The sequence below is a fragment of the Pseudomonas sp. SbOxS1 genome (assembly GCF_013416725.1).
GTDB lineage: Bacteria > Pseudomonadota > Gammaproteobacteria > Pseudomonadales > Pseudomonadaceae > Aquipseudomonas.
This window is the reverse complement of sequence record NZ_JAAVXC010000040.1, coordinates 1-44,581: the sequence shown is the minus strand read 5'-3', so window position 1 is coordinate 44,581 and position 44,581 is coordinate 1. Positions and strand designations below refer to the sequence as shown.

General features: G+C 58.4%; 42 protein-coding genes. 14 read left to right on the top strand and 28 right to left on the bottom strand.

Going from position 1 to position 44,581, the window contains the following annotated elements:
* Nucleotides 1–130: 130 nt before the first annotated feature.
* The 8 genes from HFK74_RS28665 to pnuC all read right to left on the bottom strand — a co-directional run bounded on the left by HFK74_RS28665 (nucleotide 131) and on the right by pnuC (nucleotide 6,974).
* The gene (locus tag HFK74_RS28665) at nucleotides 131–1,411 is read right to left on the bottom strand and encodes a hypothetical protein (RefSeq protein WP_180206459.1); all 1,281 of its coding nucleotides are present in this window, start codon (nucleotides 1,409–1,411) and stop codon (nucleotides 131–133) included.
* Between the two features lie 46 nt (nucleotides 1,412–1,457).
* Nucleotides 1,458–2,204, bottom strand: a complete 747-nt coding sequence (locus tag HFK74_RS28660) for a hypothetical protein (RefSeq protein WP_180206458.1) — start codon at nucleotides 2,202–2,204, stop codon at nucleotides 1,458–1,460.
* A gap of 34 nt (nucleotides 2,205–2,238) precedes the next feature.
* Complete coding sequence (locus HFK74_RS28655) at nucleotides 2,239–2,919, bottom strand: C39 family peptidase (protein ID WP_180206457.1); 681 nt, start codon at nucleotides 2,917–2,919, stop codon at nucleotides 2,239–2,241.
* A 60-nt stretch (nucleotides 2,920–2,979) separates the two neighbouring features.
* Nucleotides 2,980–4,494: a heme utilization protein gene (locus HFK74_RS28650; RefSeq protein ID WP_180206456.1), complete on the bottom strand. Its 1,515-nt coding sequence runs from the start codon at nucleotides 4,492–4,494 to the stop codon at nucleotides 2,980–2,982.
* Nucleotides 4,495–4,545: 51 nt separating this feature from the next.
* Complete coding sequence (locus HFK74_RS28645) at nucleotides 4,546–5,118, bottom strand: adhesin (protein ID WP_180206455.1); 573 nt, start codon at nucleotides 5,116–5,118, stop codon at nucleotides 4,546–4,548.
* A gap of 1 nt (nucleotide 5,119) precedes the next feature.
* On the bottom strand, nucleotides 5,120–5,557 hold the full coding sequence (locus HFK74_RS28640) for a hypothetical protein (RefSeq protein ID WP_180206461.1): 438 nt from the start codon (nucleotides 5,555–5,557) through the stop codon (nucleotides 5,120–5,122).
* Nucleotides 5,558–5,889: 332 nt separating this feature from the next.
* Complete coding sequence (locus HFK74_RS28635; RefSeq protein ID WP_180206460.1) at nucleotides 5,890–6,414, bottom strand: AAA family ATPase; 525 nt, start codon at nucleotides 6,412–6,414, stop codon at nucleotides 5,890–5,892.
* On the bottom strand, nucleotides 6,411–6,974 hold the full coding sequence (gene pnuC / locus HFK74_RS28630) for a nicotinamide riboside transporter PnuC (RefSeq protein ID WP_180206454.1): 564 nt from the start codon (nucleotides 6,972–6,974) through the stop codon (nucleotides 6,411–6,413). Before pnuC ends, HFK74_RS28635 begins: the two co-directional genes overlap by 4 nt.
* Nucleotides 6,975–7,263: 289 nt before the next feature.
* Between pnuC and HFK74_RS28625 the strand changes: the two genes are divergently transcribed.
* Complete coding sequence (locus HFK74_RS28625) at nucleotides 7,264–8,094, top strand: undecaprenyl-diphosphate phosphatase (RefSeq protein WP_180206453.1); 831 nt, start codon at nucleotides 7,264–7,266, stop codon at nucleotides 8,092–8,094.
* The gene (locus HFK74_RS28620) at nucleotides 8,091–8,501 is read left to right on the top strand and encodes a DUF1294 domain-containing protein (protein WP_180206452.1); all 411 of its coding nucleotides are present in this window, start codon (nucleotides 8,091–8,093) and stop codon (nucleotides 8,499–8,501) included. Before HFK74_RS28625 ends, HFK74_RS28620 begins: the two co-directional genes overlap by 4 nt.
* Before the next feature lie 11 nt (nucleotides 8,502–8,512).
* Here the strand turns inward: HFK74_RS28620 and HFK74_RS28615 are convergent, their stop codons facing one another.
* Complete coding sequence (locus HFK74_RS28615) at nucleotides 8,513–8,872, bottom strand: MmcQ/YjbR family DNA-binding protein (RefSeq protein ID WP_180206451.1); 360 nt, start codon at nucleotides 8,870–8,872, stop codon at nucleotides 8,513–8,515.
* Nucleotides 8,869–9,777: a LysR substrate-binding domain-containing protein gene (locus HFK74_RS28610; RefSeq protein WP_180206450.1), complete on the bottom strand. Its 909-nt coding sequence runs from the start codon at nucleotides 9,775–9,777 to the stop codon at nucleotides 8,869–8,871. The genes HFK74_RS28615 and HFK74_RS28610 overlap by 4 nt, the downstream gene beginning before the upstream one ends.
* A 131-nt stretch (nucleotides 9,778–9,908) precedes the next feature.
* Between HFK74_RS28610 and HFK74_RS28605 the strand changes: the two genes are divergently transcribed.
* Nucleotides 9,909–10,520 carry an FMN-dependent NADH-azoreductase gene (locus HFK74_RS28605; protein WP_180206449.1) on the top strand — a complete coding sequence of 204 codons (612 nt, stop codon included), beginning with the start codon at nucleotides 9,909–9,911 and terminating at the stop codon, nucleotides 10,518–10,520.
* Nucleotides 10,521–10,703: 183 nt separating this feature from the next.
* On the top strand, nucleotides 10,704–11,741 hold the full coding sequence (locus HFK74_RS28600; RefSeq protein WP_180206448.1) for a dienelactone hydrolase: 1,038 nt from the start codon (nucleotides 10,704–10,706) through the stop codon (nucleotides 11,739–11,741).
* A gap of 27 nt (nucleotides 11,742–11,768) precedes the next feature.
* Here HFK74_RS28600 and HFK74_RS28595 read toward each other — a convergent pair whose 3' ends face one another.
* The 3 genes from HFK74_RS28595 to HFK74_RS28585 form a co-directional block, all read right to left on the bottom strand.
* On the bottom strand, nucleotides 11,769–12,209 hold the full coding sequence (locus HFK74_RS28595; protein WP_180206447.1) for a tail fiber domain-containing protein: 441 nt from the start codon (nucleotides 12,207–12,209) through the stop codon (nucleotides 11,769–11,771).
* Nucleotides 12,210–12,369: 160 nt separating this feature from the next.
* The gene (locus HFK74_RS28590; protein WP_180206446.1) at nucleotides 12,370–13,566 is read right to left on the bottom strand and encodes an MFS transporter; all 1,197 of its coding nucleotides are present in this window, start codon (nucleotides 13,564–13,566) and stop codon (nucleotides 12,370–12,372) included.
* Between the two features lie 219 nt (nucleotides 13,567–13,785).
* Entirely contained in the window at nucleotides 13,786–15,372 is a 1,587-nt protein-coding gene (locus HFK74_RS28585) for an ABC-F family ATPase (RefSeq protein ID WP_180206445.1), read from the bottom strand.
* Between the two features lie 492 nt (nucleotides 15,373–15,864).
* On the opposite strand from HFK74_RS28585, the gene lpxO reads away from it, so the two are divergent.
* Nucleotides 15,865–16,764 carry a lipid A hydroxylase LpxO gene (gene lpxO, locus HFK74_RS28580; RefSeq protein ID WP_180206444.1) on the top strand — a complete coding sequence of 300 codons (900 nt, stop codon included), beginning with the start codon at nucleotides 15,865–15,867 and terminating at the stop codon, nucleotides 16,762–16,764.
* Between the two features lie 118 nt (nucleotides 16,765–16,882).
* Here the strand turns inward: lpxO and HFK74_RS28575 are convergent, their stop codons facing one another.
* Nucleotides 16,883–17,743, bottom strand: a complete 861-nt coding sequence (locus HFK74_RS28575) for a Ku protein (protein ID WP_180206443.1) — start codon at nucleotides 17,741–17,743, stop codon at nucleotides 16,883–16,885.
* 185 nt (nucleotides 17,744–17,928) lie between these two features.
* Here HFK74_RS28575 and HFK74_RS28570 point away from each other — a divergent pair, with 185 nt between their 5' ends.
* Nucleotides 17,929–18,273: a hypothetical protein gene (locus HFK74_RS28570; RefSeq protein ID WP_180206442.1), complete on the top strand. Its 345-nt coding sequence runs from the start codon at nucleotides 17,929–17,931 to the stop codon at nucleotides 18,271–18,273.
* Nucleotides 18,274–18,324: 51 nt separating this feature from the next.
* Nucleotides 18,325–19,476, top strand: a complete 1,152-nt coding sequence (locus tag HFK74_RS28565; RefSeq protein WP_180206441.1) for a PQQ-dependent sugar dehydrogenase — start codon at nucleotides 18,325–18,327, stop codon at nucleotides 19,474–19,476.
* A 52-nt stretch (nucleotides 19,477–19,528) separates the two neighbouring features.
* Here the strand turns inward: HFK74_RS28565 and HFK74_RS28560 are convergent, their stop codons facing one another.
* A complete protein-coding gene (locus tag HFK74_RS28560) occupies nucleotides 19,529–19,864 on the bottom strand; it encodes a DUF2834 domain-containing protein (protein WP_180206440.1) in 336 nt (111 codons plus the stop codon).
* Nucleotides 19,865–19,899: 35 nt separating this feature from the next.
* The gene (gene eco, locus HFK74_RS28555) at nucleotides 19,900–20,382 is read right to left on the bottom strand and encodes a serine protease inhibitor ecotin (protein WP_180206439.1); all 483 of its coding nucleotides are present in this window, start codon (nucleotides 20,380–20,382) and stop codon (nucleotides 19,900–19,902) included.
* 282 nt (nucleotides 20,383–20,664) lie between these two features.
* Here eco and HFK74_RS28550 point away from each other — a divergent pair, with 282 nt between their 5' ends.
* Nucleotides 20,665–20,937: a DUF1652 domain-containing protein gene (locus HFK74_RS28550; protein ID WP_180206438.1), complete on the top strand. Its 273-nt coding sequence runs from the start codon at nucleotides 20,665–20,667 to the stop codon at nucleotides 20,935–20,937.
* Nucleotides 20,938–21,046: 109 nt separating this feature from the next.
* Here the strand turns inward: HFK74_RS28550 and HFK74_RS28545 are convergent, their stop codons facing one another.
* Nucleotides 21,047–21,319 (bottom strand): DUF2790 domain-containing protein, encoded by a 273-nt coding sequence (locus tag HFK74_RS28545; protein ID WP_180206437.1) that lies wholly within the window; start codon nucleotides 21,317–21,319, stop codon nucleotides 21,047–21,049.
* Nucleotides 21,320–21,672: 353 nt separating this feature from the next.
* Between HFK74_RS28545 and HFK74_RS28540 the strand changes: the two genes are divergently transcribed.
* Entirely contained in the window at nucleotides 21,673–22,974 is a 1,302-nt protein-coding gene (locus HFK74_RS28540) for an OprD family porin (RefSeq protein ID WP_180206436.1), read from the top strand.
* Nucleotides 22,975–23,095: 121 nt separating this feature from the next.
* Here the strand turns inward: HFK74_RS28540 and HFK74_RS28535 are convergent, their stop codons facing one another.
* From HFK74_RS28535 to HFK74_RS28485, 11 genes are all read right to left on the bottom strand, one after another.
* Nucleotides 23,096–24,040, bottom strand: coding sequence for a carbohydrate kinase (locus tag HFK74_RS28535; RefSeq protein WP_180206435.1), 945 nt, complete (start codon nucleotides 24,038–24,040; stop codon nucleotides 23,096–23,098).
* Between the two features lie 13 nt (nucleotides 24,041–24,053).
* Nucleotides 24,054–25,550 (bottom strand): xylulokinase, encoded by a 1,497-nt coding sequence (gene xylB / locus HFK74_RS28530; protein ID WP_180206434.1) that lies wholly within the window; start codon nucleotides 25,548–25,550, stop codon nucleotides 24,054–24,056.
* Between the two features lie 143 nt (nucleotides 25,551–25,693).
* Nucleotides 25,694–27,166: a mannitol dehydrogenase family protein gene (locus HFK74_RS28525; protein WP_180206433.1), complete on the bottom strand. Its 1,473-nt coding sequence runs from the start codon at nucleotides 27,164–27,166 to the stop codon at nucleotides 25,694–25,696.
* 15 nt (nucleotides 27,167–27,181) lie between these two features.
* Nucleotides 27,182–28,285, bottom strand: a complete 1,104-nt coding sequence (locus HFK74_RS28520) for an ABC transporter ATP-binding protein (protein ID WP_180206432.1) — start codon at nucleotides 28,283–28,285, stop codon at nucleotides 27,182–27,184.
* Nucleotides 28,286–28,450: 165 nt separating this feature from the next.
* Complete coding sequence (locus HFK74_RS28515; RefSeq protein WP_180206431.1) at nucleotides 28,451–29,281, bottom strand: carbohydrate ABC transporter permease; 831 nt, start codon at nucleotides 29,279–29,281, stop codon at nucleotides 28,451–28,453.
* A gap of 10 nt (nucleotides 29,282–29,291) precedes the next feature.
* The gene (locus HFK74_RS28510) at nucleotides 29,292–30,191 is read right to left on the bottom strand and encodes a carbohydrate ABC transporter permease (protein ID WP_257230457.1); all 900 of its coding nucleotides are present in this window, start codon (nucleotides 30,189–30,191) and stop codon (nucleotides 29,292–29,294) included.
* Nucleotides 30,192–30,371: 180 nt separating this feature from the next.
* A complete protein-coding gene (locus tag HFK74_RS28505) occupies nucleotides 30,372–31,682 on the bottom strand; it encodes a sugar ABC transporter substrate-binding protein (protein ID WP_180206429.1) in 1,311 nt (436 codons plus the stop codon).
* A gap of 346 nt (nucleotides 31,683–32,028) precedes the next feature.
* A complete protein-coding gene (locus HFK74_RS28500; protein ID WP_180206428.1) occupies nucleotides 32,029–32,934 on the bottom strand; it encodes an AraC family transcriptional regulator in 906 nt (301 codons plus the stop codon).
* An 83-nt stretch (nucleotides 32,935–33,017) separates the two neighbouring features.
* On the bottom strand, nucleotides 33,018–34,313 hold the full coding sequence (locus tag HFK74_RS28495) for a glycosyltransferase (protein WP_180206427.1): 1,296 nt from the start codon (nucleotides 34,311–34,313) through the stop codon (nucleotides 33,018–33,020).
* A gap of 171 nt (nucleotides 34,314–34,484) precedes the next feature.
* A complete protein-coding gene (locus HFK74_RS28490; RefSeq protein WP_180206426.1) occupies nucleotides 34,485–37,190 on the bottom strand; it encodes a hypothetical protein in 2,706 nt (901 codons plus the stop codon).
* 188 nt (nucleotides 37,191–37,378) lie between these two features.
* Complete coding sequence (locus tag HFK74_RS28485; protein ID WP_180206425.1) at nucleotides 37,379–37,738, bottom strand: response regulator; 360 nt, start codon at nucleotides 37,736–37,738, stop codon at nucleotides 37,379–37,381.
* Between the two features lie 244 nt (nucleotides 37,739–37,982).
* On the opposite strand from HFK74_RS28485, the gene HFK74_RS28480 reads away from it, so the two are divergent.
* The 5 genes from HFK74_RS28480 (at nucleotide 37,983) to HFK74_RS28460 (ending at nucleotide 44,525) form a co-directional block, all read left to right on the top strand.
* Complete coding sequence (locus tag HFK74_RS28480; RefSeq protein WP_180206424.1) at nucleotides 37,983–41,471, top strand: response regulator; 3,489 nt, start codon at nucleotides 37,983–37,985, stop codon at nucleotides 41,469–41,471.
* Complete coding sequence (locus HFK74_RS28475; protein ID WP_180206423.1) at nucleotides 41,472–42,305, top strand: protein-glutamate O-methyltransferase CheR; 834 nt, start codon at nucleotides 41,472–41,474, stop codon at nucleotides 42,303–42,305.
* Entirely contained in the window at nucleotides 42,302–42,895 is a 594-nt protein-coding gene (locus tag HFK74_RS28470; RefSeq protein WP_180206422.1) for a chemotaxis protein CheB, read from the top strand. The genes HFK74_RS28475 and HFK74_RS28470 overlap by 4 nt, the downstream gene beginning before the upstream one ends.
* Nucleotides 42,889–44,070 (top strand): hybrid sensor histidine kinase/response regulator, encoded by a 1,182-nt coding sequence (locus tag HFK74_RS28465; RefSeq protein ID WP_180206421.1) that lies wholly within the window; start codon nucleotides 42,889–42,891, stop codon nucleotides 44,068–44,070. Before HFK74_RS28470 ends, HFK74_RS28465 begins: the two co-directional genes overlap by 7 nt.
* Nucleotides 44,071–44,147: 77 nt before the next feature.
* Complete coding sequence (locus tag HFK74_RS28460; RefSeq protein ID WP_008061291.1) at nucleotides 44,148–44,525, top strand: response regulator; 378 nt, start codon at nucleotides 44,148–44,150, stop codon at nucleotides 44,523–44,525.
* Nucleotides 44,526–44,581 lie beyond the last annotated feature (56 nt).

Below are 44,581 nucleotides of genomic sequence, written 5' to 3'. Positions count from 1 at the left end.
TCCTACAGGCGAACCAGACGCTGCGGTGTATCTGTTGCACCGTGTCATCGTTGTTCGCCGGCAAGCCTGGCTCCTACAGACAAGAAAAAGCCCCGTTGCGATTGAAGTCGCAACGGGGTTTTGTCGTGGGTCAGAAGTAATACGGGAATTTCAGGCTGAAGGAAAAGTCCGGCGAGTCATCGGTCAGGCCGATGGCCAGGTTGGGCACGATCGTCAGGTTGTCGGAGGCGGCCAGGGTCATGCCGATGTTGAAGTTGGCCGAGTTGTAATCGCTGTTGGAAATCGATTGCCAATCGCCACCGTCCGGCTTGATCTTGCTCTTGCGGGCGAACTGGTCAGTGAACGAGAACGACATACTCATCTTTTCGTTCAAGGCGAAGGCTATACCGGCGCCGATCTGCCAGGAATCGCCGAGCTTCACGTCCCCGGGCACCTTGGAGTTGACCTGAGGGCTGATATCGCTGAAGGAGTCCTCCATGTTGTAGGTGTAGGACAAGCTGCCGAACAGCACGGCCGGGTCGAAGGTCTTGACCAGCGAGATACCCGGGGTGATCGACCAGACACCGTTGCCGGTCGGCAAGTCTTCGGGTACTGCGAGGTTATCATTGCCCGGGACCTCGATCAGCTTGATGCCGTAAGGGTCATCCCCGGTTGGCGCCTTGACGCGCAGTGTCGCCACCGCGTCGGGCAGGTTGGCCGATTCATCGAGAAACTTGTAGGCAACGCCAACGTTTATGTCGCCAATGGCCGGGTCGCGGGTGACGGTTTCGTCTGTAACCCCGTTGGCGGCGCCACCAGCGCCACCGGAGGAATACGTCGATTCGCGATAGACAACGGGCACGTTGATGTCGAACTGCCAGCGTTGGGCCACGTTGTAGCGGGCGGTCAGGTCCAGGGTCCAGTTATCCGCCTTGATACGATCGAGGTTGATGTTGCCGAGGAAGATCGAGTCCAGTGCCAGGAAGCCGTTGAGTGTCAACGCACGGGTATCGTAGTGGGTATAGGTCAGGCCGGTTTCGACGCTGAACTTGCCGCCGCCGAAGAACCCGCTGGCTTCGTCGTACAGGTTGGAAACGCTTTGCGCCGGTTCCGAATCATCCTTGAGCGACTGCCCGTAGGAACTGCCCGTGGTCCCGGGCGCGCCGGTAGCCACCGTCTGGCCACTCCTGGGCACTTCGGCGGGGGATTTGGTCAGGCGTTTGGGCGCGGGTGTCGCCGGTGCTTCTTCGACTTGGCGAACGCGCTGTTCGAGGACCATCAGCGCGTTCTGTTGTGCTTCGTAACGCTGTTTCAACTCCATGAGTTCTTGTTTTAGTGCTTCGACCTGGGGGTCCGGTGCTGCGTATAGCAATGGGGCCGGGGCCAGGCTACTCAAACAAACGATAGCTCTGAACGTTAACATTCGATGCATGGGATAGCCGTCCCTTCTGACTACAGATGATGAGACTGAGCGTAGATCAGAATCCTTGAGTGCGAAGACCTTTGAGCTGGTCCAGGTTGCCGTTCAGCGAGCCGGCTGTTGCCACGTTGTCACGCAGCACGACATTGAAGGACGTGAGGTTTCTGACCAGGTTGCTACTGCCGAGCAACGTCGTGTTCTGCATCAAGCCACCCTGGGCCAGGCGTTGTACGGTACTGCCCTGGTTGTTGTTGGCCACGATGTTGAGTTGCACGCCCGTACCGCTCGAGGACACGCTCAGTGAGCCGGCGCCATTGGAGCCGACCAACGTCGAGCCGGTGGCCAGTGGCTGGCCTTGCTGTTGGGTTGCTGGCGCCTGGTTGGCCTTGCTTACGTTGATATCGACGTAGTTGTACGCACTGTTGTTGTCGCCGGCAGCCCGTACGACTTGCGTGACGCCTTCGGTGCTGTTCAGGCCGGCGCCGCCCGTGACGGTGCCGGTGCCCGAGCTTTGGGTACTCGCGGAGCCATTACCTTTTTCGTCGATCATCGACACATAGAACTGCGGCTTGATGGTCGATTGCTGAATTTGCATCTTGGACGTTGCCCCGATCACTTCACCGTTGGCGTTTTGCCAGGTGCTGGTCATGGCAATGCCAAAACTGATGATCCGCCCCGGCATGACATAGCGACCGCGCAGGCTTGCCAGTTCCTGGTCGCTCAGTTCAATGGGCTTCAATATTTCTGCATGGAGCGGCAGGCTGGCGGCCAGGCAAACCACGGCCAGCCAGATTGGAGTCTTCATTGGATACTCCCGGAGCGTCTTGCTCCTTTTGTTATTAGAAGAAGTCGCTTTGAATGAATCCGAAATCCATCAACTCCGCGTCCTGTACCGGGCTGAAGGCGTTGACGCGGTTCTTGGCGGTCAGTGGCAGGGGCGGGTCGAGCAACGCATTGGCTTTGTCGTAGCCCTGGCCGATGACGGCAAAGATGATGCCGTTCCAGCCTTTTACAAAGTCTTCGACTTTGTAGCGTTTATGCCCCAGTACCGGATCGCCGATATAGACCCAGTCGTTCTGGACTCTTTGCATGACCACAAAGTGTTTGTAGCCGCGGATGTCCAGGAGTACCACCACCGGAATTTTGATCTCTTTCAAGGATTCCGGTGATACCCGGTAGCCACGGGCACGCATGCCGATACTTTCCACGTAGCGCTTCATGTCGAGCATGGAGAAGCCCTGGACGCGGACCAGATCCTGATCGGAGTGTGACAGCATGCCTTCGATGATTTGTTCTTCGTCTACGTCCAGCCAGTAGGCCTGGCGCAGGATGGTCGCCAGCGCCGCGGCGCCGCAACTGAAATCGGTTTTCTGTTGCACCAGGTCGGCAAATTTGCGCTCGCGTACGCTCTGGATCGGCTTGTACACCAGCGCACCGCCCGGCAGGACGGACAGCGGCAGCTGTGCAGCCTCGATCACACTGGACACGCAAAGCAAGATTGCCAAGGCGATAATGCGCATGGTGGGACGCCTTCTGGTTGGGTTAAAAAGGCCCCCGGAAGGGGGCCTCTGCAGACAGCATTAGAACGATTGGTTGGAGATGGCCAGCGAGTTGCTTTGTTGGTTGCCCACACCAGCAGCCACGTTGACACCCAGGTTGCCGCTGCCGCCGTTCACCGAACCGCTCAGGGTTGCAGTGTTGGTCACAGGGTTGGCCCAGCCGGTTGGAGTCAGCACTTGATAAGAGTAGGTGTTACTCAAATCATACGAGCTGCTTTCGCTCCAGCTTTTCGCTTTTGCGTACTCGGATTCGGACGACTTGCTGCCCGATTTGTCGTACGACGACGCGTTGGCTTTCTCGAACGAAGTGTCGAACGATTTTTCGAACGAGGAATCGCGCGATTTGTCGTACGAGGATTCACGGGATTTGTCGTACGAGACATCGAGAGACTTGTCGAACGAGGATTCGCGAGACCTGTCAAACGAGGATTCGCGCGATTTGTCGAACGATTTGTCTACCGACACGTCAAGCGTTGCGTTGAGCGAAGCGCTAAGCGATGCGTCGGACTCTCTGCTGCGGGTGCGATCGCCCCAACCGTTGTTGACGGTAGTGGAGTGGGAAGACGCCGCCGCAGCGTCCAGGGTAGCGTCCAGGGAAGCGTTCAAAGAAGCACTCGATGAACCGCTTGCACTGCTGCTATTGGAGCCGCTTGCAGCGCTGCTGTTGGAACCGCTTGCATCCAGGCTGAAGGAACCGCTTGCGCTGCTGCTGTTGGATCCGCTGGCATTACTGCTTTTGGAACCGCTTGCATCCAGGCTAAAGGAACCGCTGGAACTGGAGTTTTTGGAACCGGCAGCGGCCCAGCTCGACGAATTGCTTTGACTGCCACTGGCTTCGAAGGACTTCTCGCGAGAGGCACTACCGCTAGCGGTTTTGGTAACCGTAATGGTATCTACGCGATAGGTCCGGTCAGCGGTGTTGTTCACAACCAGGCCAGGACCGTCTTGATTGGCGGAGGCGGTGGCTCTTGCGTTACCGAGTGGAGCATTGGTATTGGCAATTGCCATGGTGTTTTTCTGTTGGTTCAGATCGCCTGCAGCAATGTTGACACCCACGTTACCGCTGCTGCCGTCGGCGGATCCACTCATCACGGCAGAGTTGGTTACGCCGAAGTTGTCGACGCGGTTACGGTTGCTGTATTGCCTCACGTCAGCGGTGGCAGTGGAATGCCCGAACACGAAGCTGTTGTCGATCGCGGCGTTGTCGGAGCTTGCGTTGGCGATGGCGGCAGCGTTGTCTTGCTGGTTGCCGTTACCTGCCGCCACGTTGACGCCGACGTTGCCGCTCGCGCCTTGAGCCGAACTGCTCATCTCGGCCGAGTTTTCTACCCCTTCATTCCAGATGCGGTTGTTGGTGCTGCTCTGTCTGTCGTGAGCATTGGCAGTCGCACTGATAGGGATCATTTTTGCAGGAGGGGTGTGGTGGCCGCCGTTGTGATGGTTACCACGCCGATCGTTTTGCCCAGCTTGTACAGCAACAGCCATGACCGCAGCAATTGCGAAAACCAGAGGCTTTAATGCCATCGAAGGTTTCATGGTGATTCTCCGTACTTATTTTAGGTTAAGTGTTGTTATTACCTGTTTGGGTCAATCCACGACCCGTACGCTGAGGGTGTTGGCCATGCGGTTTCCCACCCCGGCGCTCTGATTCAACTGAATGAGCCCACGGCTACCGGTGAAAGCCTGGTCACTGGTAGTGACCTGGCGATAGCCTGGTGCGGAGTCAGTTGGATCGGAGTTGTAGAGCAGCGTCACGTTTTGTTGCATGAGGACGCTGTCATCGATACTTTGCGGCTGTGCACTGGTGCTGATCCGCAGCGCATTGGCTTGCTGGTTGCTGGCGCCCGCGCTCTGGTTGACACCCAACGCGCCATTGCCATGGCTGAAGGAGTCGCCTTGAATGCTGGATCGGGCATCCATATTGGGGTCGACAATGGTGCGCAACCGTTGGCGAATCTCTGTGGTCGCGCTGGCGTTATGACCCGCGGCGATAGCCCGGGCATTAGCCTGTTGCTGCAGGTCGCCGGCCGCCTGGTTGACCGCGAAGTTGCCCTGGTACTGCGCGCCCGAACCGTCGATGTCGGCATTGTTGATGACGGGGGACTGGGCGAAGGTCGATGCACTGCAAAACATGGCAATCAGCAGCAGCGTACGATTCATCTTAACGGTCTCCCGTTATGATTCTCAGGGCACCCAGGCCCTGTTGGACGTTGGAATTGACCATGTTGGCAATGCCGCTGCCGGAATTGCCCGACCGCCCGGCGGGGAGGTTGGACAGCTGGGTCTGGGTGCTGATGTTGCCGCCCAGATTGTTGGTGTTTTGCGTTACCAGGCGGGAGATGCCCGCACCACTGGCGACGCCGGCAAAGTCACCGTCGCTCAACTCGTTGGTTTGAGCGAGGATCTGCTTGGACGGGTTGGCGTTCGCGGTCGTGGGGTTGGGATCGGGAGCGAGTGCTGCACTGGTTGCGTTGCGCACCTGGACATCACGCTTGATGACGATGATGCCGTTGTCAGCTTGTACAGGCAGGCAGACCGTTAAGCTCAGTGTGCATCCGACCAGCAGGAGACTAAAGAGACGGTTATCAAATTTCCCCACGACGGCAATTCCTTCTGTAAGTGGAACGCTGGCCCTTATCAGCGTTGCAGGGGAAGAGAGCAGAAGGTGTGCCGTTTTTGGTTTTGCTTTTAATAACAGTGGCTTGGCTTTAACTGTTGAGGTGATGAAAAACACTTTGTAACGCCGTTGAGACAAAGCCAGGCAAAAGCGCCGTCCATGCTGGCGGCATTGCTCGCTAAGGGCGTTAAAGGCAATTTGTATCAGTGGCTTAACATTTTCTGGCGAAAATGCCCAAACCGCTCTGGCTCGCGGGTTTGCGCAGGGTAGGGTGTTTCAGGAATGGACGTTTTCGGCAGGGCGTGGCCGCCCTGTCAAGCCGTGAGCAAGCGCGCGACAGCGTCGAATGCCGCGTCCTTGCGTTGTTGCCAGTCACCTTGCAGTACCTGGCAAGGCTGGCGATGCAGGTCAAGCCACTGGTGGCTGGCCTGAAAAAACGCCTGGCGTTCTGCCAGTTGCGGTTGGCAACGTTGTCCGTCGTCATGCCAGGCCACTGTCTCAGGGCTTAACAGCAGGTGCAGGTCGTAATGGCGTTCCTGCAATGCCTGTTCGATCCACGTCGGGCAATCGCCAAACAAGGTGCGACTCCATAACATGTTACTTAACAGGTGCGTATCGAGAATCAACAGTGACGGTTGTTGCGCCCGTGCCTGATCTTCCCAACTCAACTGGCCAAGTGCTATTGGCGTGATGTCTTCGTAGCAGGTTAGCCGGGCTTCATTTTCGATGAAATACCGAACGTACTCGCCGACCAATATGCCGCCGAAGTTGGCGTGAATCTCGTTCGCAAGCCAGCTTTTGCCACTCGATTCCGGTCCTGCCAGCACCAGCACCTTCATGGGCACGGCAGCGGATCGCTGCGCCATGTGCGCCAGCCTTGAATGGCCAGCAGGGTAAACAGGCCATACAGGGCAGCCGTTACATACATCCCTTTATAAAGAAACAGGCCGACGAAGACACAATCCAGCACGATCCACAGCGGCCAGCACTGCAGGCGCTTTTGCGCCATCCACCATTGCGCCACCAGGCTGAAGGCCGTGAGGGCGGCATCGAGCCAGGGTTGCGCGGCATCGGTCCAGTGCGCCATGGCGGCGCCCAGCAACAGACTGCCTAGCGCGCCCAAGGCCAGGCCGAACGCCACCGCTTGCCCACCGAGCCGGCTGACCTCGCGCCCGTAATGTGCCTGGCCACCGCGGGTCCACTGCCACCAGCCATAGATCTGCAGCGCGGCGTAGATCACTTGCAGCAACATGTCCGAATACAGCTTTACCTCGAAAAAGATCCAGCTGTAGATCAGTACCATGACCAGGCCGATCGGCCAGCACCAGGGGTTCTGTTTGACTGTCAACCAGACGGCGATGACGCCGAGGGTAGCGGCAAACAGTTCAAGCCCGGACATGCAGGTTCCTTGGGAAAATCGAAGAGGGGGCGATTGTAACCGGATTACGGCGAAGAGGCTTGTTGCAGCTGCTTCACGGGTGTCGACAACGCGGCAGCGAAACCCGTTCTTGTCTGCTAGGATTTCGTCCCCGCACGCAAAAAAACCGAAATCAAACTGATATTTCACAAAACTCTCGAGTTTTTTTGCGTAGGCTTGCGCGCGCGGGACTCAACGACGCTGATTTACAGTAAACGGCTTTGAATAAATTAACGGGGCATGTTTCGACGCATAGCCTTTTGGGGGATTGATGGATCTTTGGACGGCCTTTCAGGCTTTGATACTTGGCGTTGTAGAAGGGCTGACGGAGTTCTTGCCCATTTCCAGTACCGGGCACCAGATTATTGTCGCCGACTTGCTCAATTTTGGTGGCGAGCGCGCCATGGCGTTCAACATCATTATCCAGCTCGGCGCCATCCTGGCAGTGGTCTGGGAGTTTCGTCGCAAGATTTTCGACGTGGTCGTCGGCTTGCCGACGCAGCCCAGTGCCCGGCGCTTTACCGCCAACCTGCTGATAGCTTTTTTTCCGGCGGTGGTATTGGGGGTGATTTTCGCCGACCTGATTCACCACTACCTGTTCAACCCGATCACGGTGGCCACGGCACTGGTGGTGGGCGGGGTCGTCATGTTGTGGGCGGAAAAGCGCCAGCACGAAGTACATGCCGAAAGCGTCGATGACATGACCAGGAAAGACGCCCTGAAAGTCGGCTTGGCCCAGTGCCTGGCGATGATTCCGGGCACCTCGCGCTCCGGCTCGACGATCATCGGCGGCTTGTTGTTCGGCCTGTCGCGCAAGACCGCTACCGAGTTTTCCTTCTTCCTGGCCATGCCGACCATGGTGGGCGCAGCGGTGTACTCGGGCTACAAGTACCGCGAACTGTTCGTGCCTGCGGATTTCCCGGTGTTTGCGGTTGGCTTCGTCACTGCGTTCATTTTCGCAATGATTGCAGTCAGGGGCTTGCTCAAGTTCATCGCCAGCCACAGTTATGCGGCGTTTGCCTGGTACCGAATTGCATTCGGTTTACTCATCCTGGCTACTTGGCAGTTTGGTTGGGTTGACTGGACCGCGGCCAAGCCATGAACGATGTCAGCACGCGCAACGGGGCAAGCATCCGCAATGTGCGCCTGAAACTGTTGATGTTCGCCATGTTGTGCGCGCTGCCGCTGTTCGGTTCGATGTCGTTGTGGCTGCAAGGGGGTTCGCTGATTCCCCTGGCGGCCTACGGCATTGTCAGTGTGCTGGCGTTCCTGCTGTACTGGAGCGACAAGCGCAAGGCGCGCTTTGATCACTGGCGCACGCCGGAAAATGTCCTGCATGCGCTGGAGTTCGCCGGCGGCTGGCCGGGCGCCTTGCTCGCGCAGCAAGTGTTCCGGCACAAGACGCGCAAGGTGTCCTTTCAACTGGTGTTCTGGATCATCGTGCTGCTGCACCAGGTGTTCTGGATCGACCGGTTGTTCCTGGGGGCGCAGTTGCGCGCATTGTCCTGATCCTGCAACTATTAGAGCAGCAGGCCGACTTGGGTGCGCTTGGGTAACTTGCTCACCACCAGTTGATGGGAGCGCCGCAGCAAGCCTTGCAGTTCCTCGGCGCCGAGCGGGTAGGGCGTGGCCATGATGATCCATTGTGCCCGCGCCAGATACGGCGCCGGGTGAATGCCCGGACGGTCGCAGTGGCCGAGAAACAGGTCCTTGTCGACCTTGAAAGCCAGGGACTCGCCGCGCAGGTTCTGCAAGGCGAACATCTTGTTACCGGCAATCGAAAACACCCGTACGCCACCCCATTTGTAGTCTTCCCGGGCTCCCGGCAATGCCAGGCAAAAAGCCGCGACGTCGGCCTCGTTCATGCGTCCTGCCTTCATATCAAGCGATCCCCACAGGCATTGAATGTTTCGATCAGATGGTCGAGCCAGGCACGCACGGCCGGCATTACACCGCGCCGATGAGGGTAGACCGCCTGCAGCCAGCCCCCGGGCAACGACCAGTCGGGCAGTAACTGTACCAGTGAGCCGTTTGCCAGCTCCTGCTCGCAATACATCATTGGCAGCGTGGTAAAGCCCTGGCCGGCGAGGGTGCAGGTCTTGCGCACGATGAAGTCGTCGATGCCCAATCGCGCTTCAAGGGCCAGGTCGTGTTTCTTGCCCTGACGATCGACCAGGCCAATGTGCACCAGGCGATCGGGCTCTAGGGCGCCCAGCACCGGCAGGTTTTTCAGGTCGTCGGGGTGATTGATCTCGAGCCCCTGGAGAAAGGCGGGGCTGGCGACCATCAGCATCTGCGCCTGGCGCAGGCGACGGGTCACCAGCAGCGGGTCTTCATCACCCGGCTCGCGTACGCGCAACGCAACGTCCACGCCTTCGGTCACCAGGTCGACGCGACGATTGACCAGCATCACCTCCAGCTGAACTTGAGGGTATTTCTCCAGAAAGTTGCTGATCACCCCCGGTAGCATTTCGTGCGCCAGGCCGACCGGGGAAGAGACCCGCAAGCGTCCGCGAGGTTCGCTGGACATGCTGGCCACGGCTTCGTCAGCCATTTCCGCTTCCAGCAGCATCGCCTGGCAGTGGCGCAGATACCGTTCGCCCACGGCAGTGAGTTTCAGCTGCCTTGTGGTGCGTTGCAGCAAGCGTGCACCCAGGCGCTCTTCAAGTTCGGCAATGCGCCGCGACAGGCGCGACTTGGGAATCCCCAGCAAACGCCCCGCGGCCGCGAAGCCGCCGGCCTCGACGACTTTGGCGAAGTAATAGAGGTCATTAAGGTCTTGCATGGGTGTTTTCTCAATCGTTCTATCAGTGAGACAAACTATCGCATTGTTGCAGTCTAATCAGCTATTGGTTTCGTCTGTAGGATTGTCTCCATCAGATCGCCCTGGCGGCGATCCTCACCTGGAGATCCCACATGAAACTGCTGCATATCGATTCGAGCATTCTTGGTGACAACTCGGCCTCCCGTCAGCTGAGCAGCGAAGTCGTCAAAGCCTGGCAAGCCGCCGAGCCGTCCGCCGTGGTGACCTACCGCGACCTGGCTGCCGACGCTATCAGCCATTTCTCCTCGACCACCCTGGTTGCAGCGGGTACCACTGCCGAACTGCGCGACGCCGCCCAACAGCACGAAGCCCAACTGAGCGCCTCGACCCTGGCCGAGTTCCTCGCCGCCGATGCCGTGGTCATTGCAGCGCCGATGTACAACTTCACCATCCCGACCCAATTGAAAGCCTGGATCGACCGCATCGCCGTTGCCGGTCAGACCTTCCGCTACACCGAAGCCGGCCCTGAAGGCCTGTGCGGTGGCAAGAAAGTCGTGATCGTTTCGACTTCCGGTGGCCTGCACGTCGGCCAGGCAACTGGTGTTGCCCACGAAGACTATTTGAAGGTGCTGTTTGGTTTCATCGGCATCACCGACATCGAGTTCGTCCGTGCCCACGGCCTGGCCTACGGTGACGAAGTGCGCGGCAAAGCCATGAGCGATGCCCAGGCGCAAATCAGCGAGCAGTTGTTCGCCGCTGCGTAAGGCTTGGGTAAAGACCCGCTGCCGCTACAGGCAATCCTCAAAAAAACTCTGTATTCTGTTCACGCAAGTGGCAGATGCGGAGTTTTTTGTTTCTGGCTGTTGCAGCTTGCTGGTGTAAATTGTGGCCCGAGTTATGCAGTCGAGGCTTAACGTCTCTGTTCCGGTAACAAGGTGGGGCATCCCATGGTGCGTCTTTGTGCAGGTTTACTGATCTGTCTGCTCGCCAGCCTGAATTCAGTGCACGCCGCACCAGCGCCGCATCCTCACTGGAGCGTCGGTTTTCATGAGATGAGTTTTCTCGATCCGCTCGATCTGCAACCGATGCGTGCCATTGCCTTCTATCCTTCGAGCGCCCGGGAACACACCAGCAGGCTTGAGGGTTACACCGTCGAAGCCGGCGAAGACACCAAAGTCGCGATGGGCCGTTTTCCGATGCTGATGCTATCCCATGGCAACACCGGCACGCCGCTGGCCCTGCATGACCTGGCCACGTCGTTGGCCCGCAAGGGGTTTGTGGTGGTGGCGGTTATTCATCCGGGCGACAACTCCAAGGATCACAGCCGCCTCGGCACCTTGAGTAACCTGTACGGACGGCCGATCCAGATTTCCGAAGCCATCACCGCGACCCTGGGCGATCCCATGCTCGCACCCTACGTCAATGCCGAGCAGGTCGGGGTCATCGGTTACTCGGCGGGCGGCGAAACGGCGTTGATACTGTCCGGTGCGACCCCGGACCTGGATCGTCTGCGCCGTTACTGCCAGGAACGTCCGGACGACCGTGATGCCTGCAATACCCAGGGTGAACTGATCGTTGACCGCGACGATTTGCAACCGGTGGCCGACCCGCGCGTCCATGCATTGCTGCTGATGGCGCCGCTGAGCCTCAAATTCGGCCGGCATACCCTGGCCGATGTGCATGTCCCGGTACTGCTTTACAGCGGCGATGGCGACAAGCTGGTGGCTCCCGACAAGAACGCCGCCGCCCTGGCGCGCAAGTTGCCCGTCGCACCCGACTTCAAGCTGCTCGCCGGGGCCGGGCATTTCGTATTCATGGCGCCATGCAATGACGAACAGATTGTCATCATGCCGGCCCTGTGCACCGATGCCGAGGGTGTCGATCGCGTGGACATTCACCGCAACCTGATCTTCGAAGCCGGGCGCTTTTTCTCTCGCACGTTGGGCAAGGCCACGCGGGCGGGGATGCAGACCGCCGATCAATGAATGACGACTGGAGGTTTATATAACCTGTTATTTATTAGCCAGCGCGGTTTCGAGAGTTTGAACTCTGGCATTCAGTTCGCGTACCGATTCGATTAATGGTGCGACAAGTTTTTGATAGTCCACTTGCAGGTGATCACCTTCAGTGCGTACCAATTGTGGATAAACCTTTTGCACATCTTGCGCGATCAGACCAACGTCAGCCTGGTCGTTTTGTTTCCAGTTAAATGTTACGCCACGGAGTTTAAGCAAATTCTCCGTCGGATTTTCCAGGCGCTGGACATTTTGCTTCAGGCGTTCATCGCTGAATGGGCAGCAATCGCCGCCTATACCGCCAGAGCCCGGAGGGCCGCCAATATCATAGCAGACACCGTTATGGCAGATTTGCTGTTGAGCCGAGCTTTCGGCGTGTGCAATGGGGGTAAGTAAGAACACCATCAATGGAGTAAGGAGTGTTAGAGCGTTTCGCATCGTCAATTATTTCCGAGCAAGAGTTTAATGTAGGTGTGTCGCCCATGATTTTGTCAAAGTTGATAATTAAAACAACGATGGCACTCTGCGTTAATTGATGCGTGATATTACTTGTCGTTGTATCTTGAAATGCTTTTATGGTTTTTATTGTGTGTTGACTTCAACTAGTCGGGCTTGCAGCCCGACGTGACAGCAACAAAGTGAGGCAAAGTCCGGTGACGGACAACAACGCAGCGCAAAAGAAAATCCACGCATACCCGAGGTTCAACGCCACCGCCCCCATCAACGGACCGGCAATCGCCAGGGCCAGGTCGAAAAACACCGCATAAGCACTCAAACCCGCGCCGCGACTGGAGTTGGGTACCTGCTTGATCGCTTCGACACCCAGCGCGGGATACACCAGCGACAGACCGAAACCGGTCAGGCCGGCACCGATCAAGGCATAGCCGGTCGAAGGCGCCAGCCACAGCAGCGCCAGGCCTGCCGTCTCGATGCTCATACAGGCGATGGCCGAAGCAAAGCCGCCAAAACGGCTGATGCTGGAAATGAACAACAACCGGGCCAGGATAAAGCACACCCCGAATACCGTCAGGCAATACGCCGCGCCGCTCCAGCCTCGATTGATGTAATACAGGGTAATAAAGGTGGTGAGGGTGCCGTAGCCGATCGAGGCCAGGCTCAGGCTTGCGCCAAAGGGGGCAATGCGCCCGAACACCGCCCAGAACGGCAGGCGCTCGCCACGAATGACTGGCACCGACGGTTTGTTGCGAATCAGCAGCAGCGCCGCCAGGGCCATCAGCGACAACGCAATGCCCAGGCTGGCAAACCCCAGCTGATCGACCATCACCACGCCCGCCGGCGCGCCTATGGCAATGGCGCCGTAGGAGGCGATGCCGTTCCAGGAGATCGAACGTGCGGTGTGTTCGGCGCCCACCTGGCCCATGCACCAACTGATAGTGCCAACACCGATCAGTCCCTGGGCGATCCCTAGCAGCAGGCGGCCGGCGATCAGGATCAGCAGGCTGAGAAGGGGCAAGCTTTGCAACAACACCGACAGCAAGGTCAGCCCGCCGCTCAGGACAATCCCCACCAGGCCGTAGATGATTGCACGCTTGGTACCGACATTGTCCGACATGCGCCCGGCCATGGGCCGGCTGAGCAGGGTGGCCAGGTATTGCGAGCCTATGGTCAGCCCGGCGACGACGGCGCTGAACCCCAGCTGTTCATGGACATACCCCGGCAACACCGCAATCGGCAGGCCGATGCAGAGGAAGGCGATGAAGGTGTAGAAAACGATGGAAACGATCTGCAAGGTGATCGCCATGGAGCTTTGCGGTGGCTGTTCTTGCGCAGACATGAGGGCTCGTTCGCGGGCGGCGGTGGGAGAACTGCATGATGGCGTGGCTGTGGAATAAAAGAAAGCAGGCTAACTAATTTCCCGTAGTGATCGTTCCCACGCGCCGCAAAGGAATGCAGCCCGGGACGCTCCGCGTCCCAAATCAAAAGCCGAACGCGGAGCGTCCGTTGAGGCATTCCCACGCAGAGCGTGGGAACGATCGACAACTAAGAGTTGCTCTTAGAAAACAACACCCTGGCTACGCAGGTAATCGTCATAGGTACCGCTGAAATCGGTCACGCCGTTAGGGCTCAACTCGATGATGCGGGTAGCCAGGGACGATACAAACTCACGGTCGTGGCTGACGAAGATCAGCGTGCCCGGGTAGTTTTCCAGCGCCAGGTTCAGCGCTTCGATGGATTCCATGTCCAGGTGGTTGGTCGGTTCGTCCATCACCAGCACGTTCGGTTTTTGCAGGATCAGCTTGCCGAACAGCATGCGACCTTGCTCACCACCGGAGATGACCTTGACAGACTTGAGGATCTCGTCGTTGGAGAACAGCATGCGGCCCAGGGTGCCACGAATCATCTGTTCGCCCTGAGTCCACTGGCCCATCCAGTCGAACAGGGTGACGTCGTCTTCGAAGTCATGGGCGTGGTCCTGGGCGTAGTAGCCCAGCTCTGCGGCGTCGGTCCACTTGACGGTGCCGGCATCCGGGGTCAGTTCGTTGACCAGGGTGCGCAGCAGGGTGGTTTTACCGATACCGTTCGGGCCAATGATCGCCACGCGCTCGCCGGCTTCAACAACGAAGCTGAAATCCTTGAACAGCGGCTTGCCGTCGAAGCCTTTGGCCATGCGTTCGACGATGACCGCTTGACGGTGCAGCTTCTTGGTCTGTTCGAAACGGATGAACGGGCTCACACGACTCGAAGGCTTGACCTCGGCCAGCTGGATCTTGTCGATCGCCTTGGCGCGGGAGGTCGCCTGCTTGGCTTTCGAGGCGTTGGCCGAGAAGCGGCTGACGAACGATTGCAGCTCGGAGATCTGCGCTTTCTTCTTGGCGTTGTCCGACAGCAGTTGCTCGCGGGACTGGGTCGCCACGGTCATGTATTCGTCGTAGTTACCCGGGAACAGGCGCAGCTCGCCGTAGTCCAGGTCAGCCATGTGCGTGCACACGCTGTTCAGGAAGTGACGGTCGTGAGAGATGATGATCATCAAGCTGGAGCGCTGGGTCAGAACGTTTTCCAACCAGCGGATGGTATTGATGTCCAGGTGGTTGGTTGGTTCGTCGAGCAGCAGCACTTCAGGATCGGAGAACAGCGCCTGAGCCAGCAATACTCGCAGCTTCCAGCCCGGGGAAACTTCGCTCATCGGGCCGAAATGCTGCTCAATGCCGATACCCAGGCCCAGCAACAGTTCACCGGCACGGGATTCGGCAGTGTAGCCGTCCATTTCTGCGAATTCGGTTTCCAGCTCGGCCACGGCCATGCCGTCTTCTTCGGTCATTTCCGGCAACGAGTAGATGCGGTCGCGCTCGGCCTTGACCTTCCACAGCTCTTCGTGACCCATGATCACGGTGTCGATCACGGTGAATTCTTCGTAGGCGAACTGGTCCTGGCGCAGTTTACCCAGGCGCACGTTCGGTTCCAGCATGACCTGGCCGCCGGATGGATCAAGGTCGCTACCGAGGATTTTCATGAAGGTCGACTTGCCGCAACCGTTGGCGCCGATCAGGCCGTAGCGGTTGCCCGCGCCGAATTTGACCGAAACGTTTTCGAACAACGGCTTGGCGCCGAACTGCATCGTGATGTTAGCTGTAGAAATCAAAGGTTTTTCCTGCGAAGCATTCAGAGTAGCTAGGGTTGCGGCAGTACCGATTCAGTACCCGTTCACGCTGTTCGACCATGGGCAGTACATCCCGGTCAGCAGCGCAAGATCCATTTGGCAATAAGTGGACAGCAGCATTGGGAGCGCTTGGCCCGAGTCGAAGTGCGCTGAGGCCGGGATTTCCCGTCATCAACCAAGGGGGGCGCGTAAAGTTTGGCGGCGATTGTACTGGTCTGGCTCTTTAAACGATAGGGCAATAAGGCCGCACCGACGTATTGGCGGTATCAACGGACAGATTTTCACATCTCAAAGCTAACAATTGGTTACAGGCGGTGGCTAAAATGCCATCTTTGTCTTGATGCCAAACGTTGGCATCAGCTCAAGGACGGTCCTTCTGGACAGTTTTCTGGTTTTCAGACGCTGCGCAAGCTCCACAGGCGATTTTCGTTGCCAGGGGCGCAGTTTGTTCACCTCTGACGTGTGACGATTTCCGTGAAACTCATCATTGCTGCTGTCTACGTTGTATCCATCGCGTATGTCCACCTGCGTGGTCGCGTACGCCACAAACTGGGCCGCCAGCTGAGCGATCACTCGACGTTCCTGGCGCCAATCAATTGTTTCCTTTATCTGTTCTCGAAGATCGCCAACAAGCCATTTCTCAACCCGGCGGACTTTCCCGACCTGACGCCGCTGCAGACTCATTGGCAGGAAATTCGTGCCGAAGGCCAGAACTTGCTCAAGGCGGGGGAGATCAAGCGCTCCAATGATTACGATGACGTCGGCTTCAACTCCTTCTTCAAGACCGGCTGGAAGCGCTTTTACCTCAAGTGGTACGGCGACAACCACCCGTCGGCCATGAAACTGTGCCCGCGCACCACTGAACTGGTGCAGGGCATCGGCTCGATCAAGGCGGCGATGTTCGCCGAATTGCCGCCGGGTTCGAAACTGGTTCGCCATCGCGACCCCTATGCCGGTTCCTACCGTTATCACCTGGGCCTGGAAACGCCCAATGATGCCGGTTGCTACATCAACGTCGATGGCGAGAACTATCACTGGCGCGACGGTGAAGCGGTGATGTTCGACGAGACGTTTATTCATTACGCAGAAAACACCACTGGCCAGAACCGCATCATTCTGTTCTGCGATGTCGAGCGCCCGATGAAATATCGTTGGGCTGCAGCATTCAACCGCTGGTTCAGCCGCCATGTGATGTCGGCTGCCGGTGCGCCGAATGAGGCGGGTGACAAGACCGGCGGCATCAACCGCCTGTTCGGCAAGATCTACAAGGTCCGCCTGCATGGCAAAGCGTTGAAAAAGCGCAATCGAAAGCTCTATTACCTGCAGAAGTGGGCGGTCTTTGGCGGGTTACTGGCGATCTTCGTCCTGGTCTGATTCATTCGATTGTCAAACTGACGTCATCGCGGGCGAGCCCGCTTCCACAGGTTTTGTTAACGCCACCTATCACTGTGGGAGCGGGCTCGCCCGCGATGAGGCCGGAAGGTCCAGTACATCATTTGCTGACTTTTTTCCTCGCAGCCGGCTTGCTCGCTGACTTGGCCTTGGCAGCAGCCTTGCTCCCCCCCTTGCCACCCAGGCTGCGCTTGAGCAACTCGGTCAAGTCAATGACATCCGCGGTCTTGCGTTCCTCTTCGCCAGTGGCCGTTTCAACATCCTCGATCTTGCCTTCATGGGCCTTCCTGTCCACCAGGGCCATGATCTTGTCTTCGAATTCGTCGCGGTAATCGTCCGGCGACCACTCGACACTCATGTCCTCTACCAGGCGCTTGGCCATGTCCAGTTCACCCTTGGCCAACTCGGCCTTGGTCACGTCGGGTCCTAATGCCAGTTCGTCCAGGCTGCGCACTTCCGCCGGCCAGCGCAGCTTCACCAGGACTATGGCCGATTCCAGCGGCATCAAGGCCGCCAGGTATTGGCGGGTATGCAGCACCACGCGGGCCAGTGCGACTTTATGGGTTTTGGTCAGGGTTTCGCGCAAGAGCGCATAGACCTTGCCGCCGCGTTTATCCGGTGCCAGGTAGTAAGGCGTGTCGATGTTCTGCAGCGGGATCTGCTCGCTGTCGACAAAGGCAAAGATATCGATGGTCTGGGTCGACAGCGGATGCGCCGAGCGGATCTCCTCTTCGCTGAGCACCACGTAGCGGCCCTTTTCGTATTGCACGCCTTTGACAATGTGCTCTTTCGTGACTTCCTTGCCGGTGACTTTATTGACACGTTTGTAGCCCACCGGGTCCATGCTGCGACTGTCCAGCCAGTCGAAATCCACCCCTTGGGAGGACGTCGCCGACACCAGCGCCACCGGGATATGCACCAACCCGAAACTGATCGCGCCTTTCCAGATTGCCCGTGCCATGGTCGTCTTTCCGAAAGTGATGTTCAGGTGACCTTGGGCCTTGGGCAAAAGTTTCAGCGGCCTGCAGGCGGGTCTGGCGGTGCATCGTGTTACATCTTGCCGGGAAGTTTGGGTTAACAAATGCGAACCCCAGGCGTAGCGTGTTATCGAAGACACCATCCACGCATCCATCGCGAGGCTCGCCCATGAACCGATACGTACCTGGCCTGATCGTGCTGGCATTGAGCGGCGTACTCGGTCACCTGGCCCAGGCCGACGTCGTTACGGCCGGCACACCGTTACAGGTGGCGCAAAACCTGCCGGGCGGCACCAACAACAATCCCTACAACAGCCCGATCCGTCGGGCCAACCCGAACAGCATGCAAGGCACCCAGCCCAGTGCCCCGGCCATCCGTGGGCCGAATACGGTGCCTGTACCGCGGCCGCCAACCCTCGATAATGGCGGCATTGGCAATCGCTATCCCCAAAGTCCCGCGGCACCCGCCGCCCCCCCGAAGTTCATACCCAATCCACCGCCCCGTAGCCCTTGAACGACAGGGCTAGCGACCTGTTGCCCAAACCCATGACAAAAGGAATCGTGCATGTTGCGTAAAACCCTGCTGACCACTTTCTGCACCAGCGCCTTGTTAGCCATCAGCGCGACTGTTCTGGCAGCGACCACCCAAGACATGCAAAGCGAGCAGGGCACCCTTGAAGTCACGTCGATTGTTACAGGACTTGAGCACCCCTGGGCGTTGGCCTTCCTGCCGGACCGCCAGGGAATGCTGGTCACCGAACGACCGGGCAACTTGCGTGTGGTGACGGCCGAGGGCAAGTTGTCGGCGCCGCTCAACGGCGTGCCCAAGGTCTGGGCCAAGGGGCAGGGCGGTTTGCTGGATGTGGCGTTATCCCCCGACTTCAAGCAGGACCGGATGATTTACCTGTCTTATGCCGAAGGCGGCGGCCAAGGTGGCAAGGCAGGCACCGCGGTCGGCCGTGGACGGCTGTCCGAAGACCTGACGACGCTGAAGGATTTTCGGGTGATTTTCCGCCAGGAGCCCAAGCTCTCGGTGGGCAACCATTTTGGCTCGCGGCTGGTGTTCGACCGGGACGGCTATCTGTTCGTGACCCTGGGGGAAAACAACGACCGGCCCACCGCCCAGGACCTCGACAAGTTGCAGGGCAAGGTCGTCAGGCTCTATCCGGACGGCAAGGTGCCCGACGACAACCCCTTTGCCTCCCAGGCCGGCGTGCGCCCGGAGATATGGGCCTACGGCGTTCGCAACCCGCAAGGCGCGGCGCTCAACCCCTGGACCGGTACGCTCTGGGAAAACGAGCACGGCCCCTTGGGCGGCGATGAGGTCAACATCATCGAGCGCGGCAAGAATTACGGTTGGCCGCTGGCCACCCATGGCGTCAATTACTCGGGTCAGCCGATCCCGGAAGCCAAGGGCAAAACCGCCGAAGGTACCCTCGGGCCGCATCATGTCTGGGAAAAATCCCCGGGCCTGAGCGGTTTGGCATTTTACGACGACGACCGCTTCAAAGCCTGGCAGCACAACGCGTTCATTGGCGCCCTGGTGACCCGGGAGCTGATCCGCCTGCAGTTCGACGGCGACAAGGTGATTCACGAAGAACGCTTGCTGGGCGAACTTGACAAGCGCATCCGCGATGTACGGCAGGGGCCGGATGGTTATTTGTATGTGCTGACCGATGAAGAGGATGGCGCGTTGTACAAGATAGGGCTGAAGTAACGCTCATCCGATCGTTCCCACCTTTGGAAACGATCGGGTCGAAACGGCCGTGTCAGATCTGCCGAGCCGCAGCGGCCGTTCTCTTTTGGTCCTGAATTCCCCGCACCACCAGATACAACAACGGCCCGATCGATACAAAAACCGCCGTCACCAACAGGTACGGCACCACCGACCACACCGACTGCCCGCGCTTGCGCGCATCCTGGTACATCCATACCCCCGCCAGTGTTGCCAGCAGGTAGAGGTCGATCACCACCTGCGCGGTATCCGGGTGAGACATCAGGCTGATGCCGAATTCGATCAGCGACTGTTGGGCCTGGAGCATCACCGAAACGGTGTAGCCCGCGAAGGCGATCAGGGCAACAAGGGGCAGGGCGACAGGCTTCATGGTTTCCCTCCTTGGGACGATGCACACAATGGCAGTTATTCCTCGACAGCCTTCTCGACCGTGCTTGAGGCCGACCAGACCCGGTAGCGCACCTCGACGTCCTTGGGCACGTACAGCACGATCGGCAATTTGCTGTTGTAGCGCAACATGAAACCATCACCGACCACCGGCACGAAATCCTGGTGGCGCTTGCCATCCGGGCAGGCCATCAGTGTGCTCATCGGGCCAATGACTTTTTCCAGACGGTAGAACGGATACCCCCAGCCTTCGAGGTTCTTCTCTTCGAGAATGCCGCCCAGGCGCTGGCGATTGCAGTCGACGGCCAAGGTCTTGCCAGCAAGGATCTGGACCTGGAAGTCGTCTTCACGGGTTTGCGGGGCGAGGTGGATGACCTGGCGGGTGAAACCACTTTCCGGTTTCGGGAAGGGCGCAACTTTTTCGAGTGTTGCCCCGTGGACGATGCTCGACAGTGTGACGGCGATCAGCCCGAGGGTAGTGCTGAGGGTCGATGAACCCATGATGCCTCCTTGCGTATGCGTGGGGTGAGCGGATATTGGATCGGCTGCTCGCCATTGTCGACGGCGGCAGCGGTCAGTGCAAATTGCAGGGCCACCATAAGGCTTTTTGGCAATTTGCATGACCGTTTTTACGAGACCTTACAATAAGTCCTTGAATTACCGATGAGCTGCACAGCGAAATTCAAGGCATGTTTTATGCTGTACCTGTTCTTAAGCTGACCGGGATTTCATATGAGTCAGTGTCGATGGTTAATTGGCAGTCTCACAACGGAGAGGGTCGCCATGTTTCTTTCTGCCTTGGAACTTCGCAATATCATTGAAAGCAGTTTTCTACCGAAACGCTGTCAGTGCACGTTGTCGCCGGACTTGTCGATGACCGTAAAAGTGTTTGCCGATGGTGAAACCGATCAAATCGATCTGTTGAAAACCGGAATAAACGCCCAGCAACTCAATGGCTGCCGGGAAATCAACGAGTTGATAGCCACTCTGCGTTCCGATCTTCGGAATCACTACACGGAACCCGGAAATACCCAGGGGATGCGCAAAGCGCTTTAAACCTTCGCTTCAAGCTCCGCCAATGCGCGCCGGGTCTGGAAAAATCGCCAGACCCTGCGCCAGCAACCAATCAGGCAACACGCTCCAAAGTTTATTTCATAGCTTTCCTTCAGTTCTGATAACTGCAAGCGTCGGACAGTTTTCGGTAGGCGATTTCTGCTGGCTGGCCCGATTGTGAGTCGATGTACTTCATCGTCGCGGTAATCACTTCGCAATCCAGGGTGGTGGGTTCGCTCAGCGCAATCACTTTGCCCACGTGCAACGGCATGCCGTAGTGGTAGGAAGGCACGTTTTGTGCGGAGGTGGTGTCATTGGCCTGTGCAACGCCGGTCGATGAGGCACAGACAAGGGCGATTGAAACGAGCAGGGCGCGCGAGTTCATGGGGCAATCTCCAGTGCAGATGCAAGTTAGCTCGACGTGTCGTCGAACCTGCCGCACTGGGCGTCAGAGGACTCTGAGGGCGTGCGGTCCAGTAGAGTGTTGGACTGCGCGATTAAGCATTGGTTAACCCGACTGAACGCCACCTGTCGTGCTCCCACTACCGTTCGGCGGCATTTTTCATTTAATGCGGTCACTATTGAGACTAAAGTCGTCTGCAGTGTGACAAAGCCTTCTGCCATCATTGCCTCTCAACCCCGCGTGTTCACTTCAGCCCGGTCCTTTACAGGAGCGGATGAAGGCTATTTCTGGCTGATTGCGCCCTGGCGCAATCGCTGCATTGTTGGAGCTTTTTAATGCGTCCCCCTTTTACGTTCATCCGCGCTCGCCAGTCATTGGGCTTCGGCGCTGTGGTGCTGTGCGCCGGTTTTACCGGGCCGGTTCAAGCGAACGGTTTTATCGATGACACCACAGCCAAAATCGAATCACGAACGGTGTATTTCAACCGCGACTTTCGTGACGGGCACACCTCCAACGAACAGGGCGCGTCCAAGCGCGAAGAGTCAGCCCAGGGCTTCATTCTCAATCTGCAATCGGGGTACACCGAGGGTACGCTGGGTTTCGGTGTCGATGCACTGGGCATGGCGGGATTCAAGCTCGATTCCAGCCCTGACAGCAGCAACAGTGGCCTGTTGCCGTCCAGCGGCAGTAACCCGCGTGGTTCGGCGGACGAATACACCAAGCTCGGCCTGACCGCCAAGGTGCGCGCCTCGCAAAGCGTGCTGAAGTACGGCGCCCTGCTGCCGGATGTACCGCTGCTCAAATACAACGACGGCCGCTTGCTGCCGACCATGTTCAATGGCGCAATGCTCACGTCCAGGGAAGTGAAAGACCTGAACTTCATGGCCGCACGCCTGGACAAGTACACCGCCCGGGATTCCACCGATTCCCAGGACATCCGCGTGCACTGCAAGAACAAGCGCTATGCCTGCAACATCACTGCCGATCATTTCGACATGTACGGCTTCGATTACAGGATCAACGAACGGCTGACGGCTCAGTATCACTACGCTGAACTTGAAGACATCTACCGTCAGCACTTCCTCGGCGTGCTGGGTAACCAACCGCTCGGTGGCGGCGTGCTCAAGGCTGACCTGCGCTTGCTCAAGAGTGCCGACAGCGGCGCAGCCCGCGCCGGCTCCATCGACAACCGTGCGCTGAGCGCAATGCTTGCCTATGCCATCGGTGGCCATACGTTCAGTGCTGGCTGGCAGCGCATGAACGGCGACAACTCGATGCCGTACCTCGATGGGACCAACCCATATCTGGTCAACTACGTGCAGGTCAACGACTTCGCCGCGGCGCAGGAGCGCTCATGGCAGCTGCGTTACGACTATGACTTCAAGGCCGTTGGCATCAACGGCCTGACGTTCCTGACCCGCTATGTGAACGGTGATCACGTCAAGGTGCCGGGCAGCGATCAGGAAGGCAAGGAATGGGAACGCGACAGCGAACTCAAGTATGTGGTGCAGAGCGGGACGTTCAAGGATGTCAGCCTGCGGTTGCGCAATGCGACCTATCGCACCAACTACGAGCAATATGCCCGGGACGTGGATGAGACGCGGTTGATCGTCAGCTACAACTTTTCGATCCTGTAGCGCCTGAAAGATTGTCATCGCGAGCAGGCTCGCTCCCACATTGGCCCGGGGGCGTACACAACATTTGTGAACGACCGGAGACCTTGTGGGAGCGAGCCTGCTCGCGATAGGGCCATCACATTCAACGCAATTCTATCTGATGCCGATACGGCAAATCCGGCCCGGTCTTGCTGCACGTCAACGCCGCCGCCTGCACCGCAAACCTCACCATCGAGTCGATATGCTGGCGATTCAATTGCCGTACCCCCTCGACCGAATCCAGCCGCTGCTCGGTCAGCCAGGCAATCAACGCCGCCTGGAAGGTATCGCCGGCGCCCACGGTGTCGGCGATGACCACCGCGCAGGCCGGCACCGACCACGAGCCGTGGGTCCGACTGAACACCGTCGCACCTTCGCCGCCACGGGTCAGGAGCACCAGCTCGCAGCGGTGTTGCAGCCAGCCCTCGACCACCCGCGCCGGGTCCTGCCCGGGGTACAACAGGCTCAGGTCCTCATCGCTGACCTTGATCAGATCGGCATGCTCGACCAGGGTGGCAACCCGCGAACGCCACAGTTCGATGTTCGGCTGCGGGTTAAGCCGCACGTTCGGATCAAGGCTGATCAGGCGCTTGCCGCTTTCCCGGCGTACCAGCTCCAGCAGCGTGTCGGCAATCGGCTGCACCACCAGGGAAAACGACCCGATATGCAGGCCGCGCACTTGCGGCCCCAACGCCGGTAGATGCGCAGGTTGCAGTTGGCGATCCGCACAGCCTTCGCCGCGAAAGCTGTACTGCGGCGAGCCATTGGCCCCGACCGCGACCATCGCCAGGGTGGTCGGTGCGGCAAAATCCACCAGGTAGTCCGTACGTACGCCTTCCTCCTCCAGCACCTGGAGCAAGCGTCGGCCGAGGTAGTCGGTGGACAAACCGGCCAACAACGCAGCCTCCACGCCCAGTCGACGCAAGCCCACCGCAACGTTGAACGGCGAGCCACCGGCGATGGCCTTGAAATTCACTTTTGAAGCCAGGCCGCTGGCGTCGTTTTCACTGAAGAAATCGAACAGCGCTTCGCCACACACCAGATACATAGTTGTTCGCTCTTTAAAGGGTTGCGACATGTTGTTGATAGCGTTCGTAAGCCAATTGCGAGGCCGCCACGTTTTCCGCGATCGGCCAGGTTTCAATGGCGGGGTCGAGCTTCACGCAGCGCTCGCACAGATCCGCCAGGCTGTCCCCATGCCCGGTTGCCCGGGACTTGCACCAGGCCGCCTGAATCGCCGCGCCAAGGGCAGCGGCTTCGCATTGCTCGGGACACACGACTGTCATGTTCATGGTGTCGGCGACGATCTGCCGCCACTCCGCGCTCTTGGCGCCACCACCAATCAGGCAGAGGCGCAGGCTTTGTAAGCCATTGTGGCGTAGCAGGTCCAGTCCATAGCGCAATCCGAAGGTCGTGCCTTCCACAACGGCGCGACACAGATTGGCCCGGGTCAGATTGGTCATGGTCAGTCCCAGCACGCTACCGGTGGCATGGGGCAGGGCAGGGACGCGTTCACCATTGAGAAACGGCAGCATGCTCACCCCCTCGGCGCCGATGGGGGCCTGGGCAACGAGCGCATTGAAACACTCGATATCCAGATCGAACAATTCTCGAATCAGCCCCGTGGCGTTGGTCAGGTTCATGGTGCATATCAACGGCAACCACCCGCCGCTGGATGAACAGAACGTAGCGACGGCCGCGTCTGCGCTGACTTTCGGTTGCTCGGCGTAGGCGTACACCGTGCCGGACGAGCCGAGGCTCATGGTTATCGCACCCGGTGTGATGTTGCCGGTGCCGATGGCGCCCATCATGTTGTCGCCACCGCCGCTGGACACCAGCGCCTGCGGGTTGATGCCCAGGTGTTCGGCGATGCCCGGCAGTACGGTGCCGACGGCTTGATGGGCATCGATCAGTTCCGGCAGCGCGGCTTGCAGGCGCCCGCTGGGATCGATGTCGCGCAGCAGCTGCACATCCCATTGGCGGGTACGCACGTTGAAGTAACCCGTGCCCGAGGCATCACCGTACTCACTGCAACTGCGACCGGTGAGCCAGAAGTTCAGGTAATCATGGGGCAGCAGGATGTGCGCGATGCGCGCAAACACATCGGGATGCTGTTCCTGGGTCCAGAGCAGTTTTGAAACCGTGTAGCCCGGTGCAATCACCACGCCGAGGCGTTCCAGCGAGCCTTTTTCACCGCCCAGATGCTTGAGCAGTCGATCGTTCTGCGCAGTGGTTTCGGTGTCACACCAGAGCTTGGCCGGGCGCAGGACCTGGCCTTGATCGTCGAGCAGCACCAAACCATGTTGCTGGCCGGATACACCGATGCCGAGAATATCCTGGCCATCGACATCCGCCGCCAGCAATGCACGTCGGGTGGCAAGGGTGAATGCCTCCAGCCATTGCGCGGTGTCTTGCTCACGGCGGCCGTTGGGGCCGCTGATCAGCTTGTGCGCAGCGGCACCCTGGCCCAGGACCTGGCCGCTGAACGCATCGAGGATGATGGCTTTGGTGCCTTGGGTGCCGCAGTCGATGCCGAGGAATAGTTGTTGGGTTGTCATGCAGGATCCTTGGTGTGTCAGGTCTATCTCGGTGAGTCCATTCGCGAGCAGGCTCGCTCCCACAGGAGATTTTCAGTGGGCGCAAACGATCCAGTGTGGGAGCGAGCCTGCTCGCGAAGACGGCAGTGGCGACACCCCCGGCATCACGACAAAATCTGCTCCAGAGTCCGCGTCACCCCAACCTCGCGCAAACTGTTGCAACACCACTCAAACGCCGCGACAAACTCCGCTGAACGTGGAATCGCCATACCAAAAATCTCCTCGACCGCCAGCAACCGCTGGGTAATCAATGCATCATCCGCCACCAGCGCCTGGAAGAACGCCGCCCTTGGGTCTGCAATGGCGTAAGTCTCGCCATGCTCATCCACCCCCTTCAAGTACAAGGCCCACGCCGCCACTACCAGCGCCGCGCGCCGGGTTTCACGACCATCGGCAATCAAGCGGTTAATAGTCGGCACGGTGAATTTCGGAAACTTCGACGAACCGTCCGAGCACACGCGCTCCAGTTGATCGGCAATCGCCTGGTTGGAGAAGCGTGCCACCAGGGTGTTTTTGTACTCGGTCAGGTCGATCCCCGGCACCGGCGAAAGCTGTGGCGTCACATCCAGGTCCATGTAGGCACGCATGAAGCGTACGAACAGCGGGTCGTTCATGGTCTCGTGGACGAAGCGGTAACCCTTGAGGAAGCCCAGGTAAGTCAGGGCCAGGTGACTGCCGTTGAGCAGCTTGATTTTCATGTCTTCGTAAGGGCTGACGTCGTCGGTGAACTGCACGCCGACCTTTTCCCAGGCCGGGCGGCCGTTGACGAACTTGTCCTCCAGCACCCACTGCACGAACGGTTCGCAGACCACCGGCCAGGCGTCGTCGACCCCGTGCCGGTCGGCCAGTTGCTGGCGGTGTTGGGTGCTGGTCATCGGCGTGATGCGGTCGACCATGGCGTTGGGGAAGCTTACGTTGCGCTCGATCCAGTCGCGCAGATCGGCATCCAGCAGGGCGGCGAAGGTCAGCAGGGCCTTGCGGGTGACCGCGCCGTTGTGCGGCAGGTTATCGCAGGACATCAAGGTGAATGCCGGCGTGCCTGCCGCGCGGCGTTTGGCCAGGGCGGCGCAAAGGTAACCGAACACGGTTTTCGGGGCGTGCGGGTTCGCCAGGTCGTGCTGGATCGGCGGCAGGTGGGCCATGAACTCGCCGTTGCTGTCGTCGATGCAGTAGCCACCCTCGGTGATCGTCAACGACACTATGCGGATCTCGGGACTGGCGAGTTTGTCGATCAGCGCCTGGGCATCGTCTTCGGCCAGCAGCATGTCGCGGATGGCACCGATGACCCGCACCTCGGTGTCGTCGGTATCGCCGAGTTCGAACAGGGTGAACAGGTAGTCCTGTTGTTGCAGATCATCCCGGGCGCGACGATCTTCGCCGCGCAAGCCGACGCCGCAGATGGCCCAGTCCAGGCCTTCGCCCTGGTTCATCAGCGCATCGGTGTAATACGCCTGGTGAGCGCGGTGGAAACCGCCGACGCCAATATGCGCGATGCCTTGGCGGGTGTCGCTCAGGGTGTAGGCGGGCCGGATCACCGTGGGGGTGAGGCGCTGCAGGTTGTGTTTATCGAGTTTCATCACAGGCTCTCAGAATCAGGCAGCGACGCGCAACGGGCGGGTCATCGCCACGCCGTCGGCATCGAACAAATGGCAGTGGCTGGCGTCCAGGTGCAGGCTCAAGGTCTCGCCGTAGCGGCTGGCGAGGTCGCCGCGAACACGCATCGTCAAAGCTTCGCCAGAGGCGGTGCGTACGTGGCAGAAGGTATCGCTGCCCAGGCGTTCGCTGACATCGGCGGTGACGTGCAGCGTGCAGTCGCCGGGCGTGGCCAGTTCCAGGTGTTCCGGGCGAATGCCCAAGGTGACTGCACCGCCGACCCGAAGGTTGGCGCCACCGAGCGGCAGGCTGATGCGGGTGCCGGCATCCAGTTGCACTTCGCAGCCCTGGCCGTCGACCCGGCTGACCTGACCCTTGAGGAAGCCCATTTTCGGTGTGCCGAGAAAGCCTGCGACAAACAGGTTGGCCGGCTGGTGATAGAGGTCCAGCGGCGAGCCGACCTGTTCGATTTTGCCGCCGTTGAGCACCACGACTTTATCGGCCATGGTCATTGCTTCGACCTGGTCGTGGGTCACGTAGATCATCGTGGCTTGCAGCTCCTTGTGCAGGCGCAGCAGTTCAAGGCGCATCTGCACCCGCAGCGCGGCGTCGAGGTTGGACAGTGGTTCGTCGAACAGGAAAATTTTCGGATTGCGCACGATGGCGCGGCCAATCGCTACCCGTTGGCGTTGGCCACCGGACAGCTGTTTGGGCTTGCGCTCCAGCATCGGTCCGAGCTCCAGGATGCGCGCCGCTTCGCCCACTTTTTTCTCGACCTCGGCTTTCGGCACCCCGGCCAGGTCGAGGGCAAACGACATGTTCTTGCGCACGCTCATGTGCGGGTACAGGGCGTAGGTCTGGAACACCATCGCCAGGTCGCGTTTGGCCGGGCTGACTTCGGTGATGTCGCGGCCGTCGAGTTCGAGGGTGCCGCCGCTGACTTCTTCGAGCCCCGCGATCAGGCGCAGCAGGGTGGATTTGCCGCAACCGGACGGGCCGACGAACACCACGAACTCCTTGTCGTTCACTTCCAGGTCGATGCCCTTGATGATGGAAAAGCCTTCGAAGCCTTTTTGCAGATTCTTGATTTTCAGGTTGGCCATGATGATGGGCCTCCATTTGTTGTATTCAATTAACCTTGGGCGGTTTTTTTGTAGGAGCTGGCTTGCCAGCAAAGGCGGCCCGCAGATCGATGCAGCATTTGATGGCCTCTTCGCTGGCAAGCCAGCTCCTACAGGGGCATTGCGTGATGGTGAATGGAGGGCGATTCATTTCACGGCGCCGAACGACAGCCCGCGCACCAGTTGTTTCTGACTGATCCAGCCGAAGATCAGGATCGGCGCACAGGCCAGGGTCGAGACCGCCGACAACTTGGCCCAGAACAACCCTTCGGGACTTGAATACGAGGCGATCAATGCGGTCAGTGGCGCGGCTTTCGATGAGGTCAGGTTCAGTGACCAGAAGGCCTCGTTCCAGCACAGGATCAGCGACAGCAGCACGGTCGAGGCCAGGCCGCCCTTGGCAATCGGCAGCAGTACCCGGAGCATTTCCTGGGTCAACGTTGCGCCATCCAGGCGCGCGGCTTCGAGGATGTCCCTGGGGATGTCCTTGAAGTAGGTGTAAATCATCCAGACCACGATCGGCAGGTTGATCAGGGTGTAGATCACGATCAGCGCGATACGCGTGTCGAGCAGGCCAAAGCTTTTCGCCAGCAGGTAGATCGGCATCAGTACGCCCACCGGCGGCAGCATCTTGGTCGAGAGCATCCACAGCAGCGTGCCCTTGGTGCGCTGGGTTTCGTAGAACGCCATGGAGTAGGCTGCCGGCACCGCGATCAGCAGGCACAGGGCCGTGGCGCTGAAGGAAATCACCACTGAGTTCCAGGCGAAACTTGCGTAGTCGCTGCGCTCGTTGATGTGCAGGTAGTTTTCCAGTGTCGGGGTGAAGATGAACTGCGGCGGCGTGGCGAACGCATCGATTTCGGTCTTGAAGCTGGTCAGCACCATCCAGAAGATCGGGAAGAAGATCAGGATCGCGATGGCCCAGGCCAGGGTGCCCAGCAGCAGGCTTTGCAGACGACGGGATTGTTGAAGGGTCATGGCGCGGGCCTCAGGCTTTGTCAGTCAGGTTTTTGCCGATCATGCGCACCAGCACGATGGCCGCGATGTTGGCGATCACCACCGCAATCAAGCCGCCCGCCGAGGCCATGCCGACGTCGAACTGCACCAGCGCCTGGTTGTAGATCAGGTAGGCGAGGTTGGTCGAGGCGTAGCCGGGGCCGCCGTTGGTGGTGGTGAAGATTTCGGCGAACACCGAGAGCAGGAAGATGGTTTCGATCATCACCACCACCGCAATCGGTCGCGCCAGGTGCGGCAAGGTCAGGTGCCAGAAGATCGCGATGGGCCCGGCACCGTCCAAGCGTGCGGCTTCCTTCTGTTCCTGGTCGAGGGACTGCATGGCGGTCATCAGGATCAGGATCGCGAAGGGCAGCCATTGCCACGAGACAATGATGATGATCGACAGCAGCGGGTAGTGCGCCAGCCAGTCCACCGGTTGCGCGCCGAACAGTTTCCAGACGAAGGCGAGAATCCCCGACACCGGATGGAAAATCAGGTTCTTCCAGATCAGCGCACCGACCGTGGGCATAATGAAGAACGGCGAGATCAGCAGCACCCGCACGATGCCGCGGCCAAAAAATTCGCTGGCCTCCAGCAGGGCGCTGATCAACACACCGAGCACCACGCTGATCAGCAACACGCTGCCCACCAGCAACAGGGTATTGGTGGCGCCGGGCATGAAACCGGAGTCGGTCAGGAAGTACGTGAAGTTTTCCAGTCCGACAAATTCGTTTTCACCCGGATTGAGCAGGTTGTAGCGAATCAGCGAAAAGTACAGGGTCATGCCCAGCGGTACGATCATCCACAACAGCAGCAGCGCCACCGAAGGGCTGACGAGGAACCAGCCGGGGTTGGCCACGCGGCTTATGCGCTGGGGTTGGACAATGTCCATGTGAGCTTTGGCAGTTGAAATATTCATGGCGTAAGAACCGAGTCATGTAGACCAGTGAAGATCCAATGTGGGAGCGAGCCTGCTCGCGATGGCGGCGTATCAGCCACTCATGATGTTGAAGCGCAAACCGTCATCGCGAGCAGGCTCGCTCCCACAGAAGGCAGGAGCGGGATTGCGGGGTTATTTCGGATAGCCGGCGCGCTTCATCTCGCGTTCGGTGGTTTGCTGGGCCGCGGCCAGGGCCTGATCAACCGGAGTCTGGCCAATCAGCGCCGCCGAGAACGATTTGCCGACCTGGGTGCCGATGCCCTGGAACTCCGGGATGGTCACCAGCTGAATGCCGATATAGGGCACCGGCTTGAGCGTCGGCTTGCCCGGGTCTGCCGCTTTGAGCGATTCCAGCGTGACTCTGGCAAATGGCGCGGCGCTCAAGTAGGCCTCGCTGTAGGTCGAGGCCCGGGTGCCTGGCGGCACGTTGGCAATGCCGTCTTCTTGCGCCACCAGTGCACCGTATTCCCTGGACGTGGCCCAGGCACTGAAGGTTTTTGCCGCCTCCTTGGCCTTGGAACTGGTCGGGATCGCCAGAGCCCAGGAGTACAACCAGGCCGAGCCTTTATCGGTAACTTCATGGGGCGCGTAGGTGAAACCGACATGATCGCTGACTTTGCTCTGGGTTTTGTCGGTGACGAACGAGCCGGCGACGCTGGCATCGACCCAGATCGCGCATTTGCCGCTGTTGAACAGCGCCAGGTTTTCGTTGAAGCCGTTGCTCGACGCCCCTGGCGGGCCGGATTTGTTCATGGTGTCGACGTAGAAGTCCAGCGCGTTTTTCCATTCGGGGCCGTTGAATTCCGGTTTCCACTGCTCATCGAACCAGCGTGCGCCATAGGCGTTGGCCACGGTGGTGACCAGCGCCATGTTCTCGCCCCAGCCAGCCTTGCCGCGCAGGCAGATACCGTACTGTTCCTTGTCCTTGTGGGTGAGCGTGCTGGCGAATTCGGCGATCTGGGTCCAGGTCGGGCGCTCGGGCATGGTCAGGCCGGCGTCCTTGAACAGGTCGGTGCGGTAATAGGTGATGGAGCTTTCGGCGTAGAAGGGCAAGGCATACAGCGCCCCCTTGACGGACAGGCCCTCACGCACCGAGGGGAACACATCGTCGAGGGCGTAGCTGGCCGGCAAATCCTTCATCGGCTCCAGCCAACCTTTCGCACCCCACAGTGCGGCTTCGTACATGCCGATGGTCAGTACATCGAACTGTCCACCCTGGGTGGCGATGTCAGTGGTCAGGCGCTGACGCAGGACGTTTTCCTCGAGCACCACCCAGTTGAGCTTGATATCCGGATGCTCGGCCTCGAAGGTTTTCGAGAGCTTTTGCATGCGAATCATGTCGCTGTTGTTGACGGTGGCGATCGTCAGGGTCTGGGCGCCAAGGCTGACGCTGCTGAGGGTCATGCAGGTGAGGGCAAGCAGAGCTTTTACAGAAGGTTGCATCGTGCACTCCTTTTCTGCACCCCAAAGGGCCACAGAAGGACAGTTATTGTTTTTGTATCTTCCGACGGCAGGAAGAATGTGCGCTGATTACAGCCTTCTATTGAGGGCGAGACAAATCATCCATCGCACTTGGATTGATACTATTTTGCACTGGGGTTTGGAGTGAAGGGCGTAGAGAAGGGCTTTTCAGCGAGGGAGCGGTATCGAATACGTATAGGTTTCAGCTGTGAAAACAGGCCATAACCTGTGGGAGCGAGCCTGCTCGCGAATGCGGTGTTTCAGTCAAAAAATCTGTCGACTGACACACCGCATTCGCGAGCAGGCTCGCTCCCACAGTGGGGTGTGCTCAGGTCAGGTTCTGCTCGGTCAACCGCTGCACCACCAACCGCCGGTAGTGCGAAGGCGTCATGCCCTTGAGCTGCTGGAAACGCCGGTTGAAGTTGGAGATATTGTTGAAGCCTGACTCGAAGCACACGTCGGTCACCGGTTTGTCGCCATCGGCCAACAGTTCGCAGGACTTGCTGATGCGCAGGCGATTGACGAACTCGATGAAGCAGCGCCCGGTGGCCTGCTTGAACACGCGACTGAAGTAGGTCGGTTTCATGCCCAGGTGCTCGGCGACTTCCTCCAGCGGCAACTCGCGGGCGTAGTGGGCGAAGATGTAATCCACCGCGCGGTTGGTGCGATCGATGTTGTGTTCATCGGCCAGTTGCGGCGTCGTCGCACCCGACAGCAGCTGATAATCTTCGCAGGCCGCCAGCAACTCCAGCAGTATGAAAAAGTGCCCGAGGCGGGTCATGCCCCGGGTGTCGGCGATGTGTTGCATCAGGTCCATTGCCTTGTCGATCGTGTGCTTGCAGCGAAACTCGATGCCGTACTGCGCACGTTCCAGCAGCGGTGCCAGGCTCTTGAGCTCGGCGAACACCTGATAGCCGCTGTCGAACAGCTCATCAGTGAAGTTGACCAGCATGTCGCGCTTGGGCACCACCTCATCTTCGGCCACCTGGCTGATCCAGTTGTGTGGCAGGTTGGGGCCCGTGAGAAACAGGGTCTGCGGATAGAAATTGCCGATGTAGTCGCCAATGAACACCTTGCCGGAACTGGCGACGATCAGGTGCAGCTCGTATTCCTTGTGAAAATGCCAGCGCACCAGGGGGCAGGGGAAGCCGTGCTGGCGATAGATGATGGACAACCCGTTATGGTCGTCCATCAGCTCATAGGAAGGATCGGTAACGCGGGTGGCTCGGCTCATGTCGGGACGCTTTTATTGTTATCGCCCGTCGATCATGCCTCTTTCACGGGCAAATTTGCCAGCGCGTTACCTGTCCTTGATCATCAGCATTCGGCTTTATGGCGATTCTTGGCTTCAATCCATTGCGCCATGTATTGGGTGCTCTTGTGTTGATGATGACGCAGCATACCGCCGGTGAAGTTGTCTCTCCTGATGGTGCTCAGGTGTTGGCGGCATTGCTCGAGCCGCGCAATCAGTGCCGGCCCATGAATGCGTGGCTGATAACGACTCGCCAGCAGATCCAGGCCCAGCGCTTGGGCCTTGAGCCATTGCGCCTTGTCCTGATAGAGCTGCACGGCGCAATCGGCAAAGGACCTGGCTGTGCGGGTGATCGCCCCCGGCCATGGCTCGCCTTCGTGCATGGCCTCTGCGCCGATGGGTGTGGTGACATTGGGCGTGCCACAGAGCATGGCATCGACAATCTTGCCTTTGATCCCCGCACCAAAGCGCAACGGGGCCATGCACACCCGTGCCGCCGACATCACTTGCAAGGCGTCCGGCGCCCAGTTCATCACATGAAACCCCTGCGCCGCGTTATGCAGCGCGGTCGCCTTGGGTGGTGTGTACGCGCCGTAGATGTGCAACTGAGCCGTGGGTAATTGCTGGCGAATCATGGGCCAGATAGTGTTCTTCAACCAGAGCACCGCATCCCAGTTGGGGGCATGGCGAAAATTGCCGATGTGAATAAAGTGTGCCCGGTCTTCGAACGGCGTCAGCGCATGGGTGGGCAGATCCACCATCAACGGGCACCAATGCAGCAGGCTGCGCGGCAGCTTGAAATGTTCGACCAGCAACTCGATCTCCACTTGCGAGATCATCAGGTTCAAGTCGCAACGATAGATGGCGGCGATCTCCCGCTTGGCCAAGTCGGTCTCGGCCATGAGCTCGAACTCCTCGCGTAATGCCGGCGCGAACAGTTCGTTGAAGTCATCGTCACTGGCCTTCAAACGATCCTTGAGCCGTTGATGGCGGGCGTGGCGCAGGCTTTGCAAATCCTGGGTGCCGAGCACGCGCAAGGCCTTCGGGCAGTGCTTTTCGACTCGCCAGCCGAACTGCTCCTCCATCATGAATTGTTCGAACAGCACGATATCCGGGGCCAGGTCGCTGATGAACGTGTCGAAACTGCCGTTGTTCAGCTCGATCGGCACTTCACGAATGCCCAGCACCGTCAGGTCTTCCTGATGCTCGCCAGCCCCGGCGGGACTGCTGAAGGTGACGTTCCAACCCTGCTGCAAGAATGCCCCGAGCAGTTGCATCACATGCCCACCGGCTGCAGAGGAGCGGGGCTCGGGCCAGACGTAACCAATGATCAGGATTTTGGTTGCGTGGGGCTGAATCATGAACGTAATTCCTTGGAGCGAGCACAGGAAGGGGACAATAGAGGCGCTATTAAACCATAGTGGAAAGTCAGCTCGTGTCCGATATAGCCTTGGCCCTTCAACATGTGCCGGCAAGCGGTGAATCAAGCAAATCTTTGTTCCAGGCCGCTTGCCGGATGACAAATTAGGCCCTTAGGCCTCTGCGGTTTGGAAGTTCACGACTTTAGGCCCTCGAGGTTCAAGGCTATCGACTTCCAGGGCGTACCAGTCAACACCCCTTTTGAAGATCAACATTTCAGTTGCACTCGAAAGATCGCCAATTTCCTGTAAACGAGCCGGGATAACGCCGGGGCACTTCAAGGATTTGGCGGCATTCAGCGTGTCCAGTGTTCCGCTCAAGGTTCGGAGCTGACCAGAAGCCTTGCTGCATGATTTGTACCCTTGCCTGGTCAGGAGCAGGGCGCCGCCCTTGGTGATTTTGGCTCCTTTTTTTATCAGGCTCGGAACACCGTCCAGAGGATTCACCAGACTTAAGGCAAAAGTGGCACTGAACCTGACCAGTTTCAGGGATTTGCTAAGCAGGCTAGTTGATTTCAGCGCAATACTTGCAAGTTTCGGCACAGCACCTGCGACAGCACTCACCATTGCAAGGCCATCCAATGCGCAACCGACCACGCCTGAACTCTCACGATCGGGATCACCCGAGGTCAAATCCTCGATACAACTCTTGAACGGTATCATTAGGTTAAGAAATATTTCGATATTCTCTGCGCTATTTTTCAGCGCAGCCTCGACGGCCGTCATGCCAAAGCCGACAGGATATAGCTCCTCACGAGTAGCCGGTGGGCAGTATTCAAGTACCTTTTCAACAATAACTGCGGTGCGCTGGAAGTAAAATGTATTCAGTTGTCCAAGTGGAGCCTGATCGCCGCGACTGTTTGCAGGCAGCTCCCATACCTTTTCAACCACAACCATAGACTTTGCTCCTTTAACCGGCTCGGAACCGTTTAAGTACGCGTCCAGGTCGATGGGCCATTCCCTATGTTTAGTTGTCCACTGCTTTTCGTTTTTATCGCTTGTGGGTCTTGGGTATTCAAAGTACGTAGAGCACCAGGTGTTGTCAAGTTCACTGTCGGTACGCCTGATTAACTCGGCGCGCAGTGTAAAAAGTTCAAAGTAATAGGATTTGCCTTTGTGTTCGGCACGGATGAGCACCCCAAAGCGTCCCCTGTGTTTGTCACGAAATATTTGGGTTTCTTTGGTTGTTAAAGCTTGTTTTCGGATGGTGTAAAATTCCACAAAGCCAAATGTCAGTGCGGCTCGATCAATGGGTTCTGCTTTGGAAATTGCCAGCTTTAGAGTACTGAAAAAACCTATGTTTAGCTGTTTGAAATACTCATCGAAACATTTGTTGTAGAGTTCTGATGGATTTTGTAAATTTCGTAGGCTGGCTACAGTTTGATTTGTGTTGAGTTGGTCGTTGTTTCTGGTAAAGAGTATTTGTGGCGCAATGCCCTCACCCTTCCAGCCTTCGGAAAGGAGAGCGCCAGACATAAACATGTCGCAAATCGAAAGTTTTTTGTCGTCATCATAGCCAAGTGCATAATGTAAGTAAGATTTTTCGGTAAGACATACAGTGTTCGGCATGACTCTTTCAAGTTCGCTCATTGCCACCTCTTGCCGCATTGGAAGAGGCGTGCTCAATGCATCACTGCACTGCTGCAATGCGTCGGTGTACTCGACGTAGCGAGCGTTGGCAGCGGTGTAGTCATCGAGCGAGTATTCACCTGAAATATCATAGGGGATGACGCCGTTCATGGCGCCCCAGTTCAGCAGGGGCTCCATTACGGCGATGCCGAACAGCTGCTCGAGTTCTTCCGTGAATGGTTCAATGTCGGCGTAAGCAATGACTTGCTCATAGGTCATCAATCGTGAAGAACCCGCCGCAATGGCTTCGAGCTTGGCGACGGTAAATGTCAGCGTCACCCAGCCTGGCGAGCCAATGGTCAAGGTTTGCGGGAGGTTTCGAACGAGAAACTCGGGGGCCGCGGTGGCCAGGTAGATATGGGCTACCAGCGGTGCTGTCCGGGCATCGATGTAGTTTTTCTCCACCAGATGATTTTCCACGTCGAGCAGAATCTGGGAGGCTGCTCGCTCTGCATTCCTGGGGTTGTACAGCTCGTAACCCAGTACTTGTCCCTTGTGTGTATCAAGTCCTGTGTTCGGATGAATATCCAGCAACATGGCTGACATGAGCAGTTGTTGAAGGTCACCCTGAAAGGGCGATTGGCCCGGGGTTGTACCATACCATCCCAAGGCTTGCAGATAGCCGTTTGCCCAGATGCGGGAAATTGAGCTATTTGTCATATGGATTATTTGGTTGTGTGGGGATGCTCTCAGTTCAGTAACTGCTACTGCGTCAAGCGTGCTCTTACGCAAATGGTTGATGAGTTTGCCATTCATTTGTCCAAACTGGCGCGTTATATTTTTTATCTCATTTCTTTGCTGGGTGGTTAGCGCGTTCGGAGAATGTTCTGGATTTGCAAGTAGTTCGCCGTAATTGGCGGTAGCAGGAGTCTTGGGGAACTCGAGCTTGAGAAAGCGGGCGAGGTATTTTAGTTGTTTTGAGGAGCTCGGGGTCGGGTGTCCATAAAATGCCAGCCACTGCTCAACATTGCTTTCAGAGATCCCGAGTTTTCTTGTGAGCGAGCTATTTGGTGTAGTCGAGAACGTCAGGCTTGCAAGTTTTAAATCTTCATAGTTTGGCGAGGTGGTCGTTAGCCAGTGTTCGATTTTCGCAATCACGGATTGTTTTTCCGTGTTGTTGGCGAGCAAGACATTTTGAGTGTCCGCTTTTAAGGTGTTCAGGTCGCTGTCGGATGCAAGTATATTGCTCATTGAAAATCCTTTTTGAATGAGTTGTTTTTGGTTTGGTCCGGGCTAAGTTACTGCTGTGACAGTGCAACTGACGAGAGATTATGTTCTACGTTTTATTTCTTGCTCAGGCAGGTTGTCTGTCTATAACTGCAGCTACAATAGCGTTCGCCCAAAATGCACTTTTGTGGAGCGCTGAATTGCATCAGCGTTCAGCTGAGGATGCCCTTGACCTTGTCACGCAACTGATCGATGGAAAACGGTTTTCCAATAAGATGCATTCCTTCGGGCACTTCGATGTTCTCGGCATAACCGCTGGCGAACAGGATTGGCAGGGCGGGACGCAGTTGGCGGGCCTGATTGGCCAATTCCCGGCCGTCCATGCCTGGCAGCCCGACATCGGTCATCATCAGGTCGATGTGCTGGCTTTGGTCCTTGAGGACCTCCAGCGCCTGTTCACTGCCATCGGCCTCCAGGACCTTGAACTCCAGCTCCTCCAGCACGTCGACAATCAACATGCGCACGATGGAATCGTCTTCGACGACCAGGAGAGTGGGGGCGTTGGTGGTCATGATGGCGTTCTCTGGCGGGTTGGTTGGGTTTTTCGGCCGATCAGGATCGCCGGCTCTCTTGCATGAGTAAGTAACGGGGCCAGACAAGTTCCCCATAGGCTATAAAAAGAAGGGGCGGCACGCATACGGGCAAAGGATAACCGCTGCGTTGTGCATTTTGCGGCCAACCCCGTGAGAAAATTCGATCAATGCGTCAGTTTTGGGGCAAACTCCTTGGTTTTCACCGGTTCGACAAGGCTTGACTATGACCTCTGAGTCTTTGGTTGATGAGCAGCGATTCCGCAAGCTCCTGAGCCGCAACATCGGCCTGCCGCTGGGCGTCGGCGCCATCAGTGCGGTGTTCTTCGTGGCGCTGATCACTTATCTGCTGTCGACCATCCAGTGGGTCGAGCACACCGACCGGGTGATCAATAACGCCAATGAGGCGGTCAAGCTGACGGTTGACCTGGAAACCGGCATGCGCGGTTATCTGCTCACCAGCGACGATAAATTTCTCGAACCCTACGAAACGGCCAAGCCACGCATCGCGGTCGTGCTCAGGACCTTGCTCGAACTGACCGTCGATAACCCGGTCCAGACCGATCGCTTGCACAGGCTCGAATCCTTGCAGCAGGAGTGGGCCGGTTACGCTCAATCGATGATCGAACTGCAGCGAAGCAATGGTGACTACCGTGGGGCGGTCAAGGCCGGCAAAGGCAAGCGCCTGACCGATGAGATCCGCAAGCAGTACGAAGACGTGATCGACATGGAGCAGCAGTTGCGCGCCACGCGTAACGAGGAGGTGCGCCGTACCACGATCTGGAGCATCACCCTCTATCTGTTGTTCATTGCCGGTATCAGCGGTTTGCTGGCGTATATCGGCCGCCGTGACCTGGTCAACCTGTCGAAAAGCTACACAACGACCCTGGCGGCGCAACAGGCCAGCGCCCAGCGCCTGGAACAACAGGCCTGGCTGCGCAATGGCCAGACCCAACTGGCTGAACAAGTGTTGGGGCAACTGTCGCTCAACCTGCTGGGCCGCAACATCCTGCAGTTCTGCGCGCAGTACCTGGGCAGTGCCGTGGCGGCCATTTATGTGCGCGAAGAACACGGCGGTCTGCGCCGCGTGGCGTCCTACGGATTTTCCCGCGAGCAGCAGGAGCGTGAGCAGCAGATCTACAGCGACGAAGGCATTGTCGGCCAGGTGGCGCAACAGGCCCGCCTGATTCGCCTGGATGCTGTGCCCAGCGACTACTTCAAGGTCAGTTCCGGTCTCGGCGAAGGTTTGCCGCGCAGCGTGCTGGTGGTGCCGACCAGCGACGACGAGCGGGTCAATGGCGTCATCGAGCTGGGCTTCCTGCGCCCGCTGACCGACCGTGACATCGATTTGCTGGAGCTTATTGCCGGCAACATCGGCACCTCCATCGAGGCGGCGCGTTATCGCCAGCGTTTGCAGGAGGTGCTGGCCGAAACCCAGCAACTCAACGAAGAGCTGCAGGTGCAGCAGGAAGAGCTCAAGACCGCCAACGAAGAGCTTGAAGAACAATCAAGGGTGCTCAAGGAATCCCAGGCGCACCTGGAAACCCAGCAGGTCGAGCTGGAACAGACCAACGAACAACTTGCCGAACAGACGCAGGTACTGGCCGAACAACGCGACGCCATGGACCTGAAGAACACCGAACTCAATCAGGCCCAGGCCCAGCTCGAAGAACGTGCTGAAGAATTGCAGCGTTCAAGCAAGTACAAGTCCGAATTCCTCGCCAACATGTCCCACGAGCTGCGCACGCCGTTGAACAGCTCGCTGATCCTGGCCAAGCTGCTGGCGGAAAACCCGCAGGAAAACCTGAGCGCCGAACAGGTCAAGTTCGCCGAGTCGATCTACTCGGCCGGTAACGACTTGCTCAACCTGATCAACGACATTCTCGATATTTCCAAGGTCGAGGCCGGCAAGCTGGAGATACGCCCGGAAAACACCAGCGTTGCGCGCCTGGTGGACGGCTTGCGCGGGATGTTCCAGCCGTTGGCGGCGGACAAGCAACTGGATTTCCAGGTTGAGTTGCAGGACGGTGCGCCCACCATGATGTTTACCGACCGCCAGCGCGTGGAGCAGATCATCAAGAACCTGCTCTCCAACGCCGTGAAGTTCACCGAGAAGGGCCGGGTCGCCCTGACCGTGACCGCGGCGCCGAATGACGGTATTGTCTTTATCGTCAGCGATTCGGGGATCGGCATTGCCGACGATCAACAGGAAAGCATTTTCGAAGCCTTTCGCCAGGCCGACGGCACCACCAATCGGCGTTACGGCGGCACCGGGCTGGGCCTGTCGATTTCCCGCGACCTGGCCGCGCTGCTCGGCGGCTCGATCAATGTCGCAAGTACGCCGGGCCAGGGCAGCCAGTTCAGCCTGGTCCTGCCGCAGCAATACGTCGAACCTGGCGACGAGCCCGTCGAGCCGCTGCGCGCCTCGCCGAGCGTCATGGCAATTCAAGCTGCGCCAAGCGCGATAGCGCCGGCGGTGGTCCCGGAGATTGCGCGGTTCGCCGATGACCGCCTCAAGGCCCCCTTCACCGTGCGTTGCATCCTGGTGGTGGAGGACGAGCCGAATTTTGCGCACATCCTCTATGACCTCGCCCATGAACTGGGTTACCAGTGCCTGGTGGCCCATGGAGCGGACGAAGGCTACGACCTGGCCAGGCAATTCATTCCGGACGCCATCCTGCTGGACATGCGCCTGCCGGATCACTCCGGGCTGACGGTGCTGCAACGCCTGAAGGAACACGCCGAGACCCGGCATATTCCCGTGCATGTAATTTCGGTCGAAGACCGGGTCGAAGCGGCGATGCACATGGGGGCCATCGGTTATGCGGTCAAGCCGACCACCCGCGAAGAACTCAAGGACGTGTTCGCGCGCCTGGAAGCCAAGCTGACCCAGAAGGTCAAGCGCGTGCTGCTGGTCGAGGACGACGATCTGCAGCGCGATAGCATTTCCCGGTTGATCGGCGATGATGACATCGAGATCACCGCCGTCGGCCTGGCACAGGATGCCCTGGCCTTGCTGCGCACCACGGTGTTCGATTGCATGATCATCGACCTCAAGCTGCCGGACATGCTCGGCAACGACCTGCTCAAGCGGATGTCCACCGAGGACATCTGCTCGTTCCCGCCGGTGATCGTCTATACCGGGCGCAACCTGACCCGGGACGAAGAGGCCGAACTGCGCCGGTATTCGCGCTCGATCATCATCAAGGGCGCGCGCTCTCCCGAGCGCCTGCTGGACGAAGTGACACTTTTTCTGCACAAAGTCGAATCGCGGTTGTCCCATGACCGGCAGAAGATGCTCAAGACCGCCCGCAGCCGCGACAAGGTGTTCGAGGGCCGCAAGGTGTTGCTGGTGGACGACGATGTGCGCAACATTTTCGCCCTCACCAGCGCGCTGGAGCAAAAGGGCGCGGTCGTGGTGATTGGCCGCAACGGTCGTGAAGCGATCGAGCGATTGAATGAATTCGAAGACATCGATCTGGTGTTGATGGACGTGATGATGCCGGAAATGGATGGTTTCGCAGCCACTACCCTGATCCGCAAGGAGGCGCGCTGGCGCAAACTGCCGATCATCGCCGTGACGGCCAAGGCCATGAAGGACGATCAGGAGCGCTGCCTGCAGGCCGGCGCCAACGATTACCTGGCCAAGCCCATCGACCTCGATCGCCTGTTCTCGCTGATTCGTGTGTGGTTACCAAAGATGGAACGCATTTAAGTGCAGAGCAATTATCCAGGAGAGCGAAGCAGCGAGATCGAATTGCGCTTGTTGATCGAGGCGATCTACCTCAAGTACAGCTACGATTTTCGCGATTACTCCGGCGCATCGATCAAGCGTCGGGTGATGCACGCCTTGAGCCAGTTCGAGTGCAACACCATCTCGGCGCTGCAGGAAAAGGTCCTGCACGACCCGACGGCGTTCATGCAGTTGCTGCAATTGCTGACGATTCCGGTCAGTGAAATGTTTCGTGACCCTTCGCACTTCCTGGCCATCCGCCGGGAGGTGGTACCGTTGCTCAAGACCTACCCGTCGATCAAGATCTGGGTCGCCGGCTGCAGCACCGGTGAAGAGGTCTATTCGATGGCCATCCTGCTGCGTGAAGAAGGCCTGCTCGAGCGCACCATTATCTATGCCACCGACATCAATCCCCGTTCGCTGGAAAAAGCCAAGCAGGGGATTTTCTCCATGGAGAATGTCCGCGCCTACACTTCCAACTACCAGCAGGCCGGGGGCAAGTGCTCCTTTGCCGACTACTACACGGCAGCCTATGGGTATGCGATTTTCGACAAGTCGCTGTGTGAAAACGTCACCTTTGCCGATCACAGCCTGGCAACGGACAGCGTATTCTCAGAAACCCAATTAATTTCATGTCGTAATGTATTGATTTACTTTAATAAAAAGCTACAGGATCGCGCTTTCGGATTGTTTCATGAGTCCCTTTGCCACCGTGGCTTCCTGGTGCTGGGCAGCAAGGAAACCCCGGATTTTTCAGCCTTCGGCAACCAGTTCACGCCGTTGGTCAAACAAGAACGGATCTATCGCAAATCATGAACAGCGCAACGGATTTACCTTCCATAGAAGCGATTGTGATCGGCGCATCGGCTGGCGGAGTCGAGGCGCTGCTCAACATCCTCGGTCCGCTGCGGGAAGGATTCGTTTTGCCGATCATCGTGGTCCTGCACCTGCCGGACGAGCGCCGCAGTCACCTGGCGGAAGTCTTCGCCCGGCGTGTTTCGTTGCCAGTCCAGGAAGCCATGGACAAGACCTCGGTGGAAGCCGGAACCCTTTATTTCGCCACGCCCGGGTATCACTTATCGGTTGAGCAGGACCGCAGCTTTTCCCTGAGCCTGGAAGACCGTGTGCATCATTCGCGACCGGCCATCGATTACCTGTTCGAATCGGCCGCCGACGCCTACGGGCCGAACCTGGCCGCGGTGCTGCTGACCGGTGCCAACCAGGATGGGGCCAAGGGGTTGTCCCAGGTCAAGCAGCGTGGGGGGCTGACCATCGTCCAGGATCCGGACGACGCCCAGGTCGCGACCATGCCCCAGGCGGCGCTGGATATCCTGCAACCCGATCACATACTCCCCATATGCGGCATCGGCCGCTTGCTTGTCGAGCTGGAACGAATCGCATGCTAAGTAATATCCAGGCCAAACTGCTGATCGTCGACGATCTGCCAGAAAACCTATTGGCACTTGAAGCGCTGATCAAGCGCGAAGATCGCATCGTCTACAAGGCGCTGTCGGCTGACGAAGCCTTGTCGCTGTTGTTGCAACACGAATTTGCCATGGCCATCCTCGACGTGCAGATGCCCGGCATGAATGGCTTCGAGCTGGCCGAGTTGATGCGTGGCACGGAAAAGACCAGGAACATCCCGATCGTGTTCGTCAGCGCCGCCGGTCGCGAGCTGAACTATGCGTTCAAGGGCTACGAAAGCGGCGCCGTCGATTTCCTGCACAAGCCCCTGGATATCCAGGCGGTCAAGAGCAAGGTCAATGTCTTCGTCGACCTCTACCGCCAGAGCAAGGCCATGAAGCAGCAGGTCGAAGCGCTGGAGCAAAGCCGGCGGGAGCAGGAAGCGCTGCTCAAGCAATTGCGCAGTACCCAGCTTGAGCTGGAGCAGGCGGTGCGCATGCGCGATGACTTCATGTCCATCGTTGCCCATGAAGTGCGCACGCCGCTCAACGGTCTGATTCTTGAAACCCAGTTGCGCAAGATGCACCTGGCCCGGGACAACGCCGCTGCCTTCACCCTGGACAAGATGCACGCCATGGTCGATCGCGACGAACGGCAGATCAAGAGCCTGATCCGCCTGATCGAAGACATGCTCGATGTGTCACGCATTCGTACCGGCAAGTTGTCGATCCGCCCGACACACTTTGACCTGGCGGCGTTGGTTCGCGGTTTGCTGCACAATTTTGCCCAACAGATCGAAGCCGCCGAAGCGTCGGTCAGCCTGGACGCCGACCAACCGGTGATGGGCGATTGGGATGAGTTTCGCATTGAACAGGTGATTTCCAACTTGCTCACCAACGCTTTGCGTTATGGCGCCAAGAGCCCGATCTCCCTGAGGGTGTACAGTGAGAACGGTGAAGCGCGGGTGGAGGTCCGTGATTATGGAATAGGCATCAGTGAAGAGAACCAGCAACGGATATTCCAGCAATTCGAGCGCGTCTCGGCCAACCATGCTGCCGCCGGGCTGGGCCTGGGGTTGTTTATTTCCGAACAGATAGTTGCCGCCCATGGCGGTACCATTACCGTCGAAAGCCGGATTGGCGAAGGCGCCCTGTTTCGCGTTTGTCTGCCGCTGTAGGAAAACCGCGCGATAAACGCAACCTCTGATCGACCCCGGGGTCGTATCAGCAGCTATTGACCGAACAAAGGCTTCCCATGAGTGAAGATGCACAAGATGTAGTCCTCGTCGTCGAGGACGACCCCTCCATCCTGATGGTGCTGTCGGCCTACCTGTCGGGGGAGGGCTACCGGGTGCTGCAAGCCGAAAACGGTGAGCAGGCCTTCGAGATCCTCGCCAGCAAGCCACACCTGGACATGATGATCACCGACTTCCGCCTGCCCGGCGGTATCTCCGGCGTGCAGATCGCCGAGCCCGCGGTGAAACTGCGGCCTGAGCTGAAGGTGATTTTCATCAGCGGCTACGCCCAGGAAATCCGCGAGACAGACAGCCCGATCACCCGCAAGGCGCCGATTCTGGAGAAACCATTCGATCTGGACAGGTTGCAGGAACTGATGCAGGAAATGCTGTCCTGACCCCTTGTAGGAGCTGGCTTGCCAGCGAAGCTTTTGGCGCCCATGAGGACGCCTTC

What these genes read in the sequence shown, in the direction of transcription:
- HFK74_RS28665 (WP_180206459.1), bottom strand. Translation starts at nt 1,411, where the DNA reads ATGCATCGAATGTTAACGTTCAGAGCTATCGTTTGTTTGAGTAGCCTG.
- HFK74_RS28660 (WP_180206458.1), bottom strand. Translation starts at nt 2,204, where the DNA reads ATGAAGACTCCAATCTGGCTGGCCGTGGTTTGCCTGGCCGCCAGCCTG.
- HFK74_RS28655 (WP_180206457.1), bottom strand. Translation starts at nt 2,919, where the DNA reads ATGCGCATTATCGCCTTGGCAATCTTGCTTTGCGTGTCCAGTGTGATC.
- HFK74_RS28650 (WP_180206456.1), bottom strand. Translation starts at nt 4,494, where the DNA reads ATGAAACCTTCGATGGCATTAAAGCCTCTGGTTTTCGCAATTGCTGCG.
- HFK74_RS28645 (WP_180206455.1), bottom strand. Translation starts at nt 5,118, where the DNA reads ATGAATCGTACGCTGCTGCTGATTGCCATGTTTTGCAGTGCATCGACC.
- HFK74_RS28635 (WP_180206460.1), bottom strand. Translation starts at nt 6,414, where the DNA reads ATGAAGGTGCTGGTGCTGGCAGGACCGGAATCGAGTGGCAAAAGCTGG.
- pnuC (WP_180206454.1), bottom strand. Translation starts at nt 6,974, where the DNA reads ATGTCCGGGCTTGAACTGTTTGCCGCTACCCTCGGCGTCATCGCCGTC.
- HFK74_RS28625 (WP_180206453.1), top strand. Translation starts at nt 7,264, where the DNA reads ATGGATCTTTGGACGGCCTTTCAGGCTTTGATACTTGGCGTTGTAGAA.
- HFK74_RS28620 (WP_180206452.1), top strand. Translation starts at nt 8,091, where the DNA reads ATGAACGATGTCAGCACGCGCAACGGGGCAAGCATCCGCAATGTGCGC.
- HFK74_RS28615 (WP_180206451.1), bottom strand. Translation starts at nt 8,872, where the DNA reads ATGAAGGCAGGACGCATGAACGAGGCCGACGTCGCGGCTTTTTGCCTG.
- HFK74_RS28610 (WP_180206450.1), bottom strand. Translation starts at nt 9,777, where the DNA reads ATGCAAGACCTTAATGACCTCTATTACTTCGCCAAAGTCGTCGAGGCC.
- HFK74_RS28605 (WP_180206449.1), top strand. Translation starts at nt 9,909, where the DNA reads ATGAAACTGCTGCATATCGATTCGAGCATTCTTGGTGACAACTCGGCC.
- HFK74_RS28600 (WP_180206448.1), top strand. Translation starts at nt 10,704, where the DNA reads ATGGTGCGTCTTTGTGCAGGTTTACTGATCTGTCTGCTCGCCAGCCTG.
- HFK74_RS28595 (WP_180206447.1), bottom strand. Translation starts at nt 12,209, where the DNA reads ATGCGAAACGCTCTAACACTCCTTACTCCATTGATGGTGTTCTTACTT.
- HFK74_RS28590 (WP_180206446.1), bottom strand. Translation starts at nt 13,566, where the DNA reads ATGTCTGCGCAAGAACAGCCACCGCAAAGCTCCATGGCGATCACCTTG.
- HFK74_RS28575 (WP_180206443.1), bottom strand. Translation starts at nt 17,743, where the DNA reads ATGGCACGGGCAATCTGGAAAGGCGCGATCAGTTTCGGGTTGGTGCAT.
- HFK74_RS28570 (WP_180206442.1), top strand. Translation starts at nt 17,929, where the DNA reads ATGAACCGATACGTACCTGGCCTGATCGTGCTGGCATTGAGCGGCGTA.
- HFK74_RS28565 (WP_180206441.1), top strand. Translation starts at nt 18,325, where the DNA reads ATGTTGCGTAAAACCCTGCTGACCACTTTCTGCACCAGCGCCTTGTTA.
- HFK74_RS28560 (WP_180206440.1), bottom strand. Translation starts at nt 19,864, where the DNA reads ATGAAGCCTGTCGCCCTGCCCCTTGTTGCCCTGATCGCCTTCGCGGGC.
- eco (WP_180206439.1), bottom strand. Translation starts at nt 20,382, where the DNA reads ATGGGTTCATCGACCCTCAGCACTACCCTCGGGCTGATCGCCGTCACA.
- HFK74_RS28550 (WP_180206438.1), top strand. Translation starts at nt 20,665, where the DNA reads ATGTTTCTTTCTGCCTTGGAACTTCGCAATATCATTGAAAGCAGTTTT.
- HFK74_RS28545 (WP_180206437.1), bottom strand. Translation starts at nt 21,319, where the DNA reads ATGAACTCGCGCGCCCTGCTCGTTTCAATCGCCCTTGTCTGTGCCTCA.
- HFK74_RS28540 (WP_180206436.1), top strand. Translation starts at nt 21,673, where the DNA reads ATGCGTCCCCCTTTTACGTTCATCCGCGCTCGCCAGTCATTGGGCTTC.
- HFK74_RS28535 (WP_180206435.1), bottom strand. Translation starts at nt 24,040, where the DNA reads ATGTATCTGGTGTGTGGCGAAGCGCTGTTCGATTTCTTCAGTGAAAAC.
- xylB (WP_180206434.1), bottom strand. Translation starts at nt 25,550, where the DNA reads ATGACAACCCAACAACTATTCCTCGGCATCGACTGCGGCACCCAAGGC.
- HFK74_RS28525 (WP_180206433.1), bottom strand. Translation starts at nt 27,166, where the DNA reads ATGAAACTCGATAAACACAACCTGCAGCGCCTCACCCCCACGGTGATC.
- HFK74_RS28520 (WP_180206432.1), bottom strand. Translation starts at nt 28,285, where the DNA reads ATGGCCAACCTGAAAATCAAGAATCTGCAAAAAGGCTTCGAAGGCTTT.
- HFK74_RS28515 (WP_180206431.1), bottom strand. Translation starts at nt 29,281, where the DNA reads ATGACCCTTCAACAATCCCGTCGTCTGCAAAGCCTGCTGCTGGGCACC.
- HFK74_RS28510 (WP_257230457.1), bottom strand. Translation starts at nt 30,191, where the DNA reads ATGGACATTGTCCAACCCCAGCGCATAAGCCGCGTGGCCAACCCCGGC.
- HFK74_RS28505 (WP_180206429.1), bottom strand. Translation starts at nt 31,682, where the DNA reads ATGCAACCTTCTGTAAAAGCTCTGCTTGCCCTCACCTGCATGACCCTC.
- HFK74_RS28500 (WP_180206428.1), bottom strand. Translation starts at nt 32,934, where the DNA reads ATGAGCCGAGCCACCCGCGTTACCGATCCTTCCTATGAGCTGATGGAC.
- HFK74_RS28495 (WP_180206427.1), bottom strand. Translation starts at nt 34,313, where the DNA reads ATGATTCAGCCCCACGCAACCAAAATCCTGATCATTGGTTACGTCTGG.
- HFK74_RS28490 (WP_180206426.1), bottom strand. Translation starts at nt 37,190, where the DNA reads ATGAGCAATATACTTGCATCCGACAGCGACCTGAACACCTTAAAAGCG.
- HFK74_RS28485 (WP_180206425.1), bottom strand. Translation starts at nt 37,738, where the DNA reads ATGACCACCAACGCCCCCACTCTCCTGGTCGTCGAAGACGATTCCATC.
- HFK74_RS28480 (WP_180206424.1), top strand. Translation starts at nt 37,983, where the DNA reads ATGACCTCTGAGTCTTTGGTTGATGAGCAGCGATTCCGCAAGCTCCTG.
- HFK74_RS28470 (WP_180206422.1), top strand. Translation starts at nt 42,302, where the DNA reads ATGAACAGCGCAACGGATTTACCTTCCATAGAAGCGATTGTGATCGGC.
- HFK74_RS28465 (WP_180206421.1), top strand. Translation starts at nt 42,889, where the DNA reads ATGCTAAGTAATATCCAGGCCAAACTGCTGATCGTCGACGATCTGCCA.
- HFK74_RS28460 (WP_008061291.1), top strand. Translation starts at nt 44,148, where the DNA reads ATGAGTGAAGATGCACAAGATGTAGTCCTCGTCGTCGAGGACGACCCC.